The sequence below is a fragment of the Streptomyces sp. NPDC104381 genome, from assembly GCF_055583745.1.
Map to the genome: position 1 here is coordinate 393,081 of NZ_JBVJNK010000002.1, position 56,801 is coordinate 449,881.

At 72.6% G+C, this 56,801-nt stretch carries 50 protein-coding genes and 1 pseudogene (2 of these 51 cut by a window edge); 22 read left to right on the plus strand and 29 right to left on the minus strand.

Annotated elements, in window-relative coordinates:
• Both ACZ607_RS06750 and ACZ607_RS06755 read left to right on the plus strand, forming a co-directional pair.
• Window positions 1-9,169: the 3' portion of a WXG100-like domain-containing protein gene (locus tag ACZ607_RS06750; protein ID WP_469732457.1), read on the plus strand. 1,901 nt of this gene lie to the left of the window's left edge; 9,169 of the gene's 11,070 nt are visible here — the last part of the coding sequence; its start codon lies beyond the left edge, outside the window; its stop codon occupies window positions 9,167-9,169.
• Window positions 9,135-9,713 carry a putative immunity protein gene (locus tag ACZ607_RS06755; protein WP_469732459.1) on the plus strand — a complete coding sequence of 193 codons (579 nt, stop codon included), beginning with the start codon at window positions 9,135-9,137 and terminating at the stop codon, window positions 9,711-9,713. The genes ACZ607_RS06750 and ACZ607_RS06755 overlap by 35 nt, the downstream gene beginning before the upstream one ends.
• A gap of 118 nt (window positions 9,714-9,831) precedes the next feature.
• Here ACZ607_RS06755 and ACZ607_RS06760 read toward each other — a convergent pair whose 3' ends face one another.
• The 6 genes from ACZ607_RS06760 to ACZ607_RS06785 form a co-directional block, all read right to left on the minus strand.
• On the minus strand, window positions 9,832-10,518 hold the full coding sequence (locus ACZ607_RS06760) for a hypothetical protein (protein WP_469732460.1): 687 nt from the start codon (window positions 10,516-10,518) through the stop codon (window positions 9,832-9,834).
• Between the two features lie 73 nt (window positions 10,519-10,591).
• Window positions 10,592-11,758, minus strand: coding sequence for an ROK family glucokinase (locus tag ACZ607_RS06765; RefSeq protein WP_469732462.1), 1,167 nt, complete (start codon window positions 11,756-11,758; stop codon window positions 10,592-10,594).
• A gap of 132 nt (window positions 11,759-11,890) precedes the next feature.
• A complete protein-coding gene (locus ACZ607_RS06770; RefSeq protein ID WP_469732463.1) occupies window positions 11,891-12,751 on the minus strand; it encodes an ATP-binding cassette domain-containing protein in 861 nt (286 codons plus the stop codon).
• On the minus strand, window positions 12,748-13,797 hold the full coding sequence (locus ACZ607_RS06775; protein WP_469732465.1) for an ABC transporter permease: 1,050 nt from the start codon (window positions 13,795-13,797) through the stop codon (window positions 12,748-12,750). The genes ACZ607_RS06770 and ACZ607_RS06775 overlap by 4 nt, the downstream gene beginning before the upstream one ends.
• Window positions 13,794-14,807, minus strand: coding sequence for a substrate-binding domain-containing protein (locus ACZ607_RS06780; protein ID WP_469732467.1), 1,014 nt, complete (start codon window positions 14,805-14,807; stop codon window positions 13,794-13,796). The genes ACZ607_RS06775 and ACZ607_RS06780 overlap by 4 nt, the downstream gene beginning before the upstream one ends.
• 209 nt (window positions 14,808-15,016) lie before the next feature.
• Window positions 15,017-15,778: a GntR family transcriptional regulator gene (locus ACZ607_RS06785; RefSeq protein ID WP_469732469.1), complete on the minus strand. Its 762-nt coding sequence runs from the start codon at window positions 15,776-15,778 to the stop codon at window positions 15,017-15,019.
• Window positions 15,779-15,871: 93 nt separating this feature from the next.
• Here ACZ607_RS06785 and ACZ607_RS06790 point away from each other — a divergent pair, with 93 nt between their 5' ends.
• A complete protein-coding gene (locus ACZ607_RS06790) occupies window positions 15,872-16,876 on the plus strand; it encodes a Gfo/Idh/MocA family protein (protein ID WP_469732471.1) in 1,005 nt (334 codons plus the stop codon).
• Between the two features lie 5 nt (window positions 16,877-16,881).
• Here ACZ607_RS06790 and ACZ607_RS06795 read toward each other — a convergent pair whose 3' ends face one another.
• From ACZ607_RS06795 to ACZ607_RS06815, 5 genes are read right to left on the minus strand one after another with little or no spacing between them, the layout of a single operon-like run.
• Window positions 16,882-18,075: a cytochrome P450 family protein gene (locus tag ACZ607_RS06795; protein WP_469732473.1), complete on the minus strand. Its 1,194-nt coding sequence runs from the start codon at window positions 18,073-18,075 to the stop codon at window positions 16,882-16,884.
• An 11-nt stretch (window positions 18,076-18,086) separates the two neighbouring features.
• Window positions 18,087-18,506 (minus strand): PaaI family thioesterase, encoded by a 420-nt coding sequence (locus tag ACZ607_RS06800; protein ID WP_469732475.1) that lies wholly within the window; start codon window positions 18,504-18,506, stop codon window positions 18,087-18,089.
• An 18-nt stretch (window positions 18,507-18,524) separates the two neighbouring features.
• Window positions 18,525-19,697 carry a cytochrome P450 family protein gene (locus ACZ607_RS06805; RefSeq protein ID WP_469732477.1) on the minus strand — a complete coding sequence of 391 codons (1,173 nt, stop codon included), beginning with the start codon at window positions 19,695-19,697 and terminating at the stop codon, window positions 18,525-18,527.
• A gap of 30 nt (window positions 19,698-19,727) precedes the next feature.
• The gene (locus ACZ607_RS06810) at window positions 19,728-20,459 is read right to left on the minus strand and encodes a response regulator (RefSeq protein WP_469732479.1); all 732 of its coding nucleotides are present in this window, start codon (window positions 20,457-20,459) and stop codon (window positions 19,728-19,730) included.
• The gene (locus ACZ607_RS06815) at window positions 20,456-21,673 is read right to left on the minus strand and encodes a sensor histidine kinase (RefSeq protein WP_469732481.1); all 1,218 of its coding nucleotides are present in this window, start codon (window positions 21,671-21,673) and stop codon (window positions 20,456-20,458) included. Before ACZ607_RS06815 ends, ACZ607_RS06810 begins: the two co-directional genes overlap by 4 nt.
• Window positions 21,674-21,819: 146 nt before the next feature.
• Between ACZ607_RS06815 and ACZ607_RS06820 the strand changes: the two genes are divergently transcribed.
• The gene (locus ACZ607_RS06820; protein WP_469732483.1) at window positions 21,820-22,023 is read left to right on the plus strand and encodes a hypothetical protein; all 204 of its coding nucleotides are present in this window, start codon (window positions 21,820-21,822) and stop codon (window positions 22,021-22,023) included.
• On the opposite strand, the gene ACZ607_RS06825 is transcribed toward ACZ607_RS06820, so the two are convergent.
• Window positions 22,013-22,933 (minus strand): DMT family transporter, encoded by a 921-nt coding sequence (locus ACZ607_RS06825; protein WP_469733412.1) that lies wholly within the window; start codon window positions 22,931-22,933, stop codon window positions 22,013-22,015. The two genes, ACZ607_RS06820 and ACZ607_RS06825, sit on opposite strands and share 11 nt — an antisense overlap.
• A gap of 223 nt (window positions 22,934-23,156) precedes the next feature.
• Between ACZ607_RS06825 and ACZ607_RS06830 the strand changes: the two genes are divergently transcribed.
• Window positions 23,157-23,810 carry a TetR/AcrR family transcriptional regulator gene (locus tag ACZ607_RS06830; RefSeq protein WP_469732486.1) on the plus strand — a complete coding sequence of 218 codons (654 nt, stop codon included), beginning with the start codon at window positions 23,157-23,159 and terminating at the stop codon, window positions 23,808-23,810.
• A 19-nt stretch (window positions 23,811-23,829) separates the two neighbouring features.
• On the opposite strand, the gene ACZ607_RS06835 is transcribed toward ACZ607_RS06830, so the two are convergent.
• Window positions 23,830-24,456, minus strand: coding sequence for a dihydrofolate reductase family protein (locus ACZ607_RS06835; protein ID WP_469732488.1), 627 nt, complete (start codon window positions 24,454-24,456; stop codon window positions 23,830-23,832).
• A gap of 190 nt (window positions 24,457-24,646) precedes the next feature.
• Here ACZ607_RS06835 and ACZ607_RS06840 point away from each other — a divergent pair, with 190 nt between their 5' ends.
• Both ACZ607_RS06840 and ACZ607_RS06845 read left to right on the plus strand, forming a co-directional pair.
• A complete protein-coding gene (locus ACZ607_RS06840; protein WP_469732490.1) occupies window positions 24,647-25,111 on the plus strand; it encodes a hypothetical protein in 465 nt (154 codons plus the stop codon).
• A gap of 65 nt (window positions 25,112-25,176) precedes the next feature.
• Entirely contained in the window at window positions 25,177-26,016 is an 840-nt protein-coding gene (locus tag ACZ607_RS06845) for an aldo/keto reductase (protein ID WP_469732492.1), read from the plus strand.
• 27 nt (window positions 26,017-26,043) lie between these two features.
• Here the strand turns inward: ACZ607_RS06845 and ACZ607_RS06850 are convergent, their stop codons facing one another.
• From ACZ607_RS06850 to allB, 3 genes are all read right to left on the minus strand, one after another.
• The gene (locus tag ACZ607_RS06850) at window positions 26,044-26,373 is read right to left on the minus strand and encodes a putative quinol monooxygenase (RefSeq protein WP_469732494.1); all 330 of its coding nucleotides are present in this window, start codon (window positions 26,371-26,373) and stop codon (window positions 26,044-26,046) included.
• 83 nt (window positions 26,374-26,456) lie between these two features.
• Window positions 26,457-27,572: an allantoicase gene (gene alc / locus ACZ607_RS06855; RefSeq protein WP_469732496.1), complete on the minus strand. Its 1,116-nt coding sequence runs from the start codon at window positions 27,570-27,572 to the stop codon at window positions 26,457-26,459.
• A gap of 1 nt (window position 27,573) precedes the next feature.
• Window positions 27,574-28,917, minus strand: a complete 1,344-nt coding sequence (gene allB / locus ACZ607_RS06860) for an allantoinase AllB (protein ID WP_469732498.1) — start codon at window positions 28,915-28,917, stop codon at window positions 27,574-27,576.
• A gap of 333 nt (window positions 28,918-29,250) precedes the next feature.
• On the opposite strand from allB, the gene ACZ607_RS06865 reads away from it, so the two are divergent.
• On the plus strand, window positions 29,251-30,054 hold the full coding sequence (locus ACZ607_RS06865; protein ID WP_469732500.1) for an IclR family transcriptional regulator: 804 nt from the start codon (window positions 29,251-29,253) through the stop codon (window positions 30,052-30,054).
• A 12-nt stretch (window positions 30,055-30,066) separates the two neighbouring features.
• On the opposite strand, the gene ACZ607_RS06870 is transcribed toward ACZ607_RS06865, so the two are convergent.
• Complete coding sequence (locus ACZ607_RS06870) at window positions 30,067-30,747, minus strand: ABC transporter ATP-binding protein (RefSeq protein WP_469732502.1); 681 nt, start codon at window positions 30,745-30,747, stop codon at window positions 30,067-30,069.
• Window positions 30,744-31,823: an ABC transporter permease gene (locus ACZ607_RS06875; RefSeq protein WP_469732504.1), complete on the minus strand. Its 1,080-nt coding sequence runs from the start codon at window positions 31,821-31,823 to the stop codon at window positions 30,744-30,746. The genes ACZ607_RS06870 and ACZ607_RS06875 overlap by 4 nt, the downstream gene beginning before the upstream one ends.
• A gap of 110 nt (window positions 31,824-31,933) precedes the next feature.
• Here ACZ607_RS06875 and ACZ607_RS06880 point away from each other — a divergent pair, with 110 nt between their 5' ends.
• A complete protein-coding gene (locus tag ACZ607_RS06880; protein ID WP_469732506.1) occupies window positions 31,934-33,148 on the plus strand; it encodes a sensor histidine kinase in 1,215 nt (404 codons plus the stop codon).
• Window positions 33,145-33,777 (plus strand): response regulator, encoded by a 633-nt coding sequence (locus ACZ607_RS06885; RefSeq protein WP_469732508.1) that lies wholly within the window; start codon window positions 33,145-33,147, stop codon window positions 33,775-33,777. The genes ACZ607_RS06880 and ACZ607_RS06885 overlap by 4 nt, the downstream gene beginning before the upstream one ends.
• 2 nt (window positions 33,778-33,779) lie before the next feature.
• On the opposite strand, the gene ACZ607_RS06890 is transcribed toward ACZ607_RS06885, so the two are convergent.
• Complete coding sequence (locus tag ACZ607_RS06890; RefSeq protein WP_469732510.1) at window positions 33,780-34,097, minus strand: DUF5955 family protein; 318 nt, start codon at window positions 34,095-34,097, stop codon at window positions 33,780-33,782.
• A 192-nt stretch (window positions 34,098-34,289) separates the two neighbouring features.
• Between ACZ607_RS06890 and ACZ607_RS06895 the strand changes: the two genes are divergently transcribed.
• Together ACZ607_RS06895 and aceB are read left to right on the plus strand one after the other, a co-directional pair.
• The gene (locus ACZ607_RS06895) at window positions 34,290-34,895 is read left to right on the plus strand and encodes a nucleotidyltransferase family protein (protein WP_469732512.1); all 606 of its coding nucleotides are present in this window, start codon (window positions 34,290-34,292) and stop codon (window positions 34,893-34,895) included.
• Between the two features lie 265 nt (window positions 34,896-35,160).
• On the plus strand, window positions 35,161-36,780 hold the full coding sequence (gene aceB, locus ACZ607_RS06900) for a malate synthase A (protein WP_469732514.1): 1,620 nt from the start codon (window positions 35,161-35,163) through the stop codon (window positions 36,778-36,780).
• A gap of 31 nt (window positions 36,781-36,811) precedes the next feature.
• On the opposite strand, the gene ACZ607_RS06905 is transcribed toward aceB, so the two are convergent.
• Complete coding sequence (locus ACZ607_RS06905) at window positions 36,812-37,162, minus strand: hypothetical protein (protein WP_469732516.1); 351 nt, start codon at window positions 37,160-37,162, stop codon at window positions 36,812-36,814.
• Window positions 37,163-37,248: 86 nt separating this feature from the next.
• On the minus strand, window positions 37,249-39,090 hold the full coding sequence (gene murJ, locus ACZ607_RS06910; RefSeq protein ID WP_469732518.1) for a murein biosynthesis integral membrane protein MurJ: 1,842 nt from the start codon (window positions 39,088-39,090) through the stop codon (window positions 37,249-37,251).
• Between the two features lie 159 nt (window positions 39,091-39,249).
• Here murJ and ACZ607_RS06915 point away from each other — a divergent pair.
• The 7 genes and pseudogenes from ACZ607_RS06915 to ACZ607_RS06945 all read left to right on the plus strand — a co-directional run bounded on the left by ACZ607_RS06915 (window position 39,250) and on the right by ACZ607_RS06945 (window position 46,314).
• Window positions 39,250-39,325 (plus strand): annotated as a pseudogene (locus tag ACZ607_RS06915).
• A 92-nt stretch (window positions 39,326-39,417) separates the two neighbouring features.
• Complete coding sequence (locus ACZ607_RS06920; RefSeq protein ID WP_469732520.1) at window positions 39,418-40,554, plus strand: leucine-rich repeat domain-containing protein; 1,137 nt, start codon at window positions 39,418-39,420, stop codon at window positions 40,552-40,554.
• Complete coding sequence (locus ACZ607_RS06925) at window positions 40,551-42,311, plus strand: ankyrin repeat domain-containing protein (protein WP_469732522.1); 1,761 nt, start codon at window positions 40,551-40,553, stop codon at window positions 42,309-42,311. The genes ACZ607_RS06920 and ACZ607_RS06925 overlap by 4 nt, the downstream gene beginning before the upstream one ends.
• Window positions 42,308-43,516, plus strand: a complete 1,209-nt coding sequence (locus ACZ607_RS06930; protein WP_469732524.1) for a sigma 54-interacting transcriptional regulator — start codon at window positions 42,308-42,310, stop codon at window positions 43,514-43,516. Before ACZ607_RS06925 ends, ACZ607_RS06930 begins: the two co-directional genes overlap by 4 nt.
• The gene (locus ACZ607_RS06935) at window positions 43,509-44,699 is read left to right on the plus strand and encodes a vWA domain-containing protein (RefSeq protein WP_469732525.1); all 1,191 of its coding nucleotides are present in this window, start codon (window positions 43,509-43,511) and stop codon (window positions 44,697-44,699) included. The genes ACZ607_RS06930 and ACZ607_RS06935 overlap by 8 nt, the downstream gene beginning before the upstream one ends.
• Window positions 44,700-44,876: 177 nt before the next feature.
• A complete protein-coding gene (locus ACZ607_RS06940; protein ID WP_469732527.1) occupies window positions 44,877-45,539 on the plus strand; it encodes a lysophospholipid acyltransferase family protein in 663 nt (220 codons plus the stop codon).
• 169 nt (window positions 45,540-45,708) lie between these two features.
• On the plus strand, window positions 45,709-46,314 hold the full coding sequence (locus ACZ607_RS06945) for a GOLPH3/VPS74 family protein (RefSeq protein ID WP_469732529.1): 606 nt from the start codon (window positions 45,709-45,711) through the stop codon (window positions 46,312-46,314).
• 16 nt (window positions 46,315-46,330) lie between these two features.
• On the opposite strand, the gene ACZ607_RS06950 is transcribed toward ACZ607_RS06945, so the two are convergent.
• Window positions 46,331-47,323 (minus strand): fibronectin type III domain-containing protein, encoded by a 993-nt coding sequence (locus ACZ607_RS06950; protein ID WP_469732531.1) that lies wholly within the window; start codon window positions 47,321-47,323, stop codon window positions 46,331-46,333.
• A 117-nt stretch (window positions 47,324-47,440) separates the two neighbouring features.
• Between ACZ607_RS06950 and ACZ607_RS06955 the strand changes: the two genes are divergently transcribed.
• Window positions 47,441-48,049: a TIGR03086 family metal-binding protein gene (locus ACZ607_RS06955; protein ID WP_469732533.1), complete on the plus strand. Its 609-nt coding sequence runs from the start codon at window positions 47,441-47,443 to the stop codon at window positions 48,047-48,049.
• An 11-nt stretch (window positions 48,050-48,060) separates the two neighbouring features.
• On the opposite strand, the gene ACZ607_RS06960 is transcribed toward ACZ607_RS06955, so the two are convergent.
• Window positions 48,061-48,744, minus strand: a complete 684-nt coding sequence (locus ACZ607_RS06960) for an alpha/beta fold hydrolase (protein WP_469732535.1) — start codon at window positions 48,742-48,744, stop codon at window positions 48,061-48,063.
• 64 nt (window positions 48,745-48,808) lie between these two features.
• Between ACZ607_RS06960 and ACZ607_RS06965 the strand changes: the two genes are divergently transcribed.
• Both ACZ607_RS06965 and ACZ607_RS06970 read left to right on the plus strand, forming a co-directional pair.
• Window positions 48,809-49,609, plus strand: coding sequence for a chitosanase (locus ACZ607_RS06965; RefSeq protein ID WP_469732537.1), 801 nt, complete (start codon window positions 48,809-48,811; stop codon window positions 49,607-49,609).
• A 116-nt stretch (window positions 49,610-49,725) separates the two neighbouring features.
• Entirely contained in the window at window positions 49,726-50,604 is an 879-nt protein-coding gene (locus ACZ607_RS06970; protein WP_469732539.1) for a chitosanase, read from the plus strand.
• A gap of 106 nt (window positions 50,605-50,710) precedes the next feature.
• On the opposite strand, the gene ACZ607_RS06975 is transcribed toward ACZ607_RS06970, so the two are convergent.
• The 6 genes from ACZ607_RS06975 to uraD all read right to left on the minus strand — a co-directional run.
• Window positions 50,711-52,174, minus strand: a complete 1,464-nt coding sequence (locus ACZ607_RS06975) for a nucleobase:cation symporter-2 family protein (RefSeq protein WP_469732541.1) — start codon at window positions 52,172-52,174, stop codon at window positions 50,711-50,713.
• A gap of 230 nt (window positions 52,175-52,404) precedes the next feature.
• A complete protein-coding gene (locus ACZ607_RS06980) occupies window positions 52,405-53,793 on the minus strand; it encodes an 8-oxoguanine deaminase (RefSeq protein ID WP_469732543.1) in 1,389 nt (462 codons plus the stop codon).
• A gap of 45 nt (window positions 53,794-53,838) precedes the next feature.
• Window positions 53,839-55,239 (minus strand): nucleobase:cation symporter-2 family protein, encoded by a 1,401-nt coding sequence (locus ACZ607_RS06985; protein WP_469732545.1) that lies wholly within the window; start codon window positions 55,237-55,239, stop codon window positions 53,839-53,841.
• 64 nt (window positions 55,240-55,303) lie between these two features.
• Window positions 55,304-56,227, minus strand: coding sequence for a factor-independent urate hydroxylase (gene pucL / locus ACZ607_RS06990; protein ID WP_469732547.1), 924 nt, complete (start codon window positions 56,225-56,227; stop codon window positions 55,304-55,306).
• A 6-nt stretch (window positions 56,228-56,233) separates the two neighbouring features.
• Window positions 56,234-56,626, minus strand: coding sequence for a hydroxyisourate hydrolase (uraH, locus tag ACZ607_RS06995; protein ID WP_099175053.1), 393 nt, complete (start codon window positions 56,624-56,626; stop codon window positions 56,234-56,236).
• Window positions 56,627-56,666: 40 nt separating this feature from the next.
• Window positions 56,667-56,801, minus strand: partial view of a 2-oxo-4-hydroxy-4-carboxy-5-ureidoimidazoline decarboxylase gene (gene uraD / locus ACZ607_RS07000; RefSeq protein WP_469732549.1) — the final stretch only. Its footprint extends 372 nt past the window's final position; the window shows 135 of its 507 coding nt (coding positions 373-507); the start codon falls outside the window, past its right edge; the stop codon is at window positions 56,667-56,669.

Here is a 56,801-nt window from a genome sequence, read left to right on the forward strand (position 1 = left end):
GGCCCCGGCCGGCCTCGGAACGACGGAGAGTCCGGAGGCTCCCGGGCGCGGGGCCCTCGGGTCGCCCGCCTGGGAGGCGGCGCGTGCCGGTGCGGTGCCGGAGCCACGCTCGCACACCTGGGTCGATCCGCTGTCGGCGCCGCCCGACCCGCAACGGCCCGGGCACACGACCCAGTTCGTCGTGAGTTCGAAGTTCGACGTACGGCGCTTCGAGGTAGATGGCGAGCCGGTCACCGATCTGACCGTCCAGGTCGGCGTCGGACGTTCCGGCGGGCTGCCGGAGGGCGTCTGGGAGAAGGTCCTCAGCGGTGTCGAGACGGTGTTCAACGCCCCCGGCCACCGGCTGCCGAACGGGGACCTCCTGCACGTGACCGTGGAGCGCGTCGAAAGTGATCCGCACCCCAACGGTCTCGACGTCCACATCGTCGGCCGCGACCGGCAGATGACACGGTCCGCGTGGTGGGCGGACGCCGATCCCGTCGACTACGCCCACGAGATCTCGCACATGCTCGGCCTGCGTGACGAGTCCCGGCACGCGGTCGCACCGCACCGCCCGGACATCGGGGGAAGCCTTCTCGGGGACTACCGGCGCCCCGCACCCCAGGGGCTCGCCCAGGGCGGCCTGCGCGGGCGCCACCTGGACCTGATCGCGGCACACATAGGGGACCCACCCGCTGTCCGGCCCACCACCACCGGGTCGACCCCCGCGACACCGGCGCCCACCGCCGCCCCGGCCCCGATCACCGCCCCGGTCACCGCCCCCGCGTCCGCACCCGCGACGGCGACCACGTCCGTCACCGTGCCGCCCTCCGCATCGCGGCCGGCCACGGCGGGCCGCGCGCTCGGTGCCGAGCCGTACGCCCCCGTGCTCCCCGTCACCAGGCCGCCCGTCCTGGACCGGAGCCTGCCCCGCCCGCTCGGTGGGCGGCGGGAGCCGGTCGACTTCGGCAACGGCACCCGGATGCCCGCCTACATCGACGACGTCGGCGAACTCATCGGGGACGTGCCGCCCGACATCCTCCTCTCGCTGGTCTCCGGCGGCATGACCTTCGGACACAGCGACGTCGTGCTGCGCGGCACCGGGCAGGCGCTGGCCGAGATCAGCCGGGTGCTGGCGCAGGGAGGCGACACCGTGCGCCCCGCGCCGCCGGGGAAGGGCCGGTCGACCGGGTCGGCCCTGATGGACGACGTCACGTACGCGTTCACGCACGAGCCCAAGATGCTGGCCGGGGACGGGCGTGTCTTCCCGTACACGGCGCGGGACGGCGGTGTACGGAAGCTGGCGGTCACCGTGCGCCACTACGGCGACTGGGAGCAGTTCACCGATACGTACGGCAGTCCCGTGAAGGTGGACGGGATGCACCGCTCGGTCGCGGCGGCCGGGCAGAACAAGACCATGCAGTCGGTGACCCAGTTGGCGCTGGGCGGGCCCGTCGGGCCGGTGGGGGCTGCGGCCTTCAGCGGTTTCGGACGGATCGGTCTGCGACTCGGCCGGACCGACCGGGTGGGGTACGGGCAGACCGAACAGGGGACGACCCAGACGGAGACGCGTTCGCTGGACGGCTCCCGGGTCTACCTGGACCACGTCTACTACGAGCTGCGGGTGACCGACGCGGAGGGCCGGACCGTGACCGGCACCGCACCCGCCCTCCGCGGGTTCGCGGTGCGGGACGGGCTGTCCGTACGGCTGCCGGACAGTGTGACGAGCACCAAGGCCGCCCCCGGGCGCATCCCCCGCTCCATCGAGCTCGACCGGCAGTCGTCCTACCGGCTGGTCAGGACGGAGGGCTTTGGGCCGGTCTCCCGGATACGGGACTGGGCGGCGCAGGAGATCGGTGTGGCACCGGGCAGCACCGCCTACGGTGAACTGAACTCCTTCTTCTCCTCGTTGAGCTTCCAGCGGCAGAGCCCCGCCCTGTCGAGGGGCCGCGTCACCACCGTCCCGCTGTTCGCCGACGACAAGGCCCGCACGCCCCTGGGTGTCTTCGTCGTCGACGTCGTGCCGGGCCGGGCGACGCTGATCACGGAGACCGCCGACGCCGAGATGCGCGACATCAACACCCTGACCGTGCGCAACGACCGGAGTCTCCAGAAGACGGGGGCGGTCGGCATCGACGGGGTAGCGGGCCCGGCCTTCAACCTCTTCGACCTGGCGGACAGCGCCCTCAATCTCCGGCTCCAGTTCGGCGGGGCGTTCCGCTATCTCTTCTCGGTGTCGCGGACCGCGGGACTGGGCGGATCGGGGGCGATCAAGTCGGCCGGCCAGGTCAAGGGCGACCTCACCGGCCTCTATCTGGTCCGCAGGACGGTCCACGTCCAGCTCAGCGGCAGCACCACCCCGCCCCGGCAGTTCCACACGTGGAGCGTCGACCGGATGACCCGTACGGAGGCACGGCGGCTGGCCGGCTGGGACGACGGGCTGCGGCGTGCGTCGCGGACGGGAGCGCCCGAGCCGTTCGCCCCCGCGTACCTGACCCGGGACCGGCCGCACACCCTGGGCATGCACCGGGTGGAGGAGTTCGCCTTCGACGACGGTACGAGGACGGGGCCGCCGGACCTCGCGGGACAGCGGCGCACCCTTCTGGACACCTTCGCCGACGAGGTGCTGACCGCGCTCGCGGCGGCGTATCCGGGGCTCGTCGCGCGGCTCGACCAGTTGGCGCCGCCGGAGCGCAGGACGTGGCGGGAGCGGACGGCGGCCCTGCTGGGCCCGTCCGGGTCGTCCGCCGGCGCGCGCCCCCTGCCGTCGCGGTGGCGCGACGACGACACGTACCGCACGGCCCTGGCCAACACGCTCGAGGTGCTCACCGCCCTGTCGCACCGGAGCATGGCCGGGAATCTGGAGGCGCTGACCACGACCGGCATCCGGGTCCGCTTCGTCGAGCCGGGCCGGATCGGGCAGGGGCACCGCTACATATGGCTGCGCGGAGAGCTGACCAACCGTCGCTTCGAGGGTGTGCAGGACGACTTCAAGCTGCGCTACAGCTCGGTCGGTGTGGAGCGGGTCGACGGGCAGAAGAGCGCCAAGCGCCTCGGGGAAGCGGGTGTCGAGGGGCTGCTCGCGTTCCGCGACCCGATGGCGGACGACATCGGCGCCCCGCACAACGCGGGCGGGCCGAGCGCCGGTGTGCGCTGGGGGTGGCAGTCCGACGACGAGACCAGCTTCGGCGCGACGGCCACGTACGAGCCGATGACGGTGAGCGCCGGGCCTTCGCACCTCTACCGCTACGACCTCTCGCTGACCGTGGACCGCGGCGGGTACTGGCGCTTCCGCGGCCTGCTGCGCGGGGCCGCGACGCTGGGGCTGCTGGGGACCCAGCCGTTCGTCTTCCGGCAGCCGCTGGACCTGCTCATGGGGACCACGCCCGGCGGCCGTACGGTCGGTGGGGGCCCCCGGACCGGGCAGGTCCTCATCAGCATCCCGGGCTCGCACGCACCCGCCGTGGACCCGCACGGCCGGGGGGCGGTCAACCCCTACACGGCCGTCGCCGCGCAGCCGGTGCGCACACTGCGGCCCGACCGGGCACGGGCGCTGGCACTGGGCGATCTGTCCCGGCCCGGGAGCCTGGTGCGCGCCGCCGACCTGGTGGGCGAGGCGGGCCCGGTGACACCGGACGGCCGGGGTTCGCGGATGTTCCGGGAGCTGCAGAACCATCCGTTCCTGACCGTCGGTGTCGTGCCCTCCCCCGCGCTCGTCGCGGCGCTGGGGCAGGTCATGACCTCCGGGTCGGGCGGCGCGTGGCAGCTCACCGAGGAGGGCGCGCCCACCCGCGAGGCGGTGCTCCGGGCCTTCCAGGCCCAGTATCTGACGGCCAACTTCGACCAGAGTTCCGGGCCACTGGGCTGGAGTGCCTCGGGACTGATGGGGAAGGGCCCGTACGCCACCCTCTGGGCGACCTTCCGGCATCTGACGGCGGTGGACGGCGTCCGGGCGCTGACCGGAGCGGTGCCGATGGACACGGAGATGGTGCTCGGCGGCAGCGGTCAGTCGGCGGGCAAGCTCACCAGGACCCGCACCTTCTTCACCGGCGGGCAGATCGTCTACGCCCGCTCCCACGCGACCGGGCCCGGACTGCTCGGCACGTACGGCCTGGTCGCCTCCCCGTGGTCGACGGCCGACCAGACGAGCAGGACCGTGGCCCGCTCCTTCGTCCACGACATGAACCGCAAGGGCTTCGGCCACCAGGTACTCGTGTCGGGCACCGCCGAGCACTGGCTGGCGCTGACCTCCAGCCTGCTGGGCTCCGAAGCCGTGGGCAGGCCGCTGGTGCCCGACCGGCTGGCCGCGGCGGCCGGGCGGATGACGACCGTGCCCGGCGGCTGGCTGGCCCACGTACCGGAGAAGAGCGCCCACCTCGTGGGGCTGATCGAGGACGGCATGGGCGAGGTGCCGCGCTACACCCGGGCCCGCTGGTCCCCGCAGCCATGGCTCAGGGAGAACAACTTCGGTACGTACGCCGTCAACGCGCTGGACCCGTCGACGGTGCTCGCCGCGTTCGAACGGCAGGTGGCCACGCTCGGTCTCGACGACGCGGGCCGGGAGCGCGTACGCACCCTGGTCTCGTCACGGGTCCTGCGGTCCCTGGACAAGGAGCTGACGGGGGGCGGCGCGTCGGTTCCCGCCCGCACCGGGGCCTGGGGGTGGCACAGCATCCGCCTCGGCAGGCGGCAGATCCGTATCCGGGTCCAACTCGTGCCCGGTGAGGCGGCGTTCACGATGCTGGACCACAGCGTGGAGATGGAGGAGAACCGGCGGGCGATCGAGACCGTCACCGAGGGCGCGGAGTCCACGAAGGGCGCCGACTTCGGATACCTCGTCGGCGAGGCGGTGCACACGGAGAACTCCACGGCGGTCGCTGCGGGCCCCACCTTCACGGAGACCGGATCCGGCCGGAAATCCAGCGGCGAGAGCCGTACCGAATCCACCCTGACCGTGTTCCGGGTGGCCTCGACGGAACCGTACGCGGAGATCGCGACGCCCTACACCCTCCGGATCACGCTGGAGGCGGACGATCCGCCGCCGGAGGGACGGGGCACGGTACGTACCGGGTTCGACCAGTTCCGGGGCAAGCGCGTCCTCACCGAGGAGGGGCCCGCCGGGACCCTGCGGGAGCACGTCCCCCTGAGCCTGATGGCCCCCGACGCGGATCCGGGTACGGACCTGCTGGAGGCCCCGGACCTGACGGCGCTCGCCCCGCCCCGGCAGGACGTCTCGCCGTATGTGCTGGGGCCCGACACCCTGCACGGGGACGGTTCCCTGAAACCGTTCCGCTTCCCCGACACCGGCTTCGACGTGCGCCGGATCGTCGGTCTCGCCGACATCCAGGTCGCGAACACCTACGCGCTCGCCCTCTCGTACGACGCGGGGTTCTCCATGGACGGGCCCGACGCGCCCCGCCGGGCCCGGGACACCGGGCTGACCCGGCTCGGCACGGGATCCGCCCAGGCGCTGGAGGACGGAACCGGCAACGCCGCCCTGACGGCGTACTACCATCGGGCGACGACGCCGCAGGGGTACGGCATCCCGGGGCTGAGCGAGAAGAGCGTCGTCGGCGACGAAAGGGCCCAGCTCGACCTGTACGCCAAGCCCGACTTCAGCCGTGCCCGGCTGCTGACCGTCGCCGACGGCAAGAAGATGGAGATGCTCCGGCGGACCGGGGCCGGCGCCGCGGCGACCGTCGGCCGGGAGAACGCCCAGGACTCCGCGCTGGGGGCCGGTGTCCTGATCAGCTCCGACAAGACGGGGCTCCACCAGCTGGGCGGGTCGGGCACCGGCCCCTACGCCGCCGAAGGCGACGCGCTGCCCACCTCGGCGGACCAGCTGACCTCCATCAACACGAAGCCCAAGACGGGGCGGGTCTTCCTGTTCGCGGTCCCCACCTCCTGGCTGAGCGTCGCCGACGTACGACGGGGCGTCAAGGACACCCGTGTCGGGCGCTTCGTCGGCGGCACCTTCGGCCATGTCCGGCCCGGGCCGAAGGCGGTGAGTGCCCAGGCGTACGCCCTGGTCTGGGTCAGGGACGACGTCGCCAGGGAGCTCGGGCTGATCGACGACACCAACTTCCCCGCCCGGGTGGGCGCCGCGTGGGACGCCGTCGGCAGCGCGAGCAAGGCGTGGGTCGATGCCGACAAGGCGTACTGGAAGAAGCGACGGGCCGCGATCGGTCTGCGGGAGGAGCGGGACGCCGCACGGATCACCCTCGCCGGCGCGGAGAGGGCCGCCGAGGCGGACGGCCGGCGTCTGGCCGCGGCCGACCGGGCCGCCGAGGGGCCCCGCAACGCCCTGGCGGAGGCGACGGCCCACCGGAACGAGGTGCGGGAGCAGGTGGGGGCGGCCCGGACCGAACTCGACGCGTTCGTGGAGTCGGCCGGTGAAGTCGCCCACGACGGCTGGGCCGACCTGATGCGCGAGCAGATCACGGCGGCCCGTGGGTCGCTTGCCGCCTCCGAGGCGCGACTGCGGGCCGCCGAGGCACGGGTGGCCGCCCTGCGCGGGCCCGCGCAGGAGGCCGGCCGCGCTGTGCGCCGTGCCGAGGAGGCGGTGGCCGCCGCGGCGCTCCGGGTCGCGCCGGCGGCCCGCCGGCGCGACGCCGCCGTCACCGCCTTCGACAACCGGCGCGCCCTGCTCGACGCGCTGAGGACGACGGCGGAGACAGCGGCGGCGGAGTACCACCGGGTGCGGGCGGCGACCGACCAGCTCACCCGCTGGCACCAGGAAGCGGCCACCGCCGAGGGCCGGGCCCGCCTCGCGGGGCGGCCGGAGCCCCCCGCCGTCAGCCACCGGAAGCCGGCCGCCGCTCCACCGCCGCCCAGGCCGCCCGCCGCCACCCGGCCGCCGGTGTACACGAGGACCGGCACCGGCGAGGGCTCCCGGCTGACCTCGCCCGACCACGTCACGTACGCCGTGCACGATGTACCGGAGGACGGAAACGCCTTCCTGCACGCCCTGGTGGAGGGGCTGAGCAGGAGCGCGCCGGACCTGCTCACCGACCGGGGGGTGGACCTCGCGGACCGGCGGGCGGCGGTGGACACGGTGCGGCGGGCGCTCGCGGCCAGGCTCACGGACCCGTCGGACGCGGACCTGCTCGACGCTGTCGCCCCGGACGTCACCGACACCTTCAGCGACGCCGAGGCCACCGGGGCGGGGCTGCGGGGATCAGGGCCGCTCGGGGAGAACACTCCTGGCGGCCGCGAGTTCGACGGGCTCGGCGGCCTGATCCCGTACTCCGTGAACCTTGGTCCCGAAGCCCGGGCCGCGCTGGCCGTCGCCCAGTTGACGCGCCCGGGCGACATGGAGGGCGAGGCGGGCTGGGACCACGGGGCCGCGGACCTGCTGCCGGTGCTGGCCGCCCGGACGTTCGGCGTCGACATCACGGTCGTGGACGGCGAAGGGCGCTTCCAGGACTTCGGCCCGGGCCCGTCCGACCCCACCGGGCACCTGGCGGGCTCGCTGGACGTACGGGCGGGTGGCCCGAGACCGCGTGTGGTGCTGAGCCTGGTCGGCCGCCACTACCAACTCGCGGTACGGGAAGCGGCGGTGGAAGCGGCGGTGGAGGTGACGGACGAGCCCGGTGCGGAGACCGGGGCGCCGCTTCCGTCCGGCGCTGCTGCCAGGGGGCGGCCGGTGCGGGTTCCGGGCACCGGGGAGTGCCTCTTCTTCTCGCTGATCGCCAGCGACCCCGCTCATGTACGCAGCCGACTGCCCGGCCTGGCGGAGTCCCACCCCGACGCGTACGCCTGGCTGGGCGACGCGAGCGGCGTACGCGGGGACTTGAGCAGCCGAGCGGTGGTCAGGTCCGCGACCCGGTACGAGCCGGGCGGCCCGGAGACCGCCGTCGTCAGCGCGATGCGCGAGGCCGTCCGGACCTACCTGACAGCGAGCGAAGGCCGGCTGCCCCGCTCCGTCACCGGACAGCTGCGCCTGTCGACGGTGACGGAGTTCGGGCAGCGGATCGCGCGACTCCACCGAGCCGGGCTCGTCCTGCTGCTCGCGCACCACGGCGTGGACGCGGACACGCTGGCCGACCGGTCGGAGGCGGGCCTGCGCGCGGAGCTGGCCGCTGTGTACCCGACGAGTACGGCACCGCTGGACACCGTGGAGACCCACGCGGTCCTGGACGCCGTCTCCCATTGGGAGGACCGCTACATGACCGACGTCGGCGAGATCTTCCTGCCCCTGCTGGCCCACGCGTTCGAGGCCAGGATCGAGGTGGCGTGGAACGGCCGCCTGGCCGACACCCGCAGGGTCGGACCCAGCGGTGCCTCCCGGGTCATCGAGGTCCACTACAACGGCAGGGACCACTACGACGGAAGCACCGCGGAACCCACCGACCTGCTCGTCTTCGGCGAGCCCGTGGCTCCGAAACGCGTCAAGCCCGAGGAGCGGGACGCCGTCGGCGACGTACGGGTGAACCCGCTGTGGACACCCCTGGACGAGATCGACCCCGCCCTGCTGATCACCGGCAACAGGGACGCGGTCTGGATCTACACGGTGAACGCGGAGGGGCGGGTCCTGCTCGGCAGCGAACGGCCGAGCGCGATCGTCACGCCCGAGCAGTTCGAGGCGCTGCTCGCAGGCATGCGGCGGGTGACCCCGGACCTGACGGCGGACGAACTGCGGGACGACCTGGACGGGCTGGGGCACACGGGCATCGCGGCCCGCTTCGGGGAGTCAGGACGGTCGGACACCGGGATGAGCCGGATCTCCGGAGAGTTCCGGTGGAGTCAGGAGCTGGAGCGGTGGACGGTGAACGACAAGTCGGGCCGCTACATGAGCGGGGCCGTCCGGCCCGGTCTCGATCCGGCCGTGGCGGCGGGCTGGCTGGGAGAGGTGGCGGGACTCTTCACGGAACGGCTGGGCGTGCGGGTCGTGCCCGAACAGGTCAAGACCGCGTCCGCCGGTCCGCCCGGTGCTCCGCCTCCCCCACCGCCGCCCGTGGTGCCGGTCACGGGGATGGTGTCGCTCGCGGAACTCGCCGCCGTCGGGGTGACGCTGTCGCTGTCCCAGTCCACGCAGGCGGCGCTGCTCGGTGACAAACTCCCCGTGGCCGAACTGGGGCTGACCTCGGAACAGCACCGGCTGGTGCGGGTACAACGGGGTGAGCCCGACACATCGGCGCCCGCTCGATGGGAGAATGGGGTCCGTGACGACGATATCCGGGGACTTTGAACTGACCATGGATGAGCTGCGCGTCGTCGCCCACTACGTTCTGGAGAGCGCTGAGCAAGTTCTTCCTGTGTTCGAGGACGCCGACCCCGTCGACCCTCGGCCTCGTGCGGCCACCGACGCCGCACGGGAGTTCGTGAACGGCGCCCGAAGGACCAAACTTCAGCGCGTCACTTCCTTGGATGCCCACCGGGCGGCAAAGGACGCGACCACGGAGGCCGCACGGCTCGCTGCGCGCGCTGCTGGAGATGCCGCTGCTGCGGCCTACCTTCATCCGATCGCGAAAGCCACCCAGGTCGGTCACATCCTGAGAGCCGCCGCAAGCGCCGCGCGCATCGGAGAACTGGATGCGGACGACGATTCCGCCGTCGGGCTCCGGTTGATCGAGGAGGCTCGCCAACGCGCCACACCCGTTCTGATCGATGTACTGAACAGATACCCGCCGGCGCCGACCGGCAAGAGCCGTGTCGCACAGCTCATGACCATCCTGGACGCGTCCCTGCGCACGCCCCACCGAGCCGAGGGTCAGCTACTGCGCCGCAGCTGACCGTGACCCTCGCTCTGCGTTCGCCGACTGGAAGCCGGCGCCTCAGGCCCCCCGCTCCAGCTGCGTAGCCTGCGGCCCGGCGTACCGCGGCCCTGGGACGTGCGGGGGCCGCTCGCGGTCAGGGGGTCGCGGCGGAGACCACGTAGACGACCGGGGCCGCCGGGTCGGTCATGTTGACGGTGATGTTCTGGGTGGGGCGCGGGGACTTGTTCTTGTGGACCGTGCCCGCCCAGTCGACACCGGGACCGAAGTACCAGCCGGTGATCTTGATGTCCCGTTCGCCGATGGTGACCTTGCCGGTCTCCAGCGCGGCCCGGCCGGTGCCGGCGCCGCTCAGGAAGCGGTCGAGGCCGGCCGAGGTCGTACGGAACTTCACGTACATCCGGCTGGCCTTCCAGTTGTTCGTCTCGTAGTACTGGACGCCGATCGCGTTGCCCGGGATGGGCAGTTCGAAGATCCGGCGCTGCATGCCGGACGGCCAGTCCTCCCTCAGTCCCTGGGCGGACGCCTCGGCCTCCTTGTCCTTGCCGGAGCGGCGGCTCTGCCCGGCGGAGATCACCAGGTAGCCGGCCGGGATGCCGATGAGCAGCACGATGATGGTCAGGGTGATCAGGCGCCGTCTGACCACCCTGCGCCGGTCCTCCGGAGGCGCCCCGCCGCCGCTCCCGGAGGAACCCGAAGAACCCGAGGAGCCGGAGGAACCGGAGGAACCCGACGAGCCGGGCGGCCCGGACGGCCCCGCCCCCTCCGGGGAGCCGGACGTAGGGGGCTGGCGCGCCACGATGTGGTGCTCGGCTGCGGTCATGTTCGGTGATCCCTCGAAGCTGCGGTACGGAGCGGGGTGCGGGTGGCCGGGGCCGCGGCGCGCGGCCCTCGGGTCATTCGCCGGGGCGGGTGCTGCGCGTGTTACGGATGGTGCTCGCGGCCTGGTCGTAGAACTGCGCGTACCGCTCGTAGCGCTCGACCCGGCGGCGGTTGGTGCGCCGGAACCTCCGGGCGACCAGGCGGGCGAGGTCCGCTGCGCCGACCATGCCCGCCTCGGGGCCGAGCTGGGCCTTGGCGATCCGGGCCTCCGGGCGGTAGCCGCGGCCGGTGAGGTGGCGCTTGAAGGCGTCCCTCGCCGGGCCGATCAGCAGGTCGTCGGCGGCGCTGACGCCTCCGCCGATCACGAAGCAGGACGGGTCCAGGGCGGCGGCGAGATTGGCGATGCCGACGCCGAGCCACTGGCCGATGTCCTGGAGGAGCTCGACGCACATCGCGTCGCCCTCGCGGGCCAGCTCGGTGATGAGCGGTCCGGTGATCTCGGGGATGTTGCCCTTGACCCGCTCGATGATGCCGTGGGCCACCGGGGAGTCCGCCGCGGCCAGCTCCCTGGCCTCGCGCACGAGGGCGTTGCCGGAGCTGTACTGCTCCCAGCAGCCGCGGTTGCCGCACGGGCAGCGGTGCCCGCCGGGCACCACCTGCATATGGCCGAACTCACCCGCGACGCCGTACTTGCCGCGCTTGACGTGCCCGTCCTCCAGGATCGCGCCGCCGATGCCCGTGCCGAGCGTGATCATGACCAGGTGGTCCTCGCCGCGGCCGGCGCCGAAGCGCCACTCCGCCCAGGCGGCCGTGTTGGCGTCGTTGTCGACCATCACGGGGACCACCAGCCGGGAGGCCAGGGCGTCGCGGAGAGGTTCGTCACGCCAGGCGAGGTGCGGGGCGAACAGCACCTTGGAGCGGTCGGCGTCGACCCAGCCCGCCGCACCGATCCCGACGGCGTGCACATCGTGCCGGTCGGAGAGGTCCAGGACCAGTTCGACGATGGTGTCCTCGACGACCTTGGGGCTCTTGGACTTGTCGGGCGTCTCGGTGCGCAGGGTCTCCAGGATGTTGCCGTCGGCGTCGACGACCCCGGCCATGACCTTGGTCCCGCCGATGTCGATGCCGACGGTGGGGACTCTGGGCGCCGTGAGGTGCGAGCGCCGCTCCTTGGTGCCTACGGTCCGCAGGACGGTGGCGCGGGCGGAGCCGCGGTGTGTGAAGTCGCGGTACGTGCTCATCGTCCCTGCGCAGGTCGGGGGGCCGGTCGGTGATCGGGCCGGCGGCGGACGGCGCCCGCCGCACACGATTCTGCCATTCCCCCGCCCCCGGAACGGGTCTCCGGGCCTGGGGCGGGGGGTGCGGAACCGCGTTTACGGGGTGTCGTCACCGTCCGGCCGGCTGCCGGGGGCGCCGGGCGACGGGGCGCGCTCCAGCTCGTGGCTGAGCTCGTCGAGCTCGCTCCCACCGGCCATCTGACGTGTCAGTTCGTCCAGTGTGACGCCGTCCTTGGTGTGGCTCCCGGACATCGCGCCGCGCTTCAGCAGCACGAAACGGTCACCCACGAGATAGGCGTGATGCGGGTTGTGCGTGATGAGGACCACGCCGAGGCCGGCGTCCCGGGCGGCCGCGACGTACTTGAGCACGACCCCCGACTGCTTGACGCCGAGCGCGGCGGTCGGCTCGTCGAGGACGAGCACCTTGGCGCCGAAGTACACGGCGCGGGCGATGGCCACGCACTGGCGCTCGCCGCCGGAGAGCGTGCCGATGGGCTGGTCGACGTCGCGCAGGTCGATGCCCATGCGCAGCAGTTCCGCGCGGGTCGTCTCCCGCATCCGCCGCACGTCCAGGCGCTTGAAGGGGCCGGCGCCCTTCGTCGGCTCGGAGCCGAGGAAGAAGTTGCGCCAGACCGGCATCAGCGGGACGACGGCGAGGTCCTGGTAGACGGTGGCGATGCCCCGGTCCAGGGCGTCGCGCGGGTTGGCGAGCGTGGTCTCCTCGCCCTCGATCAGGAACGTTCCGGCGTCGTGCCGGTGCAGCCCCGCGATGATCTTGATGAGGGTGGACTTGCCGGCGCCGTTGTCACCGAGGACGCAGGAGATCTCCCCCGCGTGGACCTCGAGCGAGACGTTCTCCAGGGCCTTGATGTTGCCGTAGTACTTGCTGACGCCGTCGAGCTCGACGAGCGCCGGGGCGGCCGGGTCCCGGGGGGCCGGAGCCTGGGTGGCCGTCATGTGGTCGCCTCCGCACGCTTGCGTACCCAGTGGTTGAGCAGGGTGGCCAGGAGCAGCATCGCTCCCAGGAAGTACTTGAACCAGTCGGGGTTCCACTCGGCGTAGACGATGCCCTTGCTGGTCATGCCGAAGATGATCGCGCCGACCGCGGACCCGATCGCGGAGCCGTAGCCGCCGGTGATCAGACAGCCGCCGATGACGGCCGCGATGATGTAGATCAGCTCGTTGCCGACGCCCTCGCCGGACTGCACCACGTCGTAGGAGAAGAGGAGGTGCTGGCCGGAGACCCAGGCGGCGAAGGCCACGCCGAGGTAGAGCCCGATGCGCGTACGGATCACGGGGACACCGACCGCGCGCGCCGCGTCGGCCTCGCCGCCGACGGCGAAGATCCAGTTGCCGAAGCGGGTGCGGATCAGGATCCAGGTGGCGATCGCGACGAGTGCCGCCCACCACAGGATGGTCACCTTGAACTCGACGTCGCCGATCGTGAGGTAGGACGCGAAGACCTTACGGGCGGATTCGAAGCCCTCCATGTTCCCGATGGCCTTGGTCGACACCGTGCCGCTGATCAGCTTGGTGAAGCCGAGGTTCAGGCCGGTCAGCATCAGGAACGTGCCGAGGGTGATGATGAAGCTCGGCAGTTTGGTGCGGGTGAGCATGAACCCGTTGAACGCGCCGAAGCCGAGGGTGACCAGCAGCGACACGAAGACGCCGACCCAGACGTTGGCGGTCATCTGGTAGCTGAACATCGAGGAGATCAGCGCGGAGCTGGTCACCATCACCCCGGCGGAGAGGTCGAACTCGCCGCCGATCATCAGCAGCGCCACGGGCGCCGCCATGATCCCGATGGTGGAGGCCGCGTACAGCACGGTGCCGAGGCTGGATGCCTGGAGGAAGCTGTCCGCGACGAGCGCGAAGAAGAGGAAGACCGCCACGGCGCCGACGACCGAGCCGAGCTCGGGCCTGCCGAGCAGCTTGCGCAGCGGGGAGGTGCGCAGCAGGCGTTCGTCTGTGGGGGGCGCCGCCGGTTGCCCGGTCGCTGTCATCGGGTCCCCCGGTTCGTGTACTCCGCGAGCGCGTCGGCGTCGTCGCGGGTGATGACCTGGGGTCCGGTGAGGACGGGCAGGCCGCCGCCGAGCACGTTCTGGTTGTAGCGGTAGAGCCAGAGCAGGTCGACGGCCTCGTAGCCCTGGAGGTAGGGCTGCTGGTCGACGGCGAAGCCGAGGGTCTTGTTCTGGAGGCCGGTGGCGACGCTCGCGTTGAGGTCGAAGGTGTCGACCTCGGCCTTGCTGCCCGCGGTCTGCTTCGCCTTGACGGCCGCGGCGGCGAACGGGGCGCCGAGGGTGACGACCGCGTCGATGCTCTTGTCGGAGTCGAGCTTGGCCTCGATGGACGCCTGGACGTCGGGCATGTTGGTGCCGTCGACGTAGAGGTTCTGCATGGTCCCGTCGAAGTTCTTCTTCGCTCCGGCGCAGCGCTGCTCGTGGCCGACGTTGCCCTGCTCGTGCAGGACGCAGAGCACCTTCTTGCGCTTCCGCTCGTTCAGCTCGTCGCCGACGGCCTCGCCCGCGATGGACTCGTCCTGGCCGATGTGGGTGAGGGCGCCGAAGGCCTTGGACTCGGCGGAGCCGGAGTTCACCGTGATCACCGGGATGCCGGCCTTGACGGCCTTGGCGACGACGGCCTTCATCGAGTCGGGCTTGGCCAGCGAGACGATCAGGCCGTCGACCTTCTTGTCGATCGCGGTCTGGACGAGCTCGGCCTGCTGCTGCCCCTCGTCGTTGTGCGAGTAGATGAAGTTGATGTTGTCCTTGTCGGCCGCCTGCTTGGCACCCTTCTGGACGATGTCCCAGAAGGTGTCGCCATCACCCGAGTGGGTGACCATGGCGAACGTCCAGCGGGGCGTGTTCACCACGGACCGGCCTTCGGCGGCCTGCTGGGCCGCACGCTCCTCCGCCCGCTTGCCGCCGGTGCTGCTGCATCCCGCGAGGGAGGCCGCCAGTACCGCTGCCAGCACGGCGCCCATCGCGCGTACCCCTGTCCGAACCCTTGCCACGACGCCGTGCCCTTCTTGTGCTGCTCGCTGTGCTGCCTGGTGAAGCCGGGGAGGGCGGACTCGCCGCCCGGCGGGCCAAGTATCCCCGAGCCCGGACCTGAGCGGTCCGGCAGGGGCGCGGGCCGCGCCCTCCCGCCGTTCTAGCGACCTAGCATGACCGCGTCAACGCTTTTGTCCGAACATTCTTACGGGACGCCGTCGGACGGGCCTCAGGGCCGGACCAGCAGCTGGAATTCGAAGGCGTAGCGCGAGGCCCGGTAGACGTGCGAGCCGAATTCGACCGCGCGGCCGCCGTCGTCGAACGTGGTGCGTTCCATCGTCAGCAGCGGCGCCCCCGCGGGCTCCGCGAGCAGCCCGCTCTCCTCGGCGCCGGCGGCGCGGGCGCCCACGGTCTGCCGGGCGCTGTGCAGGGTGATCCCCGAGCCGCGCATCATCCGGTAGAGGCCGGTCGACTCCAGCCGCTCGGTGGAGAGGTCGAGCAGGCCCGGCGGGAGGTGGTTGCGCAGGACCGCCATGGGTTCGTCGTGGGCGTACCGCACCCGCTCGACGAGATGGACGTCACTGCCCTCCTCGACACCGAGCGCGGCGGCGACCTCGGGCGTCGCCCGTTCGACCGTGTTGCGCAGGACCCGGGTCGCCGGCTTCCGGCCGGCCGTCTCCAGGTCGTCGTAGAGGCTGCTGAGCTCCAGCGGGCGCTTGATCCGGCTGTGCACCACCTGGGTGCCGACACCGCGCCGGCGCACCATCAGCCCCTTGTCGACGAGCGACTGGATGGCCTGACGCACGGTGGGGCGGGAGAGGCCGAGCCGCGCGGCCAGCTCCAGCTCGTTGCCGAGGAGGCTGCCGGGCGCGAGCCGTCCCTGCTCGACGGCCGCCTCCAGCTGCTGGGCCAGCTGGTGGTAGAGCGGGACGGGACTGGTGCGGTCCACGCCCAGCCCCAGGGCTGCGGAGTCGGCGGCGGGTTTGGGCACGGCACGGAGCGTACCCCGTACCGCCGCGCCGCACCCTTCGATTTGTCAGGACATATAGTTGACAGTGCGCCGGGTGAGCGGCACGTTGGGTGCATGCGCATCGGACTCATCGGCACGGGCCGGATCGGCTCCTTCCACGCGGATGTCCTGGCAGGCCATCCCGCCGTCTCCTCCCTGGTGGTGGCGGACGCCGACGCCGCCCGCGCCGCCCAGGTCGCGGCGCTCACGGGAGCCACCGCCGTCGCGGGCGCCGACGAGGTCCTCGGCGCCGGGGTGGACGCGGTCGTGATCACCTCGGCCACCTCGGCCCACGCGGATCTCATCGGCCGGGCGGCGCGGGCCGGTCTGCCCGCCTTCTGCGAGAAGCCGATCGCGCTGGACCTGGCGAGGACCCTGGAGGCACTGCACGAGGTCGAGCGGGCGGGCAGTGTGCTGCAGCTCGGTTTCATGCGCCGGTTCGACGCCGGTTACGCCGCGGCGCGCACCGCCGTGCGCGCGGGCTCCCTGGGCCGGCTGCACACCGTACGGGCGACGACGTCCGACCCCGCTCCCCCGCCGGCCGCGTATCTGCCGCTCTCCGGGGGCCTGTTCAGGGACTGCCTGGTGCACGACTTCGACATCCTGCGCTGGGTGACGGGCCGTGAGGTGACCGAGGTGTACGCCACCGGCTCCGACGCCGGCCCCGCGATGTTCCGGGCGGCCGGTGATGTGGACACGGCGGCGGCCCTGCTGACCCTGGACGACGGCACGCTCGCCACGGCGACCGCCACCCGGTGCAACGGCGCCGGTTACGACGTACGCATGGAACTGGCGGGCGAGCTGGACCAGATCGCGGTCGGCCTCGACGACCGTACGCCGCTCACCTCCGCCGAGCCCCAGGGCCCGCCCGCGCCCGCCAAGCCGTGGCAGGGCTTCCTGGAGCGTTTCGCCCCGGCGTACGAGGCGGAGCTGGACACCTTCCTCGCCGTCGTACGCGGGGAGGCGGCCAACCCGTGCGACGGCCGGGAGGCACTGCACGCCCTGCGCATCGCCGAGGCGTGCGAGCTGTCGCGCGGGCGGCGCCGTCCCGTGCGGATGACGGAGATCGCCGAGGCCTGAGCCCGCTACCAGGCCACCGGCAGGCTCAGCGGCCCCCGGATGAGCATGCCCGTACGCCAGGACAGCCGGGCCGGGTCCGTGTCGAGCCGCAGGTCCGGGCAGCGTTCGAGGAGCGAGCGGATGGCCACGCGGGCCTCGATGCGGGCCAGCGGGGCGCCCAGGCAGTAGTGGATGCCGTGGCCGAAGGCGACGTGCCCGCGCGCGTCCCGGGTGAGGTCGAAGCGGTCGCCGCCCGGGTAGCGGGCGGGATCGCGGTCGCAGTCGGCCATCGCGACCAGGACGAGCTCACCGCCTCCGGGGATCACCGTGCCCGCGACGTCGAGCGGCTCGGTCGTGAAGCGGTACGTCGGGGTCTCGACCGGCCCCTCGTAACGGAGGGTCTCCTCCACCGCGTTGTCGATGAGGCCGAAGTCGGCCCTAAGCGCGGCCAGTTGTCCGGGGTGGGTCAGCAGACTCAGGACGCCGTTGGAGATCAGGTTGACCGTGGTCTCGTGCCCCGCGACGAGCAGCAGCCAGGCCATGCCCATGAGTTCGTCGGCGGAGAGCTGGTCACCGTCGTCCGACGTGCGGATCAGCGCGCTCATCAGGTCGTCCCCCGGGGCCGCGCGCTTCTCGGCGATCAGCTCGCCGAGATACGCGGTCATCGCGGCCTTGGCCCGGGCCCGCGCCTCGGCGTCGAGGGACGAGACAGCCGCGTCGGACCACGCGCGGAAGGCCGGCCGGTCCAGGGACGGCACGCCCAGCAGCTCGCAGATGACGGCCATCGGCAGGGGGACCGACAGCGCCTCGACCAGGTCGGCGCTCCGCGCCGGCCCGCCGGTCATGGTGTCGAGGAGCGCGTCCGTCATCTCCTGGACGCGTGGGGCGAGCCGCGCCATCCGGCCGGGGGTGAACTCGCGGGCCACCAGCTTGCGCAGCCGGGTGTGGACGGGGGCGTCGCTGCCCAGCATGGACGTGCCCACGGACACCTTGCGCACGCCCAGCGAGGGCGAGGCGTTGCCCCAGTCCTTGGAGAGCCGCTGATCGGCGAGGAGGGCTCTCCCCGCCTCGTACCCGACGACGAGCCAGGCCTCCGAGCCCTCCGGGATACGGACCCGGTGCACCGGGCCACGGGCCCGCAGGCGCGCGTAGACGGGATAGGGGTCGCGGATGAAGTCGTCGCCGAGTGCGCCGAGGTCGAACAGGGCTTCCGTGGTCACCGTGGGTCCCTTCAGGCCGGGCGGGCGGAGAGGACGGTCCCCTGGGCCACCGCGCACAGCGTCTCCGCGCCCTCGTCGTCCACCGTGTGGAGATCGCAGCGCACGACGGCCTGCCTGCGGCCGGTGTGCACCACCTCGGCGCGGGCGCTCAGGACGCGGCCGCTCGCCGGGCGGACGTACTGGATGGAGAAACCACCGGTCAGGACGGCCGCTCCGAGCGTCGTCCCGGCGGCGAAGGTCAGCGCGTTGTCGGCCGCGTAGGACAGCACCCCGCCGTGCAGGAAGCCGTTCTGCTGGGTGAGTTCCTCGCGTACGTCGACCTCGAGGACGGCGCGGCCCTTCCCGAAATCCGTGATCCGTGCGCCCACCAGCCGGCTGAACGGCTGGGCGTCGAGGACCTGCTGGGCCGTGGTGAGGGAGAGTTCGGTCATGGAGGACATCCCACCACCTCACCAGCGCACCGGAAGGTGACGGACGCCCCGGAGCAGCAGCCCGGGCAGCCAGTCGGGCTCCCCGCCGTCCGGGTCCCGCACGAGTCCGGGGCAGCGCTCCAGCAGCGCGCGGATCGCGATGCGGCCCTCCATCCGGGCCAGCGGGGCGCCCAGGCAGAAGTGGATGCCGTGCCCGAAGGCCAGGTGCCCCTGCGCCTCGCGCCGGATGTCGAAGGTGTCCGGGTCCGGGTAGCGGTCGGGGTCCCGGTCGCCCGATCCGAGGGCGACCAGCACCGCCTCCCCCCGTGGTACGACGACCTGGCCGATCGTGACGGGCTCCCGGGTGAAGCGGAACGTCGCCGTCCCGACGGGCCCGTCGTAGCGGAGCATCTCCTCGACCGCGCCGTCGATCAGCTCCGGGCGGGCGCGGAGCAGGGCCAGCTGGTCCGGGTGGTCGAGCAGGGCGCGTACCCCGTTGGCGATCAGGTTCACGGTCGTCTCGTGCCCGGCCACCAGGAGCAGGAAGGCCATGCCGATCAGCTCGTCGGGCGACAGCCGGTCACCGTCGTCGTCGTGCGCCTGGATCAGGGCGCTCATCAGGTCGTCGCCCGGTGCGCGCCGCTTGTCCTCGATCAGTGTGTCGAGGTAGGTGCCCATCGCGTGGACCGCCTCGTTCTCCTTCTCCGGCGAGACGGGCGTGACGATGGCGTTGGACAGCAGCCGGAAGGCGTCCCGGTCGATGTCGGGTACGCCGAGGAGCTCGCAGATCACGGTCATCGGCAGCGGGAAGGCGAACGCGTCGACGAGATCGGCGTTCCCGGCGGGCACCATCGCGTCCAGGAGGTCCCCGGTGATCTGCTCCACGCGCGGGCGCAGCGCCTCGATCCGCCGGGCGGTGAACTCGCGGGCGACGAGCTTGCGCAGCCGGGTGTGGTGCGGGGCGTCCATCTCCAGCATGTTGGCGTTGATCGGGTTGCTCGACGCGGAGAAGCGCTCCGTCGTGCGCCAGTCCTTGCTGAACCGCTGGTCGGCGAGGGCCGCGCGGGCCTCCTCGTAGCCGACGACCATCCATATCCGCTCGAAGTCGTCGGTGCAGACCTGGTGCACCGGTCCCTCGGCGCGCATCTTCGCGTAGTACGGATAAGGATTCGCGCTGAAGTCCGCCGCCCCGCGCAGATCGACCACTGACATCGTCCCGCCCCCTCTTCCGGTCTGACCGGTTCAGCGTAGGCGGCCGTCCCGCGCCCCGTCCTCGTCCTCATGGAGGAGACCCGCGTCGTGCACCAACAGGGCGATCTGGACACGGTTGTTGAGCCCGAGCCTGGAGAGGATCCGGGACACGTGCGTCTTCACGGTGGCCACGCTCAGATGGAGGGACGCGGCGATCTCGGCGTTGGAGCTCCCCCGGCCGACGGCCGAGGCCACGGCCTGCTCGCGCTCGGCCAGTTCGGCGAAGCGCTGCCGGGCGCGTGTCCTGCGGTCCTGGCGGTCGTCCCCCGGCCCGCCCGCCGCGCGGGCCATGAGCCTGCGGGTGACGGCGGGTGAGAGGACGGGTTCACCGGCCGCGACGCGCAGGACCGCCTCGACGATCTGTGCGGGCGGGGTGTCCTTGAGGACGAAGCCGGCCGCCCCGGCGCGGATGGCGCGCAGCACCTGCTCGTCGGCGTGGAACGTGGTGAGGACGATGACCTCGGGGGCGCCGGGCCGGCGCCGGAGCTCCTCGGTCGCGGCCAGCCCGTCCATGCCCGGCATGCGGATGTCCATGAGCACGACGTCGGGGTGCGTACGGTCGACGAGGGCGACGGCCTCGGTGCCGTCGGCGCCCTCCCCCACGAGCGTGATGCGGTCGGCGCCGCCGAGCATCAGGGCGAGTCCCGCCCGTACGAGCGGGTCGTCGTCGACGACGGCCAGCCGGACCGGCGGGGGTGACTCCGGGGACGTGGGAGTGCTCATGCGGGCCACGGTAGCCGGGCCTCGACCGTGAATCCGCCGTCGGGCCGCGGTCCGTGGTCCAGGCTGCCGCCGGCCAGCCCGGCGCGTTCGGTGAGCCCGATGAGCCCCTGGCCGGATCCGGGGACCGGCTCGAAGGGCTCGGCGGGGGCGGGGTTGCCGACCTCGATGGTCAGCCCCTCGCCCGGCCCGCCGGCCACGGTGACCTCGACGGGTGCTCCGGGCGCGTGCTTACGGGCGTTGGTCAGCGCCTCCTGGGCGATGCGGTAGACCGTGCGTCCGGTGGCCGCGGGGGCCCCGGCCGGGTCGGCGACGCTGTTGGACAGGGTGACCTGCATGCCGGCCGAGCGGGACTCGTCGATCAGGGCGTCCAGGGTGACGAGGGTGGGCTGGGGCCTGTTGCCCTCGTCGCTGTCACCGGGGCCGCGCAGTACGCCGATGATCTCGCGGAGGTCCTGGAGCGCCTCGTGGGCGCTGTCCCGGATGACGCCGGCGGCTCTCGCGACCTCGGACGGGGGTGCGTCGGGCCGGAATTCGAGGGCGCCCGCGTGGACGCTGAGCAGGGTCAGCCGGTGGGCGAGGACGTCGTGCATCTCGCGGGCGATGGCCTCCCGTGCCAGCCGCTGGGCCTGTTCGGCGCGGAGCGCGGCCTCGGCCTCCGCCCGGCGCGCGCGTTCGCGCAGGGTGACGACCAGCTGCCGCCGGGACCGTACGACCATGCCCCAGCTGAGCACCAGCAGGACCACCAGCACCCCGATGATCGTGGACGCCATGAAGGAGGTGGCCGGGTCCGGGCGCAGCAGCGGCTGTGCGGGGGCGGCGGCCAGGGCGACCGCGCCGACGACGGCCACCGGCTTGAAGGGGCGGTGCACCGCCAGGCTGAACAGGCCGATCAGCATCGCTCCGGACGCCACCGGCTCGACCACGCTCAGCACGGTGAGGACGGCGGCGACCGTCACGGGCCAGCGGCGCCGGACCCAGAGGGCGCAGCAGGCGGCCGCCCCGAGCAGCGAGTCGGCGATCACGACGCCCTCGGGGGTGGTGGGGTCGGCCTGGATGGCGGCGAGGACGGCCATCCCGATCCCGGCGGCGCAGAGGAAGAGGGTGAGGTCGACGATCCAGTCCCGCACGGTCCGGCGCGGTCTGCCCGGTCGGCCGGGCTGCTCGTGCGAGGCCAGCGCCGAGGGCAGGAGCCAGGGGTATTCCGTACGGGTCATGTCGACAAACGTACGCAGCCGGGAGGGGCCGGCGGGCTCCACGGGGCGGGAGCGATACCGAAGTCGCACGATCCGATACTTCCGTCGGTGCCCCGCAGACCGGTGGCCGACGCGGGCCAGGGGCCGCCCCCTCCAGGCTGAGGGCCATGAAGAAATTCGTGGAGACGGCCGGGTTCATCGTGTTCGTGCAGGGCGCCGCAGGGCTGCTGTACGAGTGGACGGGCTGGTTCCGGCTGTGGACGGTGGTGGCGAGGCTCCGCTTCCTCGACGACTACGGACTGTTCGTCAACATCGTGCTGGTCGTGACGGGAGCGGCCCTGATGGTCGCGGCGGACTCCATCAGGACGTGACGTCGGCGCGGCGCCTTCCCCACGCGGTGCCCGTCAGCACGAGCACCGCGCCCACCGCTCCCGGGACGCCGAGGCGCTCGCCGCCGATCGCGATGCCGACGGCGGCGGCCCAGAGCGGCTCCGTGCCGAGCAGCAGACTGACCCGGGACGGCGAGGTGCGCCGTACGGACCACATCTGTACGAAGAACGCGAACAGCGTGCAGAACACGGACAGGAAGAGCAGCCCCGCCCACTCGGCGGGGCCGAAGTCCGCCGCCACCGTCCAGGGCGCCGCGCCGGTGCCGGGTACGGCGGCCAGTACGGCGAAGACGGCGACCGCGCTGCCGAGCTGCACGGTGGTCAGGGAGAGCGAGTCGGCGTCCTGGACCGCCTTGATCCGGGCCATCGCCAGGACGTGGACGGTACGGGCGAGGGCCGCGAGCAGCATCAGGAGGTCGCCCGCGGAGGGGCTGGTGAAGCCGCCGCCCTGGGTCAGCAGCACCACACCGGTGACCGACAGGCCCGCCGCCGCCAGGAAGGCGGCCGGCGGCCTGACCCGGGTCACGGCGGCCTCGGCCAGCGGGGTGAAGACCATGGTGAGGCTGATGATGAGCCCCGCGTTGGTCGCCGAGGTGTGCACGACGCCGTACGTCTCCAGCAGGAAGATCCCGCCGAGGACGAGTCCCAGCAGGCCCGCGCCCCGCCACTGCGCGGCGCTCAGGGCCCGCAGCCCGCGCCATCCGGCGACGGCCAGCGCGGGCAGCACGATCACGAAGCGGAGCACCAGGACGGCGATCACGGTGTGGCTGGTGGTGATGCCCTTGGCCGCGAGGTAGCTGGCGCCCCAGACGGCGGCGACGAGCAGGAGCGGCAGGTCGGTGACCCAGGCGCGGCGGGGCGGGGCGAGGGCGGGCAGGACGGCAGCGGACACCGGGTCCTCCTGGTTCTCCACAGCGGGAACGTGTGGAGACCTCACCGGCTCGCACGGGGAGCGATCACGGTACCGAACGGCCGGCCCCTCGGGAACCTCTGTCCGCGGAGTCGGCTCGGCCACCTGTTCGCAGGGGTCGTCGAGGGTCGAAGCGGTCCTGCGACCGTGCCGTCTCCTCCTAGAATGTCGGTCTTGGGACGCTCGGACACACGGAGTTGGGCACATGGGTGGAGCGCGGCTGGACGGACGGGTCGAGCGGGGGAACCAGACCAGGCAGCTGGTGCTGGGGCGCGCGGTCCATGTCGCCTCGACCGAGGGGCTGGAGGGCCTGTCGCTCGGCCGGCTCGCCATGGAGCTGAAGCTGAGCAAGAGCGGGGTGTTCGCGCTCTTCGGCTCCAAGGAGGAGCTGCAGCTCGCCACCGTGCGCGCGGCCGTGACCGTCTTCGTCGAGCATGTGCTCACCCCGACCAGGGCGGCACCGCCCGGGCTGGGACGCGTATGGCGGATGTGCGAGAGCTGGCTCTCCTACTCGCAGCGCCGGGTGTTCAGCGGCGGTTGCTTCTTCTACGCGACGATCGCCGAGTTCGACTCCCGGGAGGGCAAGGTCCACGACGCGCTGGCCTCGACGCAGACGGGCTGGGTCACCTTCGTGGAGGAGACCATCGAGGAGGCCAGGGTCCGGGGTGAACTCGCCGCGGACACGGACGTCTCGCAGCTGGCCTTCGAGCTCATCGCCTTCATGGAGCTGGCCAACGCGGAGTCCGTCCTGCACAACAACAACCCCGGCTACACCAAGGCGGCGCGGGCCATCCTGGGCCGGCTGCGCTCCGCCGCCACCGACGGCTCCGTGCTGCCGGCGGTGCCGGGGCGGCCGTAGCGGCTTCCGGGCCGGTTTCTCACGCTCCCGGCAGGTCGAAGTCCCCGAACCGCGCCCGTCCGGCCGGCCGGTAGGTGTGGATCGCGATGCCGCTCCCGGTGGTGCGGGCCGCGATCAGCTCGAACGCGGTCGGCCGGCCGCCCTCCTCGAAGAGCCGCCTGCCACTGCCCAGGTAGACCGGGTGGATGTACAGGTTGATCTCGTCGATCAGGTCGTGCGCCAGGAGGGACCTGGCCAGGGTGCCGCTGCCGTGGATCTGTAGCTCGCCCTCCGCCGTCCGCTCCTTGAGCCGGGCGACCTCGGCGGGCACATCGCCGGAGATCACCGTGGTGTTCTCCCACTCCGGGTCGGTCAGGGTGGTGGAGACGACGTGCTTGGGCAGGGTGTTGAGGCGTGCGGCGACCGGGTCCTGCGGGTCGGTGACCCGGGGCCAGTAGGCGGCGAAGATGTCATACGTACGCCGTCCGAGGAGGTAGGCGCCCGACCGGTCGAAGACCTCGGTGACGAAGTTCCCCATGTCCTCGTCCGCGAACGGCACCTGCCAGCCGCCGCACTCGAACCCGCCGCTGGTGTCCTCGGCCGTGCCTCCCGGTGCCTGCATCACCCCGTCGAGGGTCACGAATGTGTTGAGCGTCAGCCTCGCCATGATCCCGCTCCTTCTGCTCGCCGCCGCCCGGCCGTGCCCGGGGCGGCCTGTCCGCTTCCACTGGTTCCGACCCCACTGTCGGCCGGAATTCATCGGTGCGCCCGGCGGGACCCGGCGCTCTCCTCGCATGCGACGTCACAGATCGGGCACACCGCCCCCATCTCGTACGGATCTTCGATACAGAGAGTGCATGCGCACCACACACACCACTCGCACCGGCTTCCGCGCGCTCGTCGCGCTGGCCGCACTGGCCGCCCTGACCGCCTGCACCCAGGAATCGGACGGGACGCCCGGAGCCGCGCCGTCCACGCCGCGCGCCACCGCTTCCCCCTCCGCCCCGGTGGACACGGCACCGCTGGAGGCGTCCGTACGCGCGTATGTGAAGGCCTACTACGCCCCCGACACGGACGCCGCCTACGCGCTCCTCTCCACACGCTGCCGGGAGGAGTGGTCGTGGGACGATCTCGAGGCGCTCATGGACCGCGCCGCGCAGACGGCCGAGCAGATCGGCAGGACGTACACCCTGCGGCGGCTGTCCCTGGACCGTGTCCAGGGTGACGGCGCGCAGGTGACCTACGGCGTCGGCGAGCCGAAGTACGACGAGAGCACCTCCTGGGTCCGGGAGGACGGCGAGTGGCACAACGACCTCTGCTGAGAGCGCCCCGGCCGACGGCCCGGCCTACGCTGGCGGGGACGGGTACGCGAACGAAATGGGAGACCATGAGCAGCCAGACACCGCCCCCGGTCCGCAACCTCCACGACGGCAGCACGATCCCCGCGGTGGGCCTCGGCACCTGGCCGCTCGACGACGACGCGGCCGAGGAGGCCGTCGCCGGTGCGCTGCGGCTGGGCTACCGGCTCGTGGACACCGCGCTGAACTACGGGAACGAGACCGGCACCGGCCGTGGGATCGCCCGCTCCGGCCTGCCCCGGCAGGACGTCTTCGTGACCACCAAGGTGCCCGGCCGCCACCACGGCTACGAGGAGACGCTGGCCTCCTTCGAGGAGTCGCGCCGCGATCTGGGACTGGAGTACGTCGACCTCTACCTCATCCACTGGCCGCTGCCACGGGTGGACAAGTACGTCGACACCTGGAAGGCCATGATCAAGCTCCGGGAGGACGGCCTCGTACGCTCCATCGGCGTCTCCAACTTCACCGCGGAGCACCTGGACCGGCTGGAGCGGGAGACGGGTGTGCTGCCCGTGGTGAACCAGATCGAGATGCATCCGCTGCTCCCGCAGGAGGAGCTGCGGGCGGTCCACTCCGAGAAGGGCATCGTCACGGAGAGCTGGAGCCCGCTGGCGAGGGGCCGCCAGGTGCTCGAAGCGCCGGAGGTGGTCGCAGCGGCCGAGGCGCACGGGGTGACGCCGGGCCAGGTCGTCCTGCGGTGGCACACCCAGCTGGGCGCGGTGCCGATCCCGAAGTCCGCCGATCCGGGACGGCAGCGCGAGAATCTGGACCTGTTCGGATTCACGCTGACCCAGCAGGAGCTGGACAGGATCGGGGCCCGGCCGCCGCATCGCTTCGGCGGGGACCCCGACACGCACGAGGAGTTCTGACGGCGGCGCCCGGCGGGCGCCTGGGGGTCACCGGTTGCGCGGGGTGACCTCCGCCATCCGGGACCAGTCGTCCCCGGGCACCTCGACGTTGATGATCTCCGGGATCTCGGTGACGAGCTCGGACATGGTGTCGATCGCCGCCTTGAAGTGCTCGGAGTTCACATGCGCCTCACCCGCCTCCGGCGAGGCGAACGCCTCCAGCAGGACGAACTCGTCCGGGTTCTCGACGCTGTAGGACCAGTCGAAGAAGAGGTTCCCCGGCTCCTGACGGGTGGCGAGGGTGAAGTCCTCCACGGCCGGGAGCCAGTTGTCCCGCTCGGCGGTGCGCACGGTGAACTTGACGACGATGAAGATCATGGCGACTCCTGGTCGGGACGGCGACGTCCCGACCAGAGTCCCATATCCTCACAGACCGAACATGAACCGGCACACCCGTACAGCTATCCGCCCAGCGCCTCGTGACGGGCCGCCAGCCGGGCCGCCCCCTCCTCGGTGAGCGATCCGAAGAGCCGCAGCCGGGAGATCCCGCCGTCCGGGAAGATGTCGATCCTGACGTGAGTGCCGCGCATGGGCTCCGGCAGGACGAAGCGGTGGTTCGTGTCGGGCTGGAGCCGGGTGCGGGGCAGGATCTGCTTCCGCTCGCCGTCCTCGCCGTCACGCACCGAGATCTCCGCCCAGCCGGCCGCGTTGCCCTTGAGGTAGGCGGTGTCGATCTCGACCGCCCTGATCTCCGACCGCTCAACCAGCCGGTAGCGGATCCAGTCGTTGCCCTTGTCGCGCCGGCGGCGGGTCTCCCAGCCGTCGTCCATCTTCCGGGAGCGGCCCGGGGCGATGGTGTTGGTCGCCGGGGAGTAGAAGCGGTCGGAGGCGTCCTCGACCTGGCCGCCGTTCTCCAGGGCGACCACGTCGAACGTTCCGAGGGCGGTCAGCCACGCCGGGTCGGGCGCCACCTCGCCGTGCACGCGCAGGCGGGCTATGCCGCCGTCGGGGTGCTGGTTGACCCGGAGGTGGGTGAAGCGCCGCTCGGCGTCGACGGCGAAGCCGTTGGCCGCGTGACCGCCGACGGCCGTACGGGGGACGAGGGTCGTCCACTTCACGCCGGGCGCGAGGAGGTCCTCCGGGGACGGGGAGCCCGGCAGCGAGGTGGCCTCGACGGAGACCGACTGCGGGTAGTTGCCCCGGAAGTGCGCGGTGTCGACGATCACCCCGCGCACCACACCGGGGGCACCGAGACGCACGAGGGCCCAGTCGTGGTCCTCGTCCGCCGGGTGCGGCTCTGCGGCGCCCGTACCGCGCCGGCGGCGGGTCTCCCAGCCGTCCATGATCTTGCCCTTGTGACCGAAGCGCTCGGGGTCGAATTCGGCGGGCTCCGGCTTCAGCAGGTTCTCCCGCTCGGCGAAGAACTCGTCGTTGGCCGCGATGACGCCGGCGCCGAGGCGCCGGTCCGCGAGGTCCACGAGGTGGGTGAAGGGGAAGTCGGCGGTGCGGTGGTCGGCGTAGGGGTCGCCTCCCCCGTACGGGGTCGCGTCGCCGGTGAAGTGCGGGATCGCCGTCATGTCAGTGGTTCCTTCCGAGGAGGCGGCCGGTGGGTTCGGCGAGTACGCCGTCGGCCGCGATCCGCGTGCCGCGCAGCCAGGTGGACCTGACGACGCCGTGCAGGGTCTTCCCGGCGTAGGCGGTGACCTGGTTGCGGTGGAAGAGTCCGGCGGGGTCGACGGTGAAGGTGGCGTCGGGGGCGAGGACCGCGAAGTCGGCGTCGCGTCCGGCCTCGATGGCGCCCTTGCGGGTGAGCCCGGCGAGGGCGGCGGGGGCCGTGGACATCCAGCGGGCCACGTCGTCGAGGGTGTGCCCGCGCCGGCGTGCCTCGGTCCAGATGGCGGGCAGGCCGAGCTGGAGGGAGGAGATGCCGCCCCACGCGGAGGCGAAGTCGGGGGTCTTGAGGTCCGTGGTGCAGGGCGAGTGGTCGGAGACGACGCAGTCGATCGTGCCGTCGGCGAGCCCGGCCCAGAGCGCGTCCTGGTTGGCGGCCTCCCGGATGGGCGGGCAGCACTTGAACTCGGTCGCCCCGTCCGGGACTTCCTCGGCGGTGAGGGTGAGGAAGTGCGGACAGGACTCGACGGTGACGCGTACGCCCTCGCGCTTGGCGGCGGCGATCAGCGGCAGGGCGTCGCTGGAGGAGAGGTGCAGGACGTGGACGCGGGCGTCCAGCCGCCTGGCGTGGGCGATGAGGCCCTCGATGGCGGTGTTCTCCGCGTCGCGGGGCCGGGAGGCCAGGAAGTCGGCGTACTTCTCGCCGCTGCGCTGCGGGGCCGCGGCCAGGTGGTGGGGGTCCTCGGCGTGCACGATCAGCAGGCCGCCGAAGCCCGCGATCTCGGCCATCGAACGGGCCAGCTGTTCCTGGTCCAGCTCGGGGAACTCCTCGACACCGGAGGGCGAGAGGAAGCACTTGAAGCCGAACACCCCGGCCTCGTACAGCGGGCGCAGGTCCTTCGTGTTGGACGGGATCGCACCGCCCCAGAAGCCGGTGTCGATGTGCGCCTTGGGGGCGGCCACCCCTTGTTTGACGCGCAGGTGCTCGACGGTGGTGGTCGGCGGCAGGGAGTTGAGCGGCATGTCGAGGAGGGTGGTGATGCCTCCCGCAGCGGCGGCGCGGGTGGCGGTCCAGAAGCCCTCCCACTCGGTGCGGCCGGGGTCGTTCACATGGACATGGGTGTCGACCAGGCCGGGCAGCAGGACGTCGTCGCCGAAGTCCTCGACGCGGGCACCGGCGGGCACCTCGGTGTCGTACGGCAGGACCGCCTCGATCTCCCCGCCGGCCACGAGCACCGCCGCCGCGCGGGTCCCCTCGGGGGTGACGACGCGCGTCGAGCGGAGTACCTGCTTCACGTCCTCACCGGACACCTGTGCTCCTCACGCAGACTTCAACGATTTGTTGAAGGAGTCTTCACTCGGGGACGCGGTCCGTCAAGACCCCTCCTTCCCGGCGGGGCGGCCCGCGGAGCGCCGGATGGCCCGATTGTAGATTTCCACGAAGTAAAAGTTCATTTTCGGCAGGCGGAACGTAGAATGGGCCAGGAGCGGCACCACCGCGCTTCGGCCCGAACGTGGCCCGGACCACCGACACCAGGACAAAACAGGTCCTGACCGGCAAGGACGCCGCACCGGGAGCAGTGGGCCGATCGGGAGCGGCCCGGTAGGCTGCTGCCTTGCCTCCGCTTCGAAAGGACCGTTGACGTGCCGCCGTCCCACGCCAGCACATCCGACTCCAGGCCCGCCGGTCCCAGCGGCGGCGTGCAGTCCCTCGAGCGCGCCTTCGATCTGCTGGAGCGTATGGCGGATGCCGGGGGCGAGGTCGGGCTCAGCGAGCTCTCCGCGAGCAGCGGGCTCCCGCTCCCGACCATCCACCGGCTGATGCGCACGCTGGTCGTCTGCGGCTACGTACGCCAGCAGCCCAACCGGCGTTACGCGCTGGGCCCCCGCCTGATCCGCCTCGGCGAGTCCTCCGCCCGCCTGCTGGGCACCTGGGCGCGGCCCTACCTCCAGCGGCTGGTCGAGGAGACCGGCGAGACGGCGAACATGGCGCTGCTCGACGGCGACGAGATCGTGTACGTCGCCCAGGTCCCGTCGAAGCACTCGATGCGGATGTTCACCGAGGTCGGCCGACGCGTGCTACCCCACTCCACCGGTGTGGGCAAGGCGCTCCTCGCCCACACCCCCGCGGACGAGGTGCGCGCCCTGCTGGCCCGTACGGGCATGCCGGCGGCCACCGAGAAGACGATCACCACTCCGGACGGCTTCCTCGACGCGCTGGAACAGGTGCGGCGCGCGGGGTACGCGGTGGACGACAACGAGCAGGAGATCGGGGTCCGCTGCCTCGCGGTCCAGGTCCCGGACTCCCCCACCTCGGCGGCCATCTCCATCTCCGGGCCCGCGGGCCGGGTGACGGAGACGGCGACCGAGCGGATCGTGCCGATCCTCCAGCAGATCGCGAAGGAGCTCTCCGAGGCCCTGGCCAGCAGCGGCGGCTCGGCGACCTGACCCGGGGGAGTCTCAGACCGGGGTGGCCGCCGAGAGGCGTCCGTCCTCCATGCGCACCGTGCCGTCCACCCGGTCCAGATGGGCCCGGTCGTGGGTCACCATGACCGTGGCCGTCGAACGCTCCCGGGTCAGGCCGAGCAGCAGATCGAGGACCGCCGCGCCGCGTTCGTGGTCGAGCGCGCTGGTCGGCTCGTCGACGAGCAGCACGGCCGGCTCGTTCATCAGAGCGCGGGCGATGTTGATCCGCTGGCGCTGACCGCCCGACAGCTGGTGCGGCCTGCGGTCCGCCCGGTCGGCCAGACCGACCGCGTCCAGGAGGTCCAGTGCCCGGCCCCGCGCCGCGCGGACCGGGCCGCCCGACAGGTGCGCCATCACCTGGAGCTGCTCCAGCGCCGTGAGCGACGGCAGCAGATGGGGCTGCTGGAAGACGATGCCGATGCGGTCCCGGCGCAGCGCCGCCTTGTCGGCGCGGCCGAGGCCCGCCGTCTCCGTACCGGCGACGACGACGCGTCCGCGGTCCGGGGTGACGAGCGTGGCCGCCACCGCGAGGAGGCTGGACTTGCCCGAGCCGGACGGTCCGACGACCGCGGTGAGCGTGCCCGCCGGCACGTCCAGGGAGATCCGGTCGAGTGCGGTGAGCCGGGCGTCGCCGTCGGGATAGGTGAGGGTGACGTCGGTGAGGGTGAGGGTCATCGGGCGCTCCCGAGTGCGGTGAGGGGGTCGACGGCGGTGATCCGCCGGATGGACAGGGCGGCGCCGAGCGCACCGAGGACGATCATCACGCCGGCCGGGACGAGCACGGTCGACGCGTCCAGGACGAACGGCACGGCGCCGCCGTCCCCGCCGACCAGCGCACCGGTCACGGAGGCGAGCGCGGTGCCCAGGCCCGTACCCGCGGCCAGCATCACCACGGCCTGCCCGAGCGCGTCCTTCAGCAGGTACGGGGTGGAGGCGCCCAGCGCCTTGAGCACGGCCACGTCGCCGCTGCGCTGGATCGTCCAGACGGTGAAGAAGGCGCCGATGACGAGCGCGGAGATGGCGAAGAGGAAGCCGCGCATCAGCTGGAGCGAGCCGTTCTCGGCCTGGTACGAGCCGATCGCGGTGAGGGAGTCCTCCAGGGCCAGCGTGCTGGTGCCGGCCGCCTCGTCACCCGCGGCGAGGTCGGCGCCGCCGGTCGTGGTCAGGGCGACGACGGTGGCCTGCCGCCCGGTGCCGCCGATGCGCTGCCAGTCGGCGAGCGAGGTCCACACCACCGGGGTGTGGCTGTACGAGGCGTCGCCGCCGACCGCCGCCACCGTCAGCCGGGAACCGGCGAGGCCGAGCGTGTCACCCGCACCGACGCCGAGCTCGTCGGCCGCCTGCTCGGAGAGCACGAGCCGGCCCTTCCCCACGTCGGCGGGGGCGAGTTCGCCGCCCGGCTCGACGCCGAACGCGGAGACCGCGGCCGTGCGCCTCCCGCCGTCCGCGGCGGCGTTCAGCGTCCGGATGCCCAGCGGCTCGGCGGCGGACACGCCCGGCTGCTCCGCCCAGGTGTGCCAGGCGCTCTCCTCGACCGCCGAGCCGGAGAAGGACACCGACTGCCCGTCCGGTGGCGCGGCGAACGCGATGCTGTCGGCGCTCAGCCCGGTGACGGCCGAGGTGTTCTCCCTTCCCAGTCCTGCCGTGAGGCCGGACAGCAGCCCCACGAGCAGCGTGATCAGCACGACGACCGTGCCCATGAGGGCGAACCGGCCCCTGGCGAACCTCAGATCTCTCCATGCAACGAACATGCTTCCAGGCTCGGGGCCACGACCTGCGGAAACATCGCACGCCGGACGGGCCCGACATCAACCTTTCGATTGACGGCCACGGCGGCGGGCGCGTCTACGCTGGAACGGCCATGGATACGCGTGCGCCCACCCCCGTCACCACCGCACTGCGGCTCTGCCTGCACGCACTGCTGGTGGGGCTGCTGGTGCTCGCCGCGCTGCGTGCGAGCGGCGACGGCACCCCGCACGCCACCGCCGTCGTCGTCCTGGCGGGCGTGATGGCCGCGCTGTACGCGGCGGGCGCGCTCGCCCCCGTCGTCCAGCCGCACACCCGGTCCGCCGCCCTCTGGCTGACCGCGCTGGGCGCCGTGTGGCTGGCGCTGCTCGCCCTGTCGCCCGACGCCCTGTGGGTGGCCTTCCCGCTCTACTTCCTCCAGCTGCATCTGCTGCCGGTGCGCTGGGGGCTGCCCGCCGTGGCGGTCACGGCCGCGGCGGCGATCGCCAGTTTCCTGCTGCACGGGCAGGAGATCTCCCCGGGCACCTTCATCGGCCCGCTGCTCGGTGCGGCGGTGGCCGTCGCGACCGTACTGGGGTACGACGCGCTGTTCCGTGAGAGCGAGCGGCGGCGCGAGCTCATCGACGAGCTGGTCTCCACGCGGGCGGAGCTCGCCGACGCGGAGCGCGCCGCGGGCACCCTGGCCGAGCGGGAGCGGCTGGCCCGGGAGATCCACGACACGCTCGCCCAGGGCCTGTCGAGCATCCAGCTCCTGCTGCGGGCCGCCGAGCGCTCGCTCCCCGAGGACGCGCCCGCCACCGCGCACGTCCGGCGCGCCCGCGAGGCCGCCCAGGACAATCTGGCGGAGGCCCGCCGCTTCGTACGGGCGCTGACCCCGCCGGACCTGGAGCAGGGTTCCCTGGCGGCGGCCCTGGCCCGCCTGTCCTCCCGGACCTCCGCGCCGGACCTCACGGTCCACTTCGCGGTCAGCGGCAGGCCGGTCGAGCTGCCCACCCCGTACGAGGTGGCGCTGCTGCGCACCGCGCAGTCGGCGCTGGCCAACACGGTGCGGCACTCGGGCGCGCGGCGGGCGGAGATCACGCTGAGCTTCATGGAGACGTCGGTGTCCCTGGACGTGGTGGACGACGGCCGGGGCTTCCGCACCGACCTGGACACGGCCGAGCCGGCGGGCGGCGCGGGCGGCGGCTTCGGACTGCCCGCGATGCGCGCGCGGGCGGCCTCGCTGGGCGGGACGCTGAACGTGGAATCGGGCCCCGGCCAGGGCACGGCCGTCGCCGTCACCCTGCCGCTCCCGGCGGCTGCCGGAGACCCTGAGGGGAGGGCGGCATGACCGACCCGATCGGACTTCTGCTCGCCGACGACCACCCGGTGGTCCGCGCCGGGCTGCGCGCGGTCCTGGACACCGAGCCGGACTTCCGGGTCGTCGCCGAGGCCGCCACCGCCGAACGGGCCGTGGCCCTGGCCGCGACCGGGGTGTGCGACGTGGTCCTGATGGACCTGCAGTTCGGCTCCGGGATGCACGGGGCGGAGGCCACCGCGGCGATCACGGCGGCTCCCGGCGCACCCCGGGTGCTGATCCTCACCACGTACGACTCGGACGCCGACATCCTGGCCGCCGTGGAGGCGGGCGCGGCCGGCTATCTACTGAAGGACGCCCCGCCCGAGGAACTGGCCGCCGCCGTGCGTACGGCCGCGGCGGGCCGTTCGGCGCTCGCCCCCGAGGTCGCCCACCGGCTGATGGACCGGATGCGGACACCGGCCCAGGCGCTGACCAAGCGTGAGCTGGAGGTGCTCCAGCTGGTCGGCGAGGGCCTGTCGAACCAGCAGATCAGCAAGCGGCTCTTCCTGAGCCAGGCGACGGTGAAGTCCCATCTGGTGCACATCTACGCGAAGCTGGGCGTCGACTCACGCACGTCGGCGGTGGCCGCGGCGACGGCACGCCGTCTCATCCGCCGCTGACGTCACGCGTGGTGCGGCGGCTCCCCGAAGAGGTCGACGGCGACCCGTACCTCCCGGAGACCGGGGCTCAAAGCGCTGACCGAGCCGATCGCCCCCGCGACCAGCAGCAGCGAGCGGCGCAGCCTGGGTATCTCGGGCCTCCCGCCGGCCGCCATGGCGTCCAGCGCCGCCAGCTCCTCCTCGGCGATCCCCCGGTCGGGGAACTCGGCGGGGTGCCCGGCGAGTTCGCGGCGGAGCCGGGACACGGCCGTACGCAGCTCCGTCACCCTCGGGTCCTCGCCGCTCCCGGTCAACCGCTCCTGCCCCACGCTTCGCAACAAAGCACTCCCCCTCGCACGTCCTTGTGCCGGTGTGTGTCGACCTGGTCCCGGGCGGCGGTCAAGTGCCGGGAACCGCCCGCACGTCGACGCGTCGAAGGTGCTGCACGCCACTGTGCGGACAAGGAAACAGCGTACCCCCGAGGGGTGACAACCAGTCCGCCGGTAGGCACCGCACAGTGATATCCAGGGCTCATGACTCACACACACCAGGCCCCCGTGATCGCCGGCGTGCTGCTCGCCGCCGGGGGCGGCCGCCGGCTCGGCGGGCGGCCGAAGGCGCTGCTGGAACACCATGGCCGTCCCCTCGTGGAGCACGCCGTGCGGGCGCTGCGCAACGGCGGGTGCGGCCCCGTCCACGTCGTGCTGGGCGCCGCGGCCGACGAGGTGCGGGCGCGCGCGGACCTCTCCGCGTGCGTGGTGACGGTGAACCCGGCGTGGGAGGAGGGCATGGGCTCCTCGCTCCGGGCGGGGCTGGGCACCCTCGGCGGTCCGGACGTGGACGCGGCGCTCGTCCTCCTGGTGGACCAGCCCGGCATCGGGGCGGAGGCGGTGGCGCGGGTCCGCTCGGCGTACCGCTCCCGGGCGACCCTGGCGGCCGCCGCGTACGACGGGGAGCGCGGCCATCCCGTGCTGTTCGGGGCCGACCACTGGGCGGGCGTCTCGGCGGGTGCCACCGGCGATCAGGGGGCACGGGCCTATCTGCGGGCGCACCGCGAGGCGATCACGCTCGTGGAGTGTTCCGATGTGGCCCAGGCGTACGACATCGACACGGTGGAGGACCTGGCCCGCCTCGACTGACCACGCGTGAACGGACCGTGTCGGACCTGGCACGCCGCGCCACGGCGGCCGTACGTCTGTCGACCCGGAGAATCTCGATATCAACAAACCATTGAACTTCCACCATGAGGAAACTAATATCCACTGATCAGAAGCCCATGGTTCCGCTTCCGGTTCCTCGGCGGTACCCATGGCCGTATCTCGGAGCCCTGGCACCCCGTGCCGTCCCGGGCGTCCCGGCGGCCGTGAGGTGCCGTCGTACCACCCGCTGAAGGAGTGACAGCTCATGTCCGCACCAGCGCCGTCCCCGCTGGCCATCGTCGACGCCGAGCCCCTGCCGAGGCAGGACGAGGTCCTGACCGATGCGGCCCTCGCGTTCGTGGCCGAGCTGCACCGGCGGTTCACGCCGCGCCGTGACGAGCTGCTCGCCCGCCGCGGCGAGCGCCGCGCCGAGATCGCCCGCACCTCCACGCTGGACTTCCTTCCGGAGACGGAGGCCATCCGCGTGGACGACACCTGGAAGGTCGCCCCGGCCCCGGCCGCGCTGGACGACCGCCGGGTGGAGATCACCGGTCCGACCGACCGCAAGATGACCATCAACGCCCTGAACTCGGGCGCCAGGGTCTGGCTCGCCGACTTCGAGGACGCGTCCGCCCCCACCTGGGAGAACGTGGTCACCGGCCAGCTCAACCTGATCGACGCGTACACCCGGAACATCGACTTCACCGACCCGAGGTCGGGCAAGTCGTACGCCCTGAAGCCCGCCGAGGAGCTCGCGACGGTCGTCACGCGCCCGCGTGGCTGGCACCTGGACGAGCGCCACCTCCAGCTCGACGGCACCCCGGTGCCGGGCGCGCTGGTCGACTTCGGCCTCTACTTCTTCCACAACGCGCAGCGCCTGATCGACCTCGGCAAGGGCCCGTACTTCTACCTGCCGAAGACGGAGTCGCACCTGGAGGCCCGCCTCTGGAACGACATCTTCGTCTTCGCCCAGGACTACGTCGGCATCCCGCAGGGGACGGTCCGCGCGACCGTCCTGATCGAGACGATCACCGCCGCGTACGAGATGGAGGAGATCCTGTACGAGCTCCGCGACCACGCCTCCGGGCTGAACGCGGGCCGCTGGGACTACCTCTTCTCCATCGTCAAGAACTTCCGTGACGGCGGCTCGAAGTTCGTCCTGCCGGACCGCAACCTGGTCACGATGACCGCCCCGTTCATGCGGGCCTACACCGAACTCCTGGTCCGCACCTGCCACAAGCGCGGTGCGCACGCCATCGGCGGCATGGCGGCCTTCATCCCCTCGCGCCGCGACGCCGAGGTCAACAAGGTGGCCTTCGAGAAGGTCAAGGCCGACAAGGACCGCGAGGCGAACGACGGCTTCGACGGCTCCTGGGTGGCCCACCCGGACCTGGTCCCGATCGCGATGGAGTCGTTCGACGCGGTCCTGGGCGCCAGGCCGAACCAGAAGGACCGGCTGCGCGAGGACGTCTCGGTGGCGGCGGGCGATCTGATCGCCATCGACACGCTGGACGCGAAGCCTTCGTACGACGGGCTGCGCAACGCGGTCGCGGTCGGCATCCGCTACATCGAGGCGTGGCTGCGCGGCATGGGCGCGGTCGCCATCTTCAACCTGATGGAGGACGCGGCCACCGCCGAGATCTCCCGCTCGCAGATCTGGCAGTGGATCAACGCCGACGTCGTCTTCGAGAACGGCGAGCACGCCACCGCGGACCTGGCCCGCAAGGTCGCGGCCGAGGAACTGGCCACGATCCGGGCCGAGATCGGTGACGAGGCCTTCGAGTCCGGCAGGTGGCAGCAGGCCCACGACCTGCTGCTCACCGTCTCGCTCGACCAGGACTACGCGGACTTCCTGACGCTGCCGGCGTACGAGCAGCTGCGCTGACCCCGCACCCGAAGCGCCGCACCCCCGCGACTCACCGCAGCGGGGTGCGGCGCTTCCGGCATGCGGGGAGTTCGGCGCCGACCGCGCGGGCGAAGCACACCACGGCCCGTACCAGCAGGACGTTCACGGCGGCTCCCAGACCGCAGGCGAGCGCCGTGCCGGCCGCCGTGCCGGCCCCGTCCCCGGAATCGCCCAGCACCGCCGCGAGCGGCATGAGGACGACGACGTACAGGATGTTCAGCCCCGGCTGGGCGAGCCCGGACAGCAACGGGTCGACGGGCGAGGGGCCGTGGGCGCCCGCGGCGAACCCGCCGGCCGCCATCGCGGCGACGTACACGAGGGCCAGGATCCGGGCGGCACGGCAACAGCGGGTACGGCTCATCGTCGCGGCCCTCTCGGTGGGCTCATGGGGAGGTGCCTGACCGCCCCCCGTCGGCCCCATTATTGAACACGTTCAACCTACGTCGGTCACCGGCCGAGGCGGGCGCGCACCATGCCGGTCAGGGCGCTCAGTTCCGGGAGGCGCAGGAGATGGGCGAGGGCCAGGAAGACGCCGAGCAGGACGACACCGCCCGCGAGCAGGGCCGCGAGCGAGCCGGAGGCCGCGCCGCCGAGTGCCTGGGTCACGGCGTACGCCACGGCGCCCGCGGCCAGGGCGGCGGGCGCGGCGGCCGCGACCAGGCGCGCGTAGGTGCCGAGCACCCGGCGGCCGTCCAGGTCTCCGCCCAGCCGCTTGCGGAGCCGGCGCCAGGCGATGCCCACGCCGACCGCGTAGGCCAGGCCGTACGACGCCGCCATCCCGGCGACGGCCCAGCGCGGGCTGAGGACCGCGAAGCACAGGGCGGATCCGGCGGCGTTGACCAGGGCGACGACCACGGTGTTGTAGAACGGCGTGCGGGTGTCCTCGTAGGCGTAGAAGCCGCGCAGGACGACGTACTGGACGGAGTACGGGATGAGCCCCAGGCCGAAGGCCATCAGGACGAATCCGATGCCACGGGCGCCCTCGGCGCCGGAGCCGGCGTAGAGCAGGGTGGACATCGGTACGCCCAGGGCGAGGAAAGCGAACGCGCACGGCACGATGGCGACGGCCGAGGTCCTCAGGCCGTAGGAGATGTCGTCCCTGATCGCCGCCTTGTCGTCGTCCTGCGCGGAGCGGGAGATCCGGGGCAGGACGGCGGTCATCACCGAGACGGTGATGATGGCCTGCGGCATCTGCCAGAGCAGCAGCGCGTAGTTGTAGGCGGTGATCCCGGAGCCCGTGTGGCCGGCACCCTCGGCCAGGGAGCCGGCCTTCGTGGCGAGCTGGGTCACCACGATCATGCCGAGCTGGTTGACGAGGACGAAGAGCAGCGTCCACTTGGCGAGGCCCATGGCCTTGCCGAGACCGTGGCCCCTGAAGTCGAAGCGCGGGCGCAGCCGGAAGCCGGTGTCGCGGAGGTACGGGAGCATCGCGAGCGCCTGCACGGTGAGTCCCAGCAGGGTGCCGAGACCCAGGAGGCGTACCCCTTCGGGGGTGATGGTGGCGGGGCTGACGGCGGAGTCGGTGAAGCCGCCGAAGGCCCACACGAAGCTGCCGAACGAGGCGATGATCACGAGGTTGTTGAGCACCGGCGTCCACATCATCGCGCCGAACCGTCCCCGGGCGTTGAGGATCTGGCCGAGGACCACATGGGCGCCCATGAAGAACAGCGTGGGCAGGCAGTAGCGGGCGAAGGCCACCGTCACGGCCCTGCGCTCCGGGTCGGCGGCGATGTCCGGCGACATCATGTGGACCAGGAGCGGGGCGGCGAGCACGCAGACGACCGTGACGCCCGCCAGCGCGACCAACACCAGGGTGAGCAGCCGGTTGGCGTAGGCCTCGCCCCCGTCGTCGTCCTTCTTCATGGCCCGCACGAGCTGGGGGACGAAGACGGCGTTGAGCGCCCCGCCACCCACCAGGACGTAGATCATCGTGGGCAGGACGTTGGCCACCTGGTAGGAGTCGTTGAGCGTGCCGACGCCGATCGCCGCGGCCATGACCAGGGTCCGGAGGAAGCCGGTGATCCGGGAGACGATGGTGCCGGCGGCCATCACGGCGCTGGACTTCAGCAGACCGGCGGGTCCGGACGACTTCCGGGCCTCGGGCGGCGCGGGCGGGACCTCACCGGCCTGCGCGGGCCCGTCGTGCGAGGCCATGTGGTCGGGTGCCGGGAGGTGGCGCAGCCGCATCGTGTCGTCGGCCGGGACGACGCGGAGCGTCATCGTGTCGTCGGCCGGCGTACCGCCGCCGGGGCCCCGGGCGTCGCCCCTCGGGTCGTTCGGCGCGCTCATTCGTCGTTCCTCACCATGGGTCTGCGATGACAGCCCGCCCCGCGCTCCACGGCGCGTACGGGACCGGTTCCAGGGCCGGATGCCACCGGGCTCCGACCGCGTCCAACCAGCGTACTGGCGTGCGAATTCGGTCCGGCCGCCGCTATGATCACGGACGGCAAGGCTGTAGCGCAGAGGTCGTCGCGCCCACGCATCAAGCTGGAGGACGCCGGTTCGAATCCGGCCGGTCTTGCCACCTGTTCTCGGAGGGATGGCGTCGGTGCGCCGGGCGGGGGACGCGTTCGTCCGCTCCGGCCGGGAGAGCCGGCAAGGGACTGGAGAGTTGTGATGTCGCAGCCGATGCCCGTGCGCTGCCCGGCGATCGAGCACCCGGACATCCCGCTCGCCGACGCGGCACTGCTGGACCCGCTCGTGAGGCGGCTGGCCGTGGAGCGGCCGGTCGGCGCGGACGAGGTGTTCCCGCTGGGGACCCTGCGCGGTGACGGACGCGTCGACCTCTGCAAGCAGGGGCTCGGCCCGGCCGGTGCGGCCGGGGTGATGCCCGCGCTCGCCGCCTCCCCGCACGCCACGCACGTCCTGCTCGGCACCAACTCCCTGGGGGACGAGGGCGCGCGCTCGGTCGCCGGGGCCCTGCGCCGGGACGGGCACGGACTCCGTACGGTCTATCTCGGCTGCAACCGCATCGGCGCGGAGGGCGCCGCCGCACTCGCCGGGGCGCTCGGTGAGGACGGCACCGTCCGGGCCCTGTGGCTGAAGCGCAATCCGCTGGGCGACGCGGGCGTCCGGGCGCTCCTGCCGATGCTGGCCCGCAACACCTCCCTGCGCACCCTGGACCTGGTCAACAGCGGGCTCACCGCCGCCGGTCTGGAGGCCCTCCTCGGCGTACTCCGCTTCCGGGAGCAGCCGTTGGAGAGGCTGTTCCTCGGGGGCAACGGGCTCGGCGCGGAGTCCGCGCCGCTGCTCGCCGCGCTGATCCGGGACGCGGGGGTACGCGAGCTGTATCTGCCGGCCAACCACCTCGGCGACGCGGGGGCCGCCGTGCTCGCCGCCGCGGCCGACCCGGTGCGCCCGGTGCGGCTCGGTCTGGGTGGCAACGGGATCGGGCCGGCGGGCGCGTACGCGCTGGCCGACGCGCTCGACGGGATCGAGGCCCTCGACCTCGGCCGCCCGCCGTCCGAGCGCAGCCTCGGGGCGACGGGCAACGCGACCGGTGACGCCGGGGCCCACGCGCTGGCCGCCGCCCTGCCCGGCAGCCCGCTGCGCCGCCTCGAACTGGCCCACACGGGCTTGACCGGCCGGGGTGCGAAGCACCTGCTGGGCGCGGTCGGCGCGGACTCGCGGCTGGAGTACGTCGGCCTCGGCCCCGGGCTCCCACGCAAGGTGAAGCGGTCCTTCACCGCACGGCTGCGCCCGGACTCCGGCGCCCACGGCGATCTGCGTGCGATACGGAGCGTCTACCGGTGAGGCCCGTCGCGACGCCCGCTGCCGGGGAGCGGTTCATCTCCCCGGAGGACGTCTCCAGCCTGCGGCGGACCCGCCGGTACGCCGTGCCCCGCTGGATGATCGAACGGTCCGCGGAACGGCGGCTGGCCGGTGACTGGCGTGGTGCTCTCGCGGTGGCGGGGGTCGATGTGGCCTTCGACCCGGCGGGGGTTGCCGACTCGCACGGTACGGCCGTGGCCTCGGCCCTGGTGGCGGACCTGCGCCACCTGGTGCCCGACCTGGTGCGCTGGCACCTCCCCCGGTTCCTCGGGGGCCGCTCCACGCTCGACACCGACCGCACGGTCGTACTGGCGGGGTACCGGGACGGGGCCGGCCTGCCCCTGGCGCCGTATCTCCATCTCCGTACGCCCGTGATGGCCGACGGCCCCCAGCGGCTCACGCTGGGCTTCGGCGACCTCTCCGGCGAGTTCGCCCCCGGTGCGTTCGCGGCGCGTATCGAGGACTGGCGGGTGGCCAGGTATCTGTGGGACGCACGGCACACGGACGGTCTCCGTGCGGCGGCCGGAGGCGGCTGCGGCCGGATCCCGTTCTTCCACGACGACGGTACGCCGCTCACACCGCGGGAACTGGCCGCGTCCGGTGACGACGCGGCCGGCCGCGCGGAGCGGGTGACACTGCTCCATCAGGAGGGCAAGGTCTCCGAGGCGTTCGCCGCCGCGGGCATCGAGTGGGACCCGGCCATGCCGGATTCGGCGCGGTCGTGGCGCGGTATGGAATCCGAGGCGCTCCTCCGCCGGACGTCGGTCGACATCGCCCGGCTGGACGCGGCGGTACGGCGCGCGACGGCCGCGACCGGCAGGGAGCGGTTCCTGATCGCCAACTTCTGGCGGGGGCACATCCTTCTGGACCTCACGGACCACAGCACGGGTGGCCGGCTCCGGGCCCGTGTCGTCGAGTCGAGCAGGCCGGCCGTCCCCTTTCCCTCTCTTCCCGAAGCGGTCTGGCGCCGTCTGCCCGACCTCGATCTGCTGCGGGCCGGCGCCCTGCAGGCGCGCCGGCTGCACCCGCTGGTCGCCCGCGCCCTCTTCCCCGCCCTCGAAGGGCCGTTCGGCCCGCCGGGGCCGTCGCTTCCGCGGCCCGTGCGGGTGCGGTGCCGTGGCGAGTGGCACGAAGTCTCCTTCCGGGACGGCGCGTTGAGCTCCCCGCACACCGAGGAGGAGCGGCAACGCGAGAGCGCCATGCGGGCGTTCGGCGGGGCCGTCGCCGGCTGCTTCGCGGTGGAGCACTCCTGCGCGACGGGGACGGGCCGGCTTCCGAAGGACCTGCGGGCCCAGCGCCAGGAGCTGTTCATGCGCGCCCAGCACGGGGACACCCCGGGGGTGCTGGAACTGCTGGCCGCCGGCATCGACCTCCGTGTGAAGGACGGCCGGCGGCGCGGGCTGCTGCACGTCCTGCCGTTGCTCGATCACGAGGCACTGCTGCCCCGGCTGCTGGAGGCGGGACTCGACCTGGAGGCCAGGGACAGTCTGGACCGGACCCCGCTGGCCGTCGCGGTGGCCGAGCTGGGCTCCGTCGCGCTGGTGCGGGCGCTGCTCGACGCGGGGGCCCGGATCGACGTCGTCGACTCGACGGAGCTCTCCCTGGCCCAGCTCGTCGGACGGTACCGGCGCAAGGACCTCGGCTTCCTCCGCGAACGGGTGGTCGCGGAGCACCCGGGGATCGGGTCCGAGTGGTACGACCGGTGGATCGACACCGCCGAGGAGGACGAGGAACAGTGAGCACCACCATCCGGCCCGGGTCCGTCGCTCCCGGCCCCCTGGACGCGGCCGACGAGCTCAACCGGCGTCTGCGCACGACCCGCACGGAGCCCGCCGCGAGCCCGCAACTTGAGGCGCTGGCACTGGCGGTGACGGCCAATCAGCCCGTGCTGCTGTGGGGTGAGCCCGGGATCGGCAAGTCCGCCGGGATGGAGCAGCTCGCCGCCGGTCTGGGCCTGGAGCTGGAGACGGTCATCGCGAGCGTGCACGAGCCGTCGGACTTCGCCGGGCTGCCGGTCGTGGGGGACGACCCGGCGGTGACGGGTGTGCCGATGGCGCCCCCGGACTGGGCGGTCCGGATCGCCCGCGCCGGCCAGGGTCTGCTGTTCCTCGACGAGTTGTCGTCGGCGCCTCCCGCGGTGCAGGCGGCGCTTCTGCGGGTCGTACTGGAACGGCGGGTGGGCAGCCTGCGGCTGCCGGAGGCCGTACGTGTGGTGGCGGCGGCCAACCCGCCGTCGAGCGCGGCGGACGGCTGGCATCTCGCCCCGCCGCTCGCCAACCGGTTCGTGCACCTCGCGTGGACGCACGATCCGCGCACCGTCGCCCGCGGTATGGCGGGGACGTGGCCCGCGCTGGGCGTGCCGGTCGTGGACCCCGCCCGGGTGCCGGGCGCGGCGGCGCGGGCCCGGGGCGCGGTCTCGGGCTTCCTCACGGCGCGCCCGGGTCTGGTCCACCACATCCCGGCCGACGCGGAGGGGCGGGGCCGGGCGTGGCCGTCGCCGCGGACCTGGGACATGGCCCTGCGGCTGCTGGCCACCGGCTATGCGACGGGCGCCGGACGGGAGGCGGTCGCCGCCGTGCTCACCGGCGCGGTCGGGGACGGCGCGGGCATCGAGCTGCTGTCCTACCTGGAGCACCTGGACCTGCCCGACCCGGACCGCGTGCTCGCCGACCCGGACGCCTTCGCGCTGCCGGGGCGCGGGGACCGGCAGCTCGCCTTCCTGATCGCGGTCGTGGCCGCGGTGCAGGGGGATCTGACGCGGGAGCGCTGGGAGGCGGGGTGGGCCGTGCTGGCGAAGGCCGTGGACGCGGGGGTGCCCGACGTGGCCGCCCGGGCCGCGGTCGACCTGGCGGGGATGCGCAGCCTGGACTGGCCGGTGCCCCCGGGGATCGATGGCTTCCTGGACCTGCTGCGGCAGTCCGGCGCCCTGCCGCAGGGTGGCTGAGCTGGACACCACGAAGCGGTTGGACACCACGAAGCTGCTCGCGGCGCGCTACCGGGCGGCCGCCGACCGCCCGTACCTCGCGTCCGCGCTGTACGCGCTGACGGTGATGCCGAGCGACGAGGTGCCGACGATGGGGGTCGACCGGCACTGGCGCTGCTACGTCGCGCCCGGCTTCGTCGAAAGGACGCCGGTGGCGGAGCTCGCGGCGGTGTGGGTGCACGAGGTGGCCCACCTGCTGCGCGACCACCACGGGCGGGCGGATCTGCTGCCCCCGGCGGACCGGCGCGACCGGCTCCGGGTGAACGTCGCGCAGGACTGCGAGATCAACGACGACCTGGTCGCCGACGGTCTGCCCCTGCCCGCGGGGCGGCTGGAGCCGCGCCTCTTCGGCCTTCCGGAGGGGCAGCTCTTCGAGGTGTATCTGGCCGCCCTGCCGCCCTCCCCCTTCACCCATGACTGCGGGTCGGGGGCCCATGGGCTGCCGGCCCCCTGGGAGGTCGACGGGGGCACGGGCCCGGCGGGGGTCGGCACGGTCGAGGCCGAGGCGCTGAGGCGCCACACCGCGGAGGCCATGCGCGCCCATGTACGGGCCAGGGGCAGCCTGCCGGGCGGCTGGAAGCGCTGGGCCGACGAGGTGCTGGAGCCGACGGTCGACTGGCGGCGGGCGCTGGCGGGCGCCGTACGGGAGGCCGCCGCCTGGGCGTCCGGGGCGGTCGACTACACCTACCGCAGGCCGTCCCGCCGGAGCGCGGCCCTGCGCGGTGTGGTGCTGCCCAGCCTGCGGCGGCCGCTGCCCCGGGTCGCGGTCGTCATCGACACCTCGGGGTCGATGGGCGAGCCGCAGATCGCCGCCGCGCTCGCCGAGGTGACCGGCGTGCTGCGCGAGGTGGGGATCCGGGGCAACCGGGTGACGGTCCTCGCCTGTGACGCCGATGTCCAGGCGGTCTCCCGGGTGACGTCCGCCGAACAGATCACGCTGGACGGCGGCGGTGGCACCGACATGCGCGTCGGGATCGCGGCGGCGCTGTCGGGACCCGAACGCCCGGGCGTGATCATCGTCCTGACGGACGGTCATACACCCTGGCCGGACGAGACCCCCTCGTGCCGGCTCATCGCCGTTCTGATCGGCCCGTCCGCCCCCGCCGCTCCCCCGTGGGCCGAGACGGTGCGCGTCACGGACTGAGCGGGCTCTTCCCGCACGGAGCCCAGAGCGGAATCCCCGTACGAAATCCTCGTACGAGGCCGTGTACGAAGCCCCGTACGCAATCCCCGTACGGGAAATGAGTGCGGCTACTCAGGCCCCGGCCGCTCCCCCCGCCCGACGATGGGGACCGACATCGTCGAGCTCAGGAGACCGGACATGCTCAGCCACCTCGCCGACACCCTGGTGCCCGCCTTCGGCCGGCTCACGGTCACCGCCGACGCGGGAGCCGAACTCGCCCCCGGCAGCATCGTCGTCGCGAACCACACCTCGCTCGCCGACCCCGCCGTCGTACTCGCCGCGCTGCACCGCCTCGGGGCCCGCCCGGTCGTCATGGCGACCGCCGGACTCTGGCGCGTCCCGGTCCTCGGCCGCGCGCTCGCCCGCGAGGGGCACATCCCCGTCCACCGTGGCGGACCACGCGCGGCGGAGGCCCTGGACGGCGCCGCCGAGGCACTCGCGCGCGGACACCTGGTCCTGATCTACGCCGAGGGTGGCCTCCCGGACCGGACGGACGCCGCGGAGACGGCGCCCGGGGCCTTCCGCAGCGGGCTGTCCCGGCTCGTGCGGCGCACCGGGGCCCCGGTCGTGCCCGTGGGCCAGGCCGGCGCCCGCCGGGTCACCTCGGGCAGTACGGCGAAACAGCTCGCGGGCCTGTTCACGGCGCCGCTGCGCCGCCCGGACCTGCACGTCCACGTGGGCGCGCCGGTCGCGCTCACGCCGGAGGGCGTCCTGCGGACCGAACGGGCCCGCACCGCGGTGACGGCCGCCTGGCGCACGGCCGCCGGCCGGCTCGGCGAGCCCGCCGCGCTCGCCGCCTGAGGAACGAGGCCCCCGGCAGCCCCGACGTATCAGAACCGTCAGGGGATGGGCAGCTCGAACCATCCCGTGGGGAGCGATACTGAACGTGACGGTCGCCTCCCCGCGGACCGGCCCCGGACGTGGGCCGGCGGGGACGCACCCGTGCCGATGCCTCCGAGGGGAGCCGTTCATGACCACGGCGAAGGACCTGTTCATCATCACCATGGATCCGAGGCCGGAGCCGCCCGTGGGGCAGGGTGACCTGTCGCTCGCGCTCGCGGGAGCCGAGCTGGTCGACCTCCTCGGCGCGGGGGCCGTCACGGTGGACGGTGACCGCATCGTGCCCGGCGAGCCGCCCGCACCCGGCGACCCGCTCCTCGGCGACGCGGTGGCGCAGCTCGTCCGGCAGCCGCCGTACGAGCGGATCGAGGACTGGCTGTGGCGCCGGGGCCGGGACCTCTCGGCCGCGTACCAGGCCGGTCTGGAGAAGGACGGCGAGCTGACGCGGACGCGGAGCGGCCGGCTGTCCCTCGGCTCGGACCGGGTGGAACCGGTGGACACGCCGAGCCGCCGCCGGGCCGCCGCCCGCCGCGACGAGAGGGAGCCCGTCCTGGCCGCCCTCGCCTCGGTCGTGGGCATCGACGACGGCCGGTCCGACGACGAGCCCGGCCTCGGCGACGACGCGGTGACGACCGTGGTGGCCGCCGTCCATGACGCGGTGATGGAGCTGGAGGCCGTACGCCAGAGGCGGACCATCGAGAACGCGTCCTTCGCCAACCTCTGGCGCGGGCCGTGAGCCGGGCGCCCGGGGGTCAGCCCGGGAGGACCACCGTGCGCTGGGCGGAGAAGTCGCCCCACTTCCCGTCGGGCAGCTTGGGCCGGAGCTTCAGCGAGTAGCGGGTACCGGGCGGGTCGGTCAGCGTGAGCCGGTACGTCGCGCGGCCTGTGGGCGGTGTGCCGCCCCAGACGATCGTGGTGGTCAGCTTCCCGTTCAGGAACAGCTGGTACGCCGGGATCGTGCCGCCGGTGTCCGGCTGGTCCCAGGAGAGGTCCACCAGGAACTCCTCCCCGTCCGCCGCCGTCTCCGTCCGCAGTCCGGTGGGCGCCGTGCTCCTGGGGGCGCCCGGCGCGGACGGGGTGGTGAGGTCGAGCGCGTTGCTGTCCGGGGAGGACCGGTCGGCGGCGTCGCGGGCGCGGACGGTGAAGGTGTAGACGGTGCCGGGGCGCAGGCCCGTGACCCGGGCCGTGGTCCGTGTGCCCGGGACGCTGTGGATCCTGGAGTCCTCCTGGTAGATGTCGTACGAGGTGACGCCCACGTCGTCCGTGGAGCCGCCCCAGGACAGGGTGACCGTCCGGCCGCTGTCCGCCGTGCCCCGCAGCTTCGTCGGTCCGGTCGGCGCCTCCTCGTCTGCGGGTGCGGCCGCGGGCGTGGTGACGGCGGCGGTGGCGCTCGGGGCGGAGCGGTTTCCGGCGGCGTCACGGGCCCGGACCGTGAAGGTGTAGGCCGTGGACGCGGTCAGGCCGTCGATGTCGGTCATCAGCTTCGTCGCGGGCACCGAGAGGATCTTCTTCCCCTCCCGGTAGACGTCGTAGCCGGTGATCCCCTCGTTGTCGGAGGCCCGCTCCCACATGACGTGGGCCGATGTGGCGCTGCCGGCCTGGGCCGTCACTCCTCCGGGGGCCGCCGGCTTCTCGGTGTCCGCCTCCGCGGATCCGCCGCAGGCGGTGAGCGCGGCGAGGAGCAGCGCGGCGGAACAGGTCAACGCGGTGCGTGCGTGGGGGCGTTGCACGGTGATGCCTTCCATCCGACAGCAATGGTCCAGACCTATATGCCATGCGGGTGGGGTCGCCGACAAGGGGACGGATCGGAACGTTCCGCAATGTCCGCGATGAGTTCCGGGCACGGGAGGAGTCCACACTGCATGGACACACACGACGCGAACGCGCCCGGCCTCGACCTCGGTCCGGTGGCGCGGCAGGTACGGAAGCTGGCCGGCTCCGTGGACGACGGACAGCTGGACGGCCCGACGCCCTGCCCCGACTACGCGGTACGGGAGCTGCTCGGGCATCTGCTGGGACTGACCGTCGCCTTTCGCGACGCGGCGTACAAGCGGTCCGGCCCGACGACGGACACCCCGCCGACCGCGGCCCTGCCCGCGCTGCCCGCCGACTGGCGCGCGGCTTTCCCGGGGCTGCTGGACGAGCTCGTCGAGGCCTGGCGCTCCCCCGCCGCCCTGGAGGGCATGACCCGTGCGGGCGGGGTGGATCTGCCCGGCCGGGTCGCCGGCTCGGTCGCCCTGAACGAGCTGCTCGTGCACGGCTGGGACCTGGCCAGGTCGACGGGGCAGGAGTTCGACGCGGACGAGGCGAGCCTGCGCTCCTCGGAGGCGCTGCTGGCGCCCGGGGACGACGACCGGTCCGGCCCCGACGCGATCTTCGGGCCGCCCGTCCCCGTGCCGGCCGGCGCGCCCCTGGTGGACCGGGTGATCGCGCTGTCCGGCCGCCGCCCGGACTGGCGCCCGGGCGGCTGAACCACGGCGTCTCAGCTCGTGAAGAAGTCGGTGACGCGGGACGCGACCTGGCCGGGGTCCACCTGGTGCGGCCGGTGGCCGCCGCCCAGGGTGACCAGCTGGCAGTCCGGGACCAGGGACGCCATGTCGGCCAGCCGGCCCTGCTCCATGCTGCTCTCCGGGCCGCCGGCCAGGATCAGGGTGGGGGCGACGATCTGGCCGAGCTCCTCCTGACGGCGCGGGTCCGGGTCGTTGATCTGGGCGAGGACGGCCGGCACCGCGTTCTCGTCGTAGTCCACCGGGCCCTCGGTCTCGAACACGGCGGGCTCGTCGGGCCGGAACGGCGGCGGGGTCTCCACCAGCACCAGCCGCTCCACCCGGTCGGGGTGGTCCTCGGCGAGCAGGCAGGCGACCACGCCGCCCATGCCGTGGCCGACGACCCCGGCCCGGTCGATCTCGCAGGCGTCCAGGAACTCCAGGACGTCGTCCCGCATCTGCTCGAAGCCGTACTCCTCGGGCCAGTCGCTCTCGCCGTGCCCGCGCAGATCGATGGCGTACACCCGCCAGTCCTCGCCGAGCAGGGTGCCCACCGCCTCCCAGCTCAGGGACGAGCCGCCGAGGCCGTGCAAGAGGACGACGGGCGCCCCGAAGGGGTCACCCCAGGTCCGGTACGCCAGCCGTACGTCGCCGACGTCCACAACAGACTGATCTTCCATGTCCCGAACGCTACAGGCGCCCCGGCCGCCTTCCGCACCACCCCCGGCCTGGCACGCTTGGTGCGTGAAGCACAGACGTCTCGCCCTCGCCGCCGTCGCGGCCCTCGTCCTGACCGGCTGCTCCGGTTCCCCCTCCGGACCCGAGAAGGGGCTCGACGACCCCGCGAAGAAGGACATCGCCATGCGGCTCGTGTCCAGCGCGGAGAACTCCACCCTGGACTGGAAGGCCCAGTACGCGTACATCGAGGACATCGGCGACGGCCGCGGCTACACCGCCGGCATCATCGGATTCTGCTCCGGCACCGGGGATCTGCTGAGCGTGGTCGAGCGGTACACGGCGAAGCGTCCGGGCAACGCGCTCGCGGAGTTCCTGCCGGCGCTGCGCGCGGTCGAGGGCAGCGACTCGCACGAGGGGCTCGGCGAGGCGTTCACCGACGCCTGGGCGGACGCGGCGAAGGACGCGGCCTTCCGGTCGGCGCAGGACGCGGAGCGCGACAGCACGTACTTCGGTCCGGCGGTCGAGCGGGCCGAGGCCGACGGGCTCAGCGCCCTGGGGCAGTTCATCTACTACGACGCGTACGTGATGCACGGGTACGCCGACGCCACGGGCACGGTCGGCTTCCGGACGATACGCGCGCAGGCCCTCGCCGAGGCCGATCCCCCGTCCGGGGGCGGCGACGAGGAGGAGTATCTGAACGCCTTCCTGGACGCCCGGGTGGCCGCGATCCGCAAGGAGCCCTCGCACAGCGACACCAGCCGGGTGGAGACCGCCCAACGCCGTTTCGTACGCGAGGGAAAGCTCCAGCTGGAGACTCCACTGGCGTGGAAGGTCTACGGCGAGAGCTTCCGCATCGACGGAAGCTGAACGGGACGCCGGTGCGGAGGCCAACCGGGTGCCAGGGGGGTTACCGCACGCTCCGAAGCCTGATAGGAAAGCTTCCTAACAGAACATCGGAACGGCGAACTCCCCTGGGAGGACCGGTGCATCACCCCCACACCAGCACCTCACGTCGCACCACCCGACTCACCCGCACCACCCGTACCGTCGGACTCGCCGCGCTGGCCCTCGGGCTGGCGTTCACGGCGATCCCGGCCACCACCGCCCACGCCGGCGCCCCCACGCGCCCGGCCGCACACCTGGAGGCAGCCGCGACCGGTCTCGACGACCCCGCGAAGAAGGACATCGCGATGCAGCTCGTGTCCAGCGCGGAGAACTCCACGCTGGACTGGAAGGGCCAGTACGGCTACATCGAGGACATCGGCGACGGCCGCGGCTACACCGCCGGCATCATCGGATTCTGCTCCGGCACCGGGGACATGCTCGCCCTGGTGGAGCTGTACGCCGAGCGGGAGCCCGGCAACGTCCTGGCCCCGTACCTGCCCGCCCTGCGCGCGGTGGACGGGACCGACTCGCACGAGGGGCTGGACCCCGGCTTCACGGGCGCCTGGGCCGAGGCCGCGGCGGATCCCGCGTTCCAGCAGGCCCAGAACGACGAGCGCGACCGGGTGTACTTCGACCCGGCCGTGCGCCAGGGCAAGGCCGACGGCCTCGGCACGCTCGGCCAGTTCGCGTACTACGACGCCCTCGTGATGCACGGCGGCGGCAGCGACAGCACGAGCTTCGGGTCGATCAGGGAGCGGGCGCTCGCCCGGGCGAACCCGCCGTCCCGGGGCGGCGACGAGGTCGCCTACCTCGACGCGTTCCTGGACGCGCGGGTCTGGGCCATGGAGCAGGAGGAGGCCCATTCGGACACCAGCCGGGTGGACACCGCCCAGCGGGTGTTCCTGCGGGACGGCAATCTGAACCTGGACCCGCCGCTGGACTGGCAGGTCTACGGCCAGAGTTTCCACATCGGCTGACAGCCGGCCGACGCGACGGCCGTGTGCGGCTGACGCCGTGCGCCCGGTGCGCGTACGTGTTCCCCCGGCGGGTTCCCGTACGCGCACCGGTGCCGGTGCCGGTGGGTCAGTGGGCGACGGGCAGGGCCATCGGGTCCTTCGGCTGCTCGCTGTCCGCGGCTCCCGGCTCGTGGTCCGCGTCGTCGGCGTCCGCCGGCCGGCCCCAGTGGTTGAAGGCCAGGTTCAGCACGATGGCCACCACACACCCGGTGGAGATGCCCGAGTCCAGGACGACGAGCAGGTCCTTCGGGAACGCGTGGTAGAAGTCCGGCGCGGCGATCGGGATGAGGCCGACGCCGACGGCCGCCGCGACGATCAGGGCGTTCTCGCCCTTCTCCAGGGCGGCGGTGGCCAGCGTCTGGATGCCGCTCGCGGCCACCGACCCGAAGAGCACGATGCCGGCGCCGCCGAGGACGGGCAGCGGCACGAGGGCGATGACGGACGCGGCCACGGGGACCAGCCCGAGCAGCACCAGGATGACTCCGCCCGCGGCGACGACGAACCGGCTGCGGACCTTGGTCATGGCGACAAGACCGATGTTCTGGGCGAACGCACTGCACATGAAGCCGTTGAAGAGCGGGCTGATCGCGCTGCCCAGGGTGTCGGCCCGGAGCCCGCCCTCGATGGTGCGCTCGTCCGCGGGCCGGCCGACGATCTTGCCGAGGGCCAGCATGTCGGCGGTGGACTCGGTCATACAGACCAGCATCACGATGCACATCGAGATGATGGCGGCGATCTCGAACTGCGGTGCGCCGAAGTGGAACGGCGTCGGGAAGCCCACCACGTCCGCGTCGCCCAGGGCCCCGAAGTCGGTGATGCCGGCGGGGATCGCGATGAGCGTCCCGACGACCAGGCCGATCAGGATCGCGATCTGCTGGAGGAAGCCCCGCAGCAGTTTGCGGAGGGCCAGCACGATCACGAGGGTGACGGCGGCCATCATGATGTTGGTCGTCGAACCGTAGTCGGCGGCGGCCGCGTTGCCGCCCTGCGACCAGTTGAAGGCGACCGGCAGCAGGGAGACACCGATCAGGGTGATGACGGTGCCGGTGACGACGGGCGGGAAGAACCGCACCAGTTTGCAGAAGTACGGGGCGAGGACGAAGCCGAGGAGGCCGGCGACGATGATCGCGCCGAAGATGACGGCGATGCCGTCGTGGCCGCGGTCCTTGCCTATCGCGATCATCGGGGTGACCCCGGCGAACGAGACGCCGTTCACGAACGGCAGCCGGGCGCCTATGCGCCAGAAGCCGAGGGTCTGGAGCAGGGTGGCTATCCCCGCGGTGAAGAGGCTCGCCCCCATGAGGAAGGCGGTCTCCTTGGCGCTGAGGCCGACCGCCGGCCCCACGATCATGGGCGGGGCCACCACGCCCGCGTACATCGCGGCGACGTGCTGGAGGCCGCTGGTGAACATCCTCAGGGGTGGAAGCGTCTCGTCGACCGGGTGTTTCCGGTCCGGTGCCCCTTCCCCTGTGCTGACTGCGTCTGCTTCTGCTTCGACTGCGTTCTTACGAAACCTGGGCGTAGCTGCCACGGCTTCCTCCGGTCGGGTACACGTCGGGCGACGTGGGTGTCAGGGAGGTGGTGCTGAGTGGTGCGTTGGTGCAGGTCGTGCAGCTGGTGCGGGCAGCTTGGAGCTCACCTGTGCGGATGCGCGTACGTACGGACGTGCGCGCATCCGCACAGGCTGCCGTGGACCTGAGGGTCCACGGCGGCCGGCCGAGGGCCGTCCCCCTCGGCCGGCCTGTCAGGGGGTGCGGAGCATCAGGCTCCGGCGGCGATCTGCGCCAGTCGCCTGGCCTCGTCGCGGGTCGCGCGGGCGATGACGTCCTCGTCCACCGTGGTCAGGTGGTCGTCCTCGACGACGGTCCTGCCGTTGACGAGCGAGAGGGTGACGGGGGCCGCCGCGCCGAAGACCAGGGCGGTGACCGGGTCGGCGATGGAGGCGTGGGCCAGGGTGTCCAGCTTCCACAGCACGAGGTCGGCCAGCTTGCCCGCTTCCAGGGAGCCGATCTGGTCCGCGCGGCCCAGCACCTGGGCGCCGCCGTACGTCCCGAGGCGCAGCGCCTGACGGGCGTTCAGGGCCTTCTCGCGGTGCGCGCCGAGGCGGTTGACCAGGAGGGCGTTGCGCAGCTCCGTGTGGAGTTCGCCGGACTCGTTGGAGGCGGTGCCGTCGACGCCGAGCCCGACCGGGACACCCGCGGCGAGCATGTCGGGGACGCGGGCGATGCCCGCGGCGAGCCGGGCGTTGGAGGACGGGCAGTGGGCGACCCCCGTGCCGGTGCGGGCGAAGGCGGCGATGTCGGAGTCGTTCATGTGGACGCAGTGCGCCATCCACACGTCGTCGCCGAGCCAGCCGGTCGACTCGAAGTAGTCCGTGGGCCCCATCCCGAACAGCTCCTTGCAGAACTGCTCCTCCTCGACGGTCTCCGAACCGTGGGTGTGCAGCCGTACGCCGCGCCGGCGCGCCAGCTCGGCTCCCTGGCGCATCAGTTCGGTGGACACGGAGAACGGCGAGCAGGGGGCCACGGCGATCTGCGTCATCGCGTCGAACGAGGTGTCGTGGTGCTCGTCGATCGCGGCCTCGGTGGCGGCGAGCGCCCCGTCGAGGGTCTCCACGGCGAAGTCCGGCGGCAGCCCGCCGTCCTTCTCGCTGCGGTCCATGGAGCCACGGGCGAGCGTGAAGCGTACGCCCATGTCGCGGGCCGCGCCGATGATCGCGCCGGACAGGTCGCCGGAGCCACGGGGGTAGACGTAGTGGTGGTCCATCGCGGTGGTGACGCCGCCGCGGGCCATCATCGCGAGCGACCCCTGGGCGGCCACGCGGGCCATCGGCTCGTCGATGCGCGCCCACGTCGGGTAGAGCGCGACCAGCCAGTCGAAGAGGTTATGGTCGGTCGCCAGGCCCCGGGTGATCCACTGGTAGAAGTGGTGGTGGGTGTTGACGAGGCCGGGTGTGACGAGGTGGCCGGTGCCGTCCACGCGGCGTACGACGTTCGTCAGGCCCTCCGGGGCCTTGCCGGCGCCGACGGACTCGATGCGGTTGCCCGCCACGACGATGTGCCCGGACGCGTATTCGGTGTCGTGGGCGTCGACGGTGGCGATCGAACAGTTCTCGATGACGATGCGCTGCGGGTCTGCCGATGCTGCCATGGCGCTTCCTTCTTCTTTCCGGGGATGTGTGGGCACGGCAGGACCCTAGGAGGATTTGAGTGCCACAGCGTGACGGCTGTGGGTGCCGAGATGATGGAAGAACAGATTGAGCAGGACCGCCACGAGCGCTCCCGCGCTGATCCCGGAGCCGAGCACCGTCTGTGCCCAGGACGGGAATCCGGCGTAGAAGGCGGGTGCGGCGAGCGGGATGATGCCCGCGCCGAGTGCCACCGCCACCAGGATGATGTTGGAGCTGTCGTCGAGGCCCGCCTCGGACAGGGTCCGGATGCCGCTCACCGCGATCGAGCCGAACAGGACGATGCCGGCGCCGCCGAGGACGGGCATCGGGACGAGCGAGACGACCGCTCCCAGGACGGGGAAGACGCCCAGGACGATCAGTGCGCCGCCCGCGGCGGCGACCACGTACCGGCTGCGTACCCGGGTCAGGGAGACGACACCGACGTTCTGCGCGAAGGCGCTGGTCGGGAAGCCCCCGAAGACGGGGCCGAGGAGGGTGGCGACGCCGTCGGTGCGCAGGCCGCGGGTGAGGGTGGGGCCGTCGGTGCGCCGGTCACAGATCTCGCCGAGCGCCAGCATCCCGGCGGACGACTCCGTCATCAGTACGAGCATCACGATGCACAGGGAGAGGATCGCGGCGGGCTGGAACTCGGGCGGCCCGAAGGCGAAGGGCGTGGGCAGCGCGGCGAGGGGTGCGGAGCCGAGGGCGGAGAAGTCGGCGAGTCCGAAGGGGACGGCGGCCAGGGTGCCGACGAGCATGCCGGCGAGCAGCGCGGTCTGCTTGACGAAGCCGCGTCCGAAGCGCTGGATCAGCAGGATGACGACGAGGGTGAAGGCGGCCAGGGCCAGGTACTTCATGGCGCCGAAGTCGTCGGCGGTGGCGTCTCCGCCCTGGGCCCAGCCGACCGGGACGGGCATCAGCGTGACGCCGATGAGGGTGATGACGACCCCGGTGACGAGCGGCGGGAAGAAGCGCAGCAGCCGCCCGAAGAAGGGTCCGACGGCCAGGCAGAAGACGCCGGCGACGAGCACCGCCCCGTAGATGGCGGGGAGTTGGTGGCCGGGGGCGCTGGTCTCGGCGATGGCGAGCATCGGCGCGATCCCGGCGGAGGACGCCGCGTTGACGAACGGCAGCCGGTTCCCGGCGAAGCGTCCGGCGCCCAGTGTCTGGAGCAGGGTGGCGAGTCCGGCGATCAGGAGGCTCGCCGCGATCAGCCGGGTCATGCCGGCCGCGTCGAGTCCGACGGCCTGTCCGATGATGAGCGGAGGGGTGACGACGCCCGCGTACATGGCGGCGATGTGCTGGAGCGCGGCGGGGAGGAGCCGCGAGGGCGGAAGCTTTTCGTCCACCGGGTGAACTGCCGTGCCGGCAGCGGCCGGTGTCGGTGTACATGGGCCTTTCGCCGGCCCCGTTGCAGGCTGTGCCATGGAATGTCCCTCCGGGATGACCGGCCCCCGTCCCGCTGGGGGCGGGGGCCGGTTCAGCACCGCGTCAGAGGTTGGTCATGTCGACCGGGATCTTCGGCTCGACGCCGTCCCGGAGCACCGTCGCCTCGATGAGGCCGTACGGGCGGTCGGCCGCGAAGTACACCTCGTTGTCGTTCTTGAGGCCGAACGGTTCGAGGTCCACCAGGAAGTGGTGGTTGTTCGGCAGCGAGAAGCGGATCTCGTCGATCTCGCTGCGGCTGTTGATGATGCGCGAACCCATCTGGTACAGGGTCTGCTGGAGGGAGAGGGAGTACGTCTCCGCGAAGGCCTGGAGCATGTGCTTGCGCGTCTGCTCGTAGGACTTCTCCCAGTTCGGCATGCGCTCCTCGTCGCTGGTCCAGTTGTAGCGCCACCTGGCGGAGACGTCGGTCGCGAGGATGCGGTCGTACGCCTCCTTCAGCGTCGTGTACTTGTCCTTGACGTAGCCCCAGAACTCCGAGTTGGTGGAGTTCATGACGGTGAGGTCCTTGAGGCCGGAGATGACCTCCCACCTCTCGCCGTCGAAGGTGATCTGGGTGGTGCGCGTCTCCTGGCCCTTGCGGACGAAGGAGTGCTTGACGCCGTCGGCGCCGATGAACCGGGAGTTGCCGTCGGAGGTCGCGATGCGCTCCCAGGCGTACTCCTCGATCCGGATCCGGGCCACCTCGATCGGCTCCTGCGAGGTCACGAAGTGCCGGGCGAGGTGGATGCCGAACTGCTCGGCGGACTCGATGCCGTGTTCCTTGGCGAAGGCGAACACCGTGTTCTTGGTGGTGTCCGTCGGCAGGACGTTGGCGTTGGAGCCGGAGTAGTGGACGTCGTCCATGTCGCCGGAGAGGGCGACCGAGACGTTGAGGTCCTTGATGTGGTGGGTGTCGCCGTCCCGCGTGATCTTGACGACGCGGTTCTCTGCTTTGCCGTACTGGTTCTGGCCGAGAATCGTGGGCATTGTCTGCTAGCTCCCTCGGTAAACGGAGTAGCCGAACGGGTTGAGCAGCAGCGGTACGTGATAGTGCTCGCCCGGGGTGACGGCGAATGCGATCGCCACCTCCGGGAAGAACGCGCCGCTGTCCCTTACGCGGGGGGCGTCCTGCTGCGCCTCGGCTTGCTTCTTCGCGGTGAAGTACGACTCGGTGTCGAAGACGAGCCGTACATGGGTGGTTCCTTCCGGCAGGGCCGGCAGGTCTTTGCAGCGCCCGTCCGCGTCGGTCGCGGATCCGCCGAGCGCCACGTACTGCGCGTCGCCGCCGCTGCGGGCGGCCAGGGAGACGGTGACGGCTTCGGCGGGACGTCCGATGCTGGTGTCCAGGATGTGGGTGGACACCGATGCGGTGGTGTCGGTGCTCAAGACCGTCACGCTCCTTGTTCTCTTCGGGTGGTACGAGGTCTCAGGAGTCCTGCACGAGGCGGGTCAGCCGGATGCGGTTGATCTTGCCCAGCTCGGTGCGGACGATCTCGCGTTCCTGCTCGGGCGAGTTGCCGATCCGCGCCCTCAGCGCGTCCCGCATCTGTTCACCGGTGGC

Bases quoted from the DNA above. Each gene is read 5' to 3' on its own strand.
- ACZ607_RS06755 (WP_469732459.1), top strand. From the start codon at position 9,135: ATGGGGTCCGTGACGACGATATCCGGGGACTTTGAACTGACCATGGAT.
- ACZ607_RS06760 (WP_469732460.1), bottom strand. From the start codon at position 10,518: ATGACCGCAGCCGAGCACCACATCGTGGCGCGCCAGCCCCCTACGTCC.
- ACZ607_RS06765 (WP_469732462.1), bottom strand. From the start codon at position 11,758: ATGAGCACGTACCGCGACTTCACACACCGCGGCTCCGCCCGCGCCACC.
- ACZ607_RS06770 (WP_469732463.1), bottom strand. From the start codon at position 12,751: ATGACGGCCACCCAGGCTCCGGCCCCCCGGGACCCGGCCGCCCCGGCG.
- ACZ607_RS06775 (WP_469732465.1), bottom strand. From the start codon at position 13,797: ATGACAGCGACCGGGCAACCGGCGGCGCCCCCCACAGACGAACGCCTG.
- ACZ607_RS06790 (WP_469732471.1), top strand. From the start codon at position 15,872: ATGCGCATCGGACTCATCGGCACGGGCCGGATCGGCTCCTTCCACGCG.
- ACZ607_RS06800 (WP_469732475.1), bottom strand. From the start codon at position 18,506: ATGACCGAACTCTCCCTCACCACGGCCCAGCAGGTCCTCGACGCCCAG.
- ACZ607_RS06805 (WP_469732477.1), bottom strand. From the start codon at position 19,697: ATGTCAGTGGTCGATCTGCGCGGGGCGGCGGACTTCAGCGCGAATCCT.
- ACZ607_RS06810 (WP_469732479.1), bottom strand. From the start codon at position 20,459: ATGAGCACTCCCACGTCCCCGGAGTCACCCCCGCCGGTCCGGCTGGCC.
- ACZ607_RS06815 (WP_469732481.1), bottom strand. From the start codon at position 21,673: ATGACCCGTACGGAATACCCCTGGCTCCTGCCCTCGGCGCTGGCCTCG.
- ACZ607_RS06820 (WP_469732483.1), top strand. From the start codon at position 21,820: ATGAAGAAATTCGTGGAGACGGCCGGGTTCATCGTGTTCGTGCAGGGC.
- ACZ607_RS06830 (WP_469732486.1), top strand. From the start codon at position 23,157: ATGGGTGGAGCGCGGCTGGACGGACGGGTCGAGCGGGGGAACCAGACC.
- ACZ607_RS06835 (WP_469732488.1), bottom strand. From the start codon at position 24,456: ATGGCGAGGCTGACGCTCAACACATTCGTGACCCTCGACGGGGTGATG.
- ACZ607_RS06840 (WP_469732490.1), top strand. From the start codon at position 24,647: ATGCGCACCACACACACCACTCGCACCGGCTTCCGCGCGCTCGTCGCG.
- ACZ607_RS06845 (WP_469732492.1), top strand. From the start codon at position 25,177: ATGAGCAGCCAGACACCGCCCCCGGTCCGCAACCTCCACGACGGCAGC.
- ACZ607_RS06850 (WP_469732494.1), bottom strand. From the start codon at position 26,373: ATGATCTTCATCGTCGTCAAGTTCACCGTGCGCACCGCCGAGCGGGAC.
- alc (WP_469732496.1), bottom strand. From the start codon at position 27,572: ATGACGGCGATCCCGCACTTCACCGGCGACGCGACCCCGTACGGGGGA.
- ACZ607_RS06870 (WP_469732502.1), bottom strand. From the start codon at position 30,747: ATGACCCTCACCCTCACCGACGTCACCCTCACCTATCCCGACGGCGAC.
- ACZ607_RS06875 (WP_469732504.1), bottom strand. From the start codon at position 31,823: ATGTTCGTTGCATGGAGAGATCTGAGGTTCGCCAGGGGCCGGTTCGCC.
- ACZ607_RS06880 (WP_469732506.1), top strand. From the start codon at position 31,934: ATGGATACGCGTGCGCCCACCCCCGTCACCACCGCACTGCGGCTCTGC.
- ACZ607_RS06885 (WP_469732508.1), top strand. From the start codon at position 33,145: ATGACCGACCCGATCGGACTTCTGCTCGCCGACGACCACCCGGTGGTC.
- ACZ607_RS06895 (WP_469732512.1), top strand. From the start codon at position 34,290: ATGACTCACACACACCAGGCCCCCGTGATCGCCGGCGTGCTGCTCGCC.
- aceB (WP_469732514.1), top strand. From the start codon at position 35,161: ATGTCCGCACCAGCGCCGTCCCCGCTGGCCATCGTCGACGCCGAGCCC.
- ACZ607_RS06905 (WP_469732516.1), bottom strand. From the start codon at position 37,162: ATGAGCCGTACCCGCTGTTGCCGTGCCGCCCGGATCCTGGCCCTCGTG.
- murJ (WP_469732518.1), bottom strand. From the start codon at position 39,090: ATGAGCGCGCCGAACGACCCGAGGGGCGACGCCCGGGGCCCCGGCGGC.
- ACZ607_RS06920 (WP_469732520.1), top strand. From the start codon at position 39,418: ATGTCGCAGCCGATGCCCGTGCGCTGCCCGGCGATCGAGCACCCGGAC.
- ACZ607_RS06940 (WP_469732527.1), top strand. From the start codon at position 44,877: ATGCTCAGCCACCTCGCCGACACCCTGGTGCCCGCCTTCGGCCGGCTC.
- ACZ607_RS06945 (WP_469732529.1), top strand. From the start codon at position 45,709: ATGACCACGGCGAAGGACCTGTTCATCATCACCATGGATCCGAGGCCG.
- ACZ607_RS06950 (WP_469732531.1), bottom strand. From the start codon at position 47,323: ATGGAAGGCATCACCGTGCAACGCCCCCACGCACGCACCGCGTTGACC.
- ACZ607_RS06955 (WP_469732533.1), top strand. From the start codon at position 47,441: ATGGACACACACGACGCGAACGCGCCCGGCCTCGACCTCGGTCCGGTG.
- ACZ607_RS06960 (WP_469732535.1), bottom strand. From the start codon at position 48,744: ATGGAAGATCAGTCTGTTGTGGACGTCGGCGACGTACGGCTGGCGTAC.
- ACZ607_RS06980 (WP_469732543.1), bottom strand. From the start codon at position 53,793: ATGGCAGCATCGGCAGACCCGCAGCGCATCGTCATCGAGAACTGTTCG.
- ACZ607_RS06985 (WP_469732545.1), bottom strand. From the start codon at position 55,239: ATGGCACAGCCTGCAACGGGGCCGGCGAAAGGCCCATGTACACCGACA.
- pucL (WP_469732547.1), bottom strand. From the start codon at position 56,227: ATGCCCACGATTCTCGGCCAGAACCAGTACGGCAAAGCAGAGAACCGC.